The 54,922-nt window shown below is 64.5% G+C and carries 53 protein-coding genes and 1 tRNA gene (1 of these 54 cut by a window edge); 24 read left to right on the top strand and 30 right to left on the bottom strand.

From position 1 onward, the window contains the following. The 4 genes from IVA96_RS28060 to IVA96_RS28045 all read right to left on the bottom strand — a co-directional run. A protein-coding gene (locus IVA96_RS28060) for a Crp/Fnr family transcriptional regulator (RefSeq protein ID WP_247275730.1) crosses the window boundary here: on the bottom strand, positions 1–201 show its 5' end (the start). The gene continues 546 nt to the left of window position 1, outside the view; 201 of the gene's 747 nt are visible here — the first part of the coding sequence; its start codon is at positions 199–201; the stop codon falls past the left edge of the window. Then, positions 201–3,368, bottom strand: a complete 3,168-nt coding sequence (locus IVA96_RS28055) for a CheR family methyltransferase (RefSeq protein ID WP_247275784.1) — start codon at positions 3,366–3,368, stop codon at positions 201–203. The genes IVA96_RS28060 and IVA96_RS28055 overlap by 1 nt, the downstream gene beginning before the upstream one ends. Positions 3,369–3,613: 245 nt before the next feature. Further along, complete coding sequence (locus IVA96_RS28050; protein WP_247275729.1) at positions 3,614–3,889, bottom strand: hypothetical protein; 276 nt, start codon at positions 3,887–3,889, stop codon at positions 3,614–3,616. Between the two features lie 10 nt (positions 3,890–3,899). Beyond that, complete coding sequence (locus IVA96_RS28045) at positions 3,900–4,907, bottom strand: chemotaxis protein CheB (RefSeq protein ID WP_247420569.1); 1,008 nt, start codon at positions 4,905–4,907, stop codon at positions 3,900–3,902. A 77-nt stretch (positions 4,908–4,984) separates the two neighbouring features. Between IVA96_RS28045 and IVA96_RS28040 the strand changes: the two genes are divergently transcribed. Beyond that, positions 4,985–5,389, top strand: coding sequence for a response regulator (locus IVA96_RS28040; RefSeq protein WP_247275727.1), 405 nt, complete (start codon positions 4,985–4,987; stop codon positions 5,387–5,389). Positions 5,390–5,654: 265 nt separating this feature from the next. On the opposite strand, the gene IVA96_RS28035 is transcribed toward IVA96_RS28040, so the two are convergent. The 4 genes from IVA96_RS28035 to IVA96_RS28020 all read right to left on the bottom strand — a co-directional run bounded on the left by IVA96_RS28035 (position 5,655) and on the right by IVA96_RS28020 (position 8,547). Continuing rightward, positions 5,655–6,263, bottom strand: a complete 609-nt coding sequence (locus IVA96_RS28035) for an isochorismatase family cysteine hydrolase (protein ID WP_247275726.1) — start codon at positions 6,261–6,263, stop codon at positions 5,655–5,657. Between the two features lie 155 nt (positions 6,264–6,418). Continuing rightward, positions 6,419–7,321 (bottom strand): GNAT family N-acetyltransferase, encoded by a 903-nt coding sequence (locus tag IVA96_RS28030; RefSeq protein ID WP_247275725.1) that lies wholly within the window; start codon positions 7,319–7,321, stop codon positions 6,419–6,421. A gap of 30 nt (positions 7,322–7,351) precedes the next feature. After that, a complete protein-coding gene (locus IVA96_RS28025; protein ID WP_247420565.1) occupies positions 7,352–7,840 on the bottom strand; it encodes an acyl-CoA dehydrogenase family protein in 489 nt (162 codons plus the stop codon). Further along, positions 7,786–8,547 (bottom strand): acyl-CoA dehydrogenase family protein, encoded by a 762-nt coding sequence (locus IVA96_RS28020; RefSeq protein ID WP_247420563.1) that lies wholly within the window; start codon positions 8,545–8,547, stop codon positions 7,786–7,788. Before IVA96_RS28020 ends, IVA96_RS28025 begins: the two co-directional genes overlap by 55 nt. Positions 8,548–8,651: 104 nt before the next feature. Between IVA96_RS28020 and IVA96_RS28015 the strand changes: the two genes are divergently transcribed. Beyond that, positions 8,652–10,214 (top strand): winged helix-turn-helix domain-containing protein, encoded by a 1,563-nt coding sequence (locus IVA96_RS28015; protein ID WP_247420561.1) that lies wholly within the window; start codon positions 8,652–8,654, stop codon positions 10,212–10,214. A 185-nt stretch (positions 10,215–10,399) separates the two neighbouring features. Here IVA96_RS28015 and IVA96_RS28010 read toward each other — a convergent pair whose 3' ends face one another. The 7 genes from IVA96_RS28010 to IVA96_RS27980 form a co-directional block, all read right to left on the bottom strand. Beyond that, a complete protein-coding gene (locus IVA96_RS28010; protein ID WP_247275783.1) occupies positions 10,400–10,609 on the bottom strand; it encodes a hypothetical protein in 210 nt (69 codons plus the stop codon). A gap of 162 nt (positions 10,610–10,771) precedes the next feature. Next, entirely contained in the window at positions 10,772–12,652 is a 1,881-nt protein-coding gene (locus tag IVA96_RS28005; protein WP_247420559.1) for a response regulator, read from the bottom strand. A 39-nt stretch (positions 12,653–12,691) separates the two neighbouring features. Continuing rightward, the gene (kaiC, locus tag IVA96_RS28000; protein WP_247275721.1) at positions 12,692–14,182 is read right to left on the bottom strand and encodes a circadian clock protein KaiC; all 1,491 of its coding nucleotides are present in this window, start codon (positions 14,180–14,182) and stop codon (positions 12,692–12,694) included. Continuing rightward, positions 14,179–14,463 (bottom strand): circadian clock KaiB family protein, encoded by a 285-nt coding sequence (locus IVA96_RS27995; protein WP_247275720.1) that lies wholly within the window; start codon positions 14,461–14,463, stop codon positions 14,179–14,181. Before IVA96_RS27995 ends, kaiC begins: the two co-directional genes overlap by 4 nt. A 164-nt stretch (positions 14,464–14,627) precedes the next feature. Next, positions 14,628–15,275 carry a response regulator transcription factor gene (locus IVA96_RS27990; protein ID WP_247420557.1) on the bottom strand — a complete coding sequence of 216 codons (648 nt, stop codon included), beginning with the start codon at positions 15,273–15,275 and terminating at the stop codon, positions 14,628–14,630. 266 nt (positions 15,276–15,541) lie between these two features. Then, positions 15,542–15,626 (bottom strand) — tRNA-Leu (locus tag IVA96_RS27985). A gap of 179 nt (positions 15,627–15,805) precedes the next feature. Beyond that, positions 15,806–16,048, bottom strand: a complete 243-nt coding sequence (locus IVA96_RS27980) for a FliM/FliN family flagellar motor switch protein (RefSeq protein WP_011088012.1) — start codon at positions 16,046–16,048, stop codon at positions 15,806–15,808. Positions 16,049–16,146: 98 nt separating this feature from the next. On the opposite strand from IVA96_RS27980, the gene lipB reads away from it, so the two are divergent. Then, the gene (gene lipB, locus IVA96_RS27975; protein WP_247275718.1) at positions 16,147–16,896 is read left to right on the top strand and encodes a lipoyl(octanoyl) transferase LipB; all 750 of its coding nucleotides are present in this window, start codon (positions 16,147–16,149) and stop codon (positions 16,894–16,896) included. A 171-nt stretch (positions 16,897–17,067) separates the two neighbouring features. Beyond that, entirely contained in the window at positions 17,068–17,778 is a 711-nt protein-coding gene (locus IVA96_RS27970) for a DNA helicase (protein ID WP_247420554.1), read from the top strand. Positions 17,779–17,835: 57 nt separating this feature from the next. On the opposite strand, the gene IVA96_RS27965 is transcribed toward IVA96_RS27970, so the two are convergent. Continuing rightward, complete coding sequence (locus tag IVA96_RS27965) at positions 17,836–18,258, bottom strand: 4-oxalocrotonate tautomerase family protein (RefSeq protein WP_247420552.1); 423 nt, start codon at positions 18,256–18,258, stop codon at positions 17,836–17,838. A gap of 110 nt (positions 18,259–18,368) precedes the next feature. Between IVA96_RS27965 and IVA96_RS27960 the strand changes: the two genes are divergently transcribed. Both IVA96_RS27960 and IVA96_RS27955 read left to right on the top strand, forming a co-directional pair. Then, the gene (locus IVA96_RS27960; RefSeq protein WP_247420550.1) at positions 18,369–19,223 is read left to right on the top strand and encodes a LysR substrate-binding domain-containing protein; all 855 of its coding nucleotides are present in this window, start codon (positions 18,369–18,371) and stop codon (positions 19,221–19,223) included. A 157-nt stretch (positions 19,224–19,380) separates the two neighbouring features. After that, the gene (locus IVA96_RS27955) at positions 19,381–20,901 is read left to right on the top strand and encodes a PAS domain-containing sensor histidine kinase (RefSeq protein WP_247420547.1); all 1,521 of its coding nucleotides are present in this window, start codon (positions 19,381–19,383) and stop codon (positions 20,899–20,901) included. A 254-nt stretch (positions 20,902–21,155) separates the two neighbouring features. Here the strand turns inward: IVA96_RS27955 and IVA96_RS27950 are convergent, their stop codons facing one another. The 4 genes from IVA96_RS27950 to IVA96_RS27935 all read right to left on the bottom strand — a co-directional run bounded on the left by IVA96_RS27950 (position 21,156) and on the right by IVA96_RS27935 (position 25,653). Further along, a complete protein-coding gene (locus IVA96_RS27950) occupies positions 21,156–21,455 on the bottom strand; it encodes an acylphosphatase (RefSeq protein ID WP_247275713.1) in 300 nt (99 codons plus the stop codon). Then, entirely contained in the window at positions 21,452–22,318 is an 867-nt protein-coding gene (locus IVA96_RS27945) for an isocitrate lyase/PEP mutase family protein (protein ID WP_247420542.1), read from the bottom strand. The genes IVA96_RS27950 and IVA96_RS27945 overlap by 4 nt, the downstream gene beginning before the upstream one ends. A 60-nt stretch (positions 22,319–22,378) precedes the next feature. After that, on the bottom strand, positions 22,379–24,394 hold the full coding sequence (locus tag IVA96_RS27940) for an acetyl/propionyl/methylcrotonyl-CoA carboxylase subunit alpha (RefSeq protein WP_247420539.1): 2,016 nt from the start codon (positions 24,392–24,394) through the stop codon (positions 22,379–22,381). A 188-nt stretch (positions 24,395–24,582) separates the two neighbouring features. Next, positions 24,583–25,653, bottom strand: coding sequence for a putative zinc-binding peptidase (locus IVA96_RS27935; protein WP_247420537.1), 1,071 nt, complete (start codon positions 25,651–25,653; stop codon positions 24,583–24,585). Positions 25,654–25,858: 205 nt separating this feature from the next. Between IVA96_RS27935 and IVA96_RS27930 the strand changes: the two genes are divergently transcribed. The 4 genes from IVA96_RS27930 (at position 25,859) to IVA96_RS27915 (ending at position 31,609) form a co-directional block, all read left to right on the top strand. Beyond that, positions 25,859–28,336, top strand: a complete 2,478-nt coding sequence (locus tag IVA96_RS27930; protein WP_247420534.1) for a PAS domain S-box protein — start codon at positions 25,859–25,861, stop codon at positions 28,334–28,336. 188 nt (positions 28,337–28,524) lie between these two features. Then, a complete protein-coding gene (locus tag IVA96_RS27925) occupies positions 28,525–28,965 on the top strand; it encodes an EamA family transporter (RefSeq protein ID WP_247420532.1) in 441 nt (146 codons plus the stop codon). 83 nt (positions 28,966–29,048) lie between these two features. Continuing rightward, positions 29,049–30,332, top strand: a complete 1,284-nt coding sequence (locus tag IVA96_RS27920) for an MFS transporter (RefSeq protein WP_247420530.1) — start codon at positions 29,049–29,051, stop codon at positions 30,330–30,332. A gap of 26 nt (positions 30,333–30,358) precedes the next feature. Continuing rightward, entirely contained in the window at positions 30,359–31,609 is a 1,251-nt protein-coding gene (locus IVA96_RS27915) for an arsenic transporter (RefSeq protein ID WP_247420528.1), read from the top strand. A 180-nt stretch (positions 31,610–31,789) separates the two neighbouring features. Here IVA96_RS27915 and IVA96_RS27910 read toward each other — a convergent pair whose 3' ends face one another. Together IVA96_RS27910 and IVA96_RS27905 are read right to left on the bottom strand one after the other, a co-directional pair. After that, positions 31,790–33,154 (bottom strand): MFS transporter, encoded by a 1,365-nt coding sequence (locus tag IVA96_RS27910; RefSeq protein ID WP_247275705.1) that lies wholly within the window; start codon positions 33,152–33,154, stop codon positions 31,790–31,792. Positions 33,155–33,178: 24 nt separating this feature from the next. After that, the gene (locus IVA96_RS27905) at positions 33,179–33,946 is read right to left on the bottom strand and encodes a GntR family transcriptional regulator (RefSeq protein ID WP_247420525.1); all 768 of its coding nucleotides are present in this window, start codon (positions 33,944–33,946) and stop codon (positions 33,179–33,181) included. Between the two features lie 178 nt (positions 33,947–34,124). On the opposite strand from IVA96_RS27905, the gene IVA96_RS27900 reads away from it, so the two are divergent. Genes IVA96_RS27900 through IVA96_RS27890 form a run of 3 tightly spaced genes read left to right on the top strand, consistent with a single transcriptional unit; the run spans position 34,125 to position 37,161 of the window. Next, positions 34,125–35,324 (top strand): mandelate racemase/muconate lactonizing enzyme family protein, encoded by a 1,200-nt coding sequence (locus IVA96_RS27900; RefSeq protein ID WP_247420523.1) that lies wholly within the window; start codon positions 34,125–34,127, stop codon positions 35,322–35,324. A gap of 11 nt (positions 35,325–35,335) precedes the next feature. Continuing rightward, positions 35,336–36,103 (top strand): SDR family oxidoreductase, encoded by a 768-nt coding sequence (locus IVA96_RS27895; RefSeq protein ID WP_247420521.1) that lies wholly within the window; start codon positions 35,336–35,338, stop codon positions 36,101–36,103. A 26-nt stretch (positions 36,104–36,129) separates the two neighbouring features. Beyond that, complete coding sequence (locus IVA96_RS27890) at positions 36,130–37,161, top strand: L-idonate 5-dehydrogenase (RefSeq protein ID WP_247420520.1); 1,032 nt, start codon at positions 36,130–36,132, stop codon at positions 37,159–37,161. Here IVA96_RS27890 and IVA96_RS27885 read toward each other — a convergent pair. Then, positions 37,151–38,032 (bottom strand): DUF3280 domain-containing protein, encoded by an 882-nt coding sequence (locus IVA96_RS27885; RefSeq protein WP_247275700.1) that lies wholly within the window; start codon positions 38,030–38,032, stop codon positions 37,151–37,153. The genes IVA96_RS27890 and IVA96_RS27885 overlap by 11 nt on opposite strands. A gap of 195 nt (positions 38,033–38,227) precedes the next feature. Between IVA96_RS27885 and IVA96_RS27880 the strand changes: the two genes are divergently transcribed. Then, positions 38,228–39,610: a histidine kinase gene (locus IVA96_RS27880; RefSeq protein WP_247420519.1), complete on the top strand. Its 1,383-nt coding sequence runs from the start codon at positions 38,228–38,230 to the stop codon at positions 39,608–39,610. Beyond that, the gene (locus tag IVA96_RS27875; RefSeq protein WP_247300686.1) at positions 39,607–40,269 is read left to right on the top strand and encodes a response regulator transcription factor; all 663 of its coding nucleotides are present in this window, start codon (positions 39,607–39,609) and stop codon (positions 40,267–40,269) included. Before IVA96_RS27880 ends, IVA96_RS27875 begins: the two co-directional genes overlap by 4 nt. A gap of 16 nt (positions 40,270–40,285) precedes the next feature. Here the strand turns inward: IVA96_RS27875 and IVA96_RS27870 are convergent, their stop codons facing one another. Beyond that, positions 40,286–41,269 (bottom strand): VOC family protein, encoded by a 984-nt coding sequence (locus IVA96_RS27870; RefSeq protein WP_247275697.1) that lies wholly within the window; start codon positions 41,267–41,269, stop codon positions 40,286–40,288. A 148-nt stretch (positions 41,270–41,417) separates the two neighbouring features. Between IVA96_RS27870 and IVA96_RS27865 the strand changes: the two genes are divergently transcribed. From IVA96_RS27865 to IVA96_RS27850, 4 genes are all read left to right on the top strand, one after another. Next, a complete protein-coding gene (locus IVA96_RS27865; RefSeq protein WP_247275696.1) occupies positions 41,418–42,209 on the top strand; it encodes a DNA-binding transcriptional regulator in 792 nt (263 codons plus the stop codon). A gap of 73 nt (positions 42,210–42,282) precedes the next feature. Next, complete coding sequence (locus tag IVA96_RS27860; protein ID WP_247275695.1) at positions 42,283–43,788, top strand: bifunctional 3-(3-hydroxy-phenyl)propionate/3-hydroxycinnamic acid hydroxylase; 1,506 nt, start codon at positions 42,283–42,285, stop codon at positions 43,786–43,788. A gap of 25 nt (positions 43,789–43,813) precedes the next feature. Then, positions 43,814–44,665 (top strand): fumarylacetoacetate hydrolase family protein, encoded by an 852-nt coding sequence (locus tag IVA96_RS27855; RefSeq protein WP_247275694.1) that lies wholly within the window; start codon positions 43,814–43,816, stop codon positions 44,663–44,665. 44 nt (positions 44,666–44,709) lie between these two features. Beyond that, positions 44,710–45,921 (top strand): ABC transporter substrate-binding protein, encoded by a 1,212-nt coding sequence (locus IVA96_RS27850; protein ID WP_247275693.1) that lies wholly within the window; start codon positions 44,710–44,712, stop codon positions 45,919–45,921. 66 nt (positions 45,922–45,987) lie between these two features. Here the strand turns inward: IVA96_RS27850 and IVA96_RS27845 are convergent, their stop codons facing one another. Continuing rightward, positions 45,988–46,830 carry a hypothetical protein gene (locus IVA96_RS27845; protein ID WP_247275692.1) on the bottom strand — a complete coding sequence of 281 codons (843 nt, stop codon included), beginning with the start codon at positions 46,828–46,830 and terminating at the stop codon, positions 45,988–45,990. A 212-nt stretch (positions 46,831–47,042) separates the two neighbouring features. On the opposite strand from IVA96_RS27845, the gene IVA96_RS27840 reads away from it, so the two are divergent. Together IVA96_RS27840 and IVA96_RS27835 are read left to right on the top strand one after the other, a co-directional pair. Continuing rightward, positions 47,043–47,924, top strand: a complete 882-nt coding sequence (locus tag IVA96_RS27840) for an IclR family transcriptional regulator (protein WP_247275691.1) — start codon at positions 47,043–47,045, stop codon at positions 47,922–47,924. A 36-nt stretch (positions 47,925–47,960) separates the two neighbouring features. Beyond that, positions 47,961–48,935: a tripartite tricarboxylate transporter substrate binding protein gene (locus IVA96_RS27835; RefSeq protein ID WP_247275690.1), complete on the top strand. Its 975-nt coding sequence runs from the start codon at positions 47,961–47,963 to the stop codon at positions 48,933–48,935. Positions 48,936–48,938: 3 nt separating this feature from the next. Here the strand turns inward: IVA96_RS27835 and IVA96_RS27830 are convergent, their stop codons facing one another. Next, positions 48,939–49,208 (bottom strand): hypothetical protein, encoded by a 270-nt coding sequence (locus IVA96_RS27830; protein WP_247275689.1) that lies wholly within the window; start codon positions 49,206–49,208, stop codon positions 48,939–48,941. A gap of 124 nt (positions 49,209–49,332) precedes the next feature. Then, positions 49,333–49,830, bottom strand: a complete 498-nt coding sequence (locus IVA96_RS27825) for a ferritin-like domain-containing protein (RefSeq protein WP_247420514.1) — start codon at positions 49,828–49,830, stop codon at positions 49,333–49,335. Positions 49,831–50,038: 208 nt separating this feature from the next. On the opposite strand from IVA96_RS27825, the gene IVA96_RS27820 reads away from it, so the two are divergent. Beyond that, a complete protein-coding gene (locus tag IVA96_RS27820) occupies positions 50,039–50,365 on the top strand; it encodes a hypothetical protein (RefSeq protein WP_247275687.1) in 327 nt (108 codons plus the stop codon). Between the two features lie 196 nt (positions 50,366–50,561). Here IVA96_RS27820 and IVA96_RS27815 read toward each other — a convergent pair whose 3' ends face one another. Then, complete coding sequence (locus tag IVA96_RS27815) at positions 50,562–51,053, bottom strand: SRPBCC family protein (protein ID WP_247275686.1); 492 nt, start codon at positions 51,051–51,053, stop codon at positions 50,562–50,564. Continuing rightward, entirely contained in the window at positions 51,053–51,442 is a 390-nt protein-coding gene (locus tag IVA96_RS27810; protein WP_247420512.1) for a metalloregulator ArsR/SmtB family transcription factor, read from the bottom strand. The genes IVA96_RS27815 and IVA96_RS27810 overlap by 1 nt, the downstream gene beginning before the upstream one ends. Before the next feature lie 283 nt (positions 51,443–51,725). Between IVA96_RS27810 and IVA96_RS27805 the strand changes: the two genes are divergently transcribed. Further along, a complete protein-coding gene (locus IVA96_RS27805; RefSeq protein WP_247420510.1) occupies positions 51,726–52,781 on the top strand; it encodes a serine hydrolase in 1,056 nt (351 codons plus the stop codon). Positions 52,782–52,789: 8 nt separating this feature from the next. Here IVA96_RS27805 and IVA96_RS27800 read toward each other — a convergent pair whose 3' ends face one another. Continuing rightward, positions 52,790–53,491, bottom strand: coding sequence for an SDR family oxidoreductase (locus IVA96_RS27800; RefSeq protein WP_247420507.1), 702 nt, complete (start codon positions 53,489–53,491; stop codon positions 52,790–52,792). A 108-nt stretch (positions 53,492–53,599) separates the two neighbouring features. Between IVA96_RS27800 and IVA96_RS27795 the strand changes: the two genes are divergently transcribed. Beyond that, positions 53,600–54,442, top strand: coding sequence for a GNAT family N-acetyltransferase (locus tag IVA96_RS27795; RefSeq protein WP_247275682.1), 843 nt, complete (start codon positions 53,600–53,602; stop codon positions 54,440–54,442). Positions 54,443–54,922: the final 480 nt, after the last annotated feature.

Raw genomic sequence — 54,922 nt, 5'->3', positions numbered from 1 at the left:
GAGCCAGCCCGACAGCACGAGACGGACGCTATCGACGGCATCGCCCTCGGAGATCAGGTCCTCGCCCGATCTGGTGCGCTGCAATGCCTCAAGCAACGCGTATTCGAGTGATTGCCGCGCCTCAGCCGACATCGGCCTGAGCACGTTCAATCGGCGAATGACCGGTTCAGCGAGGCTGCGGTCGGATGTTGAAAGCGGCATCAGTCAGCCACCGCCGGCGTATGGAAAGTGCGTCTGCTCAGGGGGACCGTGATCGTGCATTGCAGGCCGGCAGGATCGAATGCCATCGTGGTCTGCCCCTTGAAGTCAAACGCAAGTGTGCGCTCCAGGAGCTCGGTGCCGAAACCTTTGCGCGGCGGCGGTGCGACCACCGGCCCGCCCCGTTCCCGCCATTGGAACATCATCACTGCCGGCTCGGTGCTCTCCTCGATTCGCCATGAGATCTCGATGCGCCCGGTCGGCTGGCTCAGGGCGCCGTATTTCAGCGCGTTGGTCGCGAGTTCGTGAAGAGCCAGCGCAAAGGTTTCCGCGGCTTTGGACTGCAAACGCACCTTCGGACCGGTCAAACGCACCTGCTCGCCTTCCCGGGCATTATAGGCCAGCAGCTCCTCGACGGCGAGGTATTCGAGATCGACACCGCTTTCGGGATCGCGGGTCACCATTGCCTGGGTGCGGGCGAATGCGCTCAGCCGGCCATCGAGATGGGAAGCAAACTCCTCGACGCTCTGGCTTGTGTCGGCCGTGCGACGAGCGATCGAGCGCACGACGCCCAGCGTGTTGCGGACGCGGTGCTGGAGCTCGGCCAGCAGCAGGCGTTGCCGCTCCTCGGCGCGGGTGATGGCGGTGACGTCGATGAAGGTGATGACGACACCGGCGATGAAATTGTCGATGCTGCGGTAGGGCAGGACGCGCGCAATGTAGCGCGTACCGTTGTCGGGCGCGCTCAGCTCGCGCTCCGCGCTGGCCAGCGTGCGCAGCACGCGGCGGACGTCGTCATAGAGCTCCTCGATCGGGACGCGCGCCTTAATATGACTGATGGGACGACCTGTGTCGGTTTCGACCAGATGCAAAACCTGCGTAATCGCGGGCGTGAAGGTCATCACCCGCAAATCATTGTCGAGAAATACGGTTGCGATCTGCGTGCTTTCGAGGAAATTCTTGAGGTCGCTGGTGGCGCGGGTCAATTCCTGAACGCGATGAGCCAGCTCGCCGTTGACGGTGGTCAGCTCCTCGTTGACCGACTGCAATTCCTCACGCGAGGTTTCGAGCTCCTCATTGGCCGATTGCAGCTCTTCGTTGAGCGACTGGTACTCCTCGTTGGAGGACTTCAGCTCCTCGTTCGTACTTTCGAGCTCCTCGATGGTGGCCTGGAGGCGCTCGCGCGTGGCACGCAGCTCGTTTTCGAGCCGCTCGACATGCTCGGTCCTGACCAGCGCATTTGGATTGGCCTGGCCGGCCTCGATCGTGCGGAGTGGACCATCCTTGAACAGCACGACGAAGCTGCGATGGCCACCGGCGCCGTCCTGGATGGGCTCGACCGTGACGTCAACGAGGATACGATGGCCATGCACCCCGAGTTGCACCTGCTCGGCATGGGCCGGCTCGTTAGTCTCTGCCGCGCGGCCCAGCGCTGTGCGTACTTCCAGGCGCAGATCGCGGTGTACGAGCTGGAGCAGGTCGAGCGTGGCGGCGCCCGCCGTCGGCTCGATGTAGCGGCCGGTGCGCCCGGAGAAGTGCAGGACCTGAAAATTGTCGTCAGTGATAACGTAAGCGGGCGCATAGCGCTCCGCGATGCGCTGTGCGCGGCGCTCGAGGCCGACGTCGGGGCCGAACGAACGCACCGGCGGCAGCTCGACGGGGACCCTTCCCGCCACGGTCGTGATCGGAAACTCCGGCGGCAGCCGCGTTCCTGTCTCGAGCCGCTTGAAGATGCGGGCGCGGCGGTCCACCGGCGCGAACAATTTTGGATGCCGCGTCACGTTCTCGGAATTGCCAAGAAACAGGAAGCGATCGGGGAGCAGCGCGAAGTGGAACAGCGGGATCACCCGGCTCTGCAACTCGGCATTGAGATAGATGAGCAGGTTGCGGCAGGAGACCAGGTCGAGCTTGGAGAACGGCGCATCCTTGATGACGTTGTGCTGGGAGAAGATGCACATCTCGCGCAGTTCCTTCACCACGCAATAGGTGTCGCCCTCCCGGACGAACCAGCGCGCCAGGCGCTCGCTGCTCATATCGGCCTCGATATTGGTGCGATAGCGGCCGACGCGCGCCGTTGCGAGCGCCCGGCCATCGATGTCGGTCGCGAAGATCTGCACCTGCGGCGGGGAATCCATCCGCGCCATCTGCTCGCGGAGAAGGATGGCGATGGAATAAGCTTCTTCGCCAGTTGCGCAACCGAGCACCCAGACGCGCACCTGCTGCCCCGCGCCCTTGCCTTCGAATATCTTCGGGACGATTTGGGTCTCCAGGACCTCAAATTCGCGCTTGTCCCGGAAGAATTCGGTGACGCCGATCAGAAGGTCGTTGAAGAGGTGCTGGACTTCGTCCTTATCGTTGCGCAGGAAATCGACATAGGCGGCGATTTCGTCGATCTGGACCACCTGCATGCGCCGCTGCACGCGGCGCAAGAAGGTGTTCTGCTTGTAGCCGTGGAAATCGTTTCCGGTCTTGTTGCGCAGAATGTCGGCGATGCGTGATAGCGAGGCCGCGGCCGCGGCCAGCACCTCATCAAACCCCTGCTTCTCGTCCAACCGTCGCAGATGGCGGGCATAAACCCGGATGTGCTCCGGAATGTCTTGCGGCGGCAGCACGTAGTCCGCGATGGCCGCTGGCGTGTTGGCGTCCTCGAGATGATCCAGCTCCTCGCTCGCGACTTTTTCGGCGATGGCAAGACCGCCATGATCCTTCAGCGTCGCTGCGCCGAGCGTGCCGTTGCCGCCGGTGCCGGCCAGTATGACACCGATCGATTGCTCGGCGCGTTCTTCCGCCAGCGACACCAGGAAGCTGTCGATCGTGGCCCGCTCACCGGGCGCCTGCTCGGCCTCGCGGATCGCAAAACGGCCGCCATGGATCGTGGTGATCATCGCCGGTGGACAAAGATAGATCGTACCGCCCTCGATGGTTTGGCCGTCGCCGATGCCGGAGACCACGGCAGCGCTCGCATTTTGCAGGATTTCGCGCAGCCGCGGCTCGTCCAACGCCTCATGATGCTGAAGCGCCAGTACGACAGCCTGATCAGGCTCAACGGTGAGCTTGGCAAAGAAGCGCTCGATACTGTCCAGGGCAGTCGGCGAGGCACCCACCCCCACGATCAGCGGGGACCTGATCTGGCGCTCTCTTTCGACCGGCTGGTCGCCGACTTCGTGCATGTCCTTGCTAGCTTTCATTGGCTGGCGGGGCGAACCGCTCCCCCCAAGCACATAGCAGAAATGGATGTTATCCCAATAGATGGAAGGCAGAAATGCTTAGAGCCAATAGTGGCCCGAGGGCGGCTCAGCCCGCATGCCGACCTTCCCATTTTGAACCCGCGGAAAAATAGAGGCTGCGCAGCTCGGGCCGGCAGCGCGACCGTCCGGGGTTGAGATCGTGTGGAATTGAGCGTCCAACGTCAGCCTTATCTCGGCAGCGCAGGATCAATCTCGTGCTGGAGATAGGCGACACGCTCCTCGATCAGGACGCGGTGGCGCTCCCACTCGGTCAGCGTCTGTTTGAGAAGGGCGACGAGCCGCTCGGCCTCACCCGCGTCATGGCCACCAGCCATGAGCTCTCGAACCCGATCCTCCTGGTCACGGATACGTTTCGAGCCCTCTTCGATGTCCTCATTGGCCTTGGTTAGATGGCGGCGCTCGGAATCGAGTTGCTCGGAGCATTCGGTAACGGAGATGGCCATGACAGCGCCCTCAACCTTCCCGCTTGCGCAACGGAGCATCCAGCGACCTTAGCACGACGCGCCTGATCATGTCGGCATATTCGCGATATTCGGCTGCCCTCGCCTCATACATCTCGGCAACGGCGGACCGGCCACTGCGACGCCCATCCGCGGCCATGCGCTGCACCAGTTCCGCGCGTTCCTCGATGATGCGCAAAGCAACACGCAGGGCTTCGTCGACCCGCCCTTCCTGCTCCTTGGCAAGGACATCGGCACCGAAAGCATGACCGACCTGACAGCGGAAACGTATCGGGCGCGATTCCTTGACCTCGGACAGCACGCCCCCGCACGCCGGACAGGTCAGCGCGACGGGATCGGCCATCGAGACAAGCTTGTCACTGCCGATCCGGTCGCCGGCTGCGATCTCCACCTCAAGCCTGATCTCGGGCGGGATCGGCAGAATGGCTCCGGCCTGCTCTCTGACGAGTTCGGAGAGAACGTCGCCCATACCGGCGCTGGGAACACAGACATCAACAGTGGTCGCCTCCATCGCGCGTTGCGGCATCTCGTCGGCAATGGCGTCGGAGGGGTCTTGGACTACGGTCATCCCGCCGCAGCGCTTGATGGCATTGAGGCCAGCCGCCCCGTCCGACAACAGGCCGCTCAAGAGCACTCCGATCACGCGCGGCCCGTGATAGAGGGCTGCTGAGCGGAACAAGGGGTCGATCGCCGGCCGGACCATGTTCTCGCGCGGGCCGCGCCCGAGCAACACGTGATCCTCCGCCAGCAGGAGATGGTGGTCAGGTGCAGCCAGATAGATCCGGCTAGGCTCGATCTTCATGCCGCTTTCCGCCTGCCGGACTGGCAGGGCGGCGACGCTGCTGGCGACGGTCGAGAGAATGCCGATCCCTTGCGCCGGGATGTGCAGGACGATGAAGACGGCTGCCGGCAGATCGGGCGGCAAGCGGCCGAGGATCTGCTTCAGGGGCTGGGTCGCTCCCGCCGAGCCCCCGATGACGATGATGTCGCGGTTAGCCATTTGGGTCGCATCGTTTTTTACCAAGGCGGGTCCCCCTTGTATGTTCCAAGGGGCTGGAAGCGGAGGCTTGAGGCACCATGGCAACATCGCCCAACCCGTCGCATCAGCGCGGGCCGCTCGCCGGGCGTCGCATTTTCGTTGTTGAGGACGAGTATTTTCTCGCCGATGACATCGGCAACACGTTTCGCGCGCTGGGCGCGGAGATTGCGGGTCCGGCCGGTCATTTCGAGGATGCCGTCAAAATCCTGCACGACGGCAGCATCCTGCATGGCGCGGTGCTGGACGTGAACATCCGCAGCGAGATGATTTTTCCGATTGCGCGCGAACTGAAGGCGCGCAACATCCCGTTCGTGTTCACCACAGGCTATGACAAGATCACCGTCGGTCCGGAATTCGAGGACGTGCCGCTTCCGGAAAAGCCAATCGATCTCGGCGCGATGGCGCGGAAGCTGGCCGCACTCATCGCCGATCCGCGCGGTTGACGATCAGAACAGATGCGCGACAGCGAGCCAGGGGTGACATAGGGCAGCGCGGCGCGCAAGACAGGAAACCTCGCGCGGTCACTCCATCATCATCCAAACGATGGCCGCCATCATCACGAGAAAGCCCGTGATTGCAGTGGCGATAAAAGCCTGTTCGATGCGGTCCATCGCCATCGCAGCCCCCTTTCCAGCCCGCACACTTTGACCACCTTGGGGGACCCGCGCACTAGGTTATGTGAATCGGGCGCCGCGCTTCATCGGCCATCTACTCCCGCCAGAACTCCTCCAGTTCCTCCGCGGTCACGAGGTCGACCTGGCCGTGAAAGCGGGTGCGGTACATCGTCATGAGCGCATCGTGCCCGACGTCGGACGAACTGCACAGCGCGTCCTCGACGATGACGACCCTGAAGCCGAGGTCGACGGCGCTCAACACCGTCGACAGCACGCAGACGTCGGTCTCTGCGCCCGTGACCACGACCGCACCGACATTCTTTTCGATCAGCAGACTCGCGAGTCCGGGATTGCTGAATGCGGAATAGGCCGGCTTATCGATAATGACGGCCGGAGGAACGAACTCGCTCAGGGCCGGCACGAGTTCGAGACCGGATGGCGGAAGATACCTGCGAGTGGCCTGGCGCCAGCGATGGAAATAGCTCTGCCATTGGCCGGGACGGTCTTCCGGATCCTGCGGCGTGATGAAGCGCGTGAAGATCGTTCTGGTCGGATGGCGGGAAACGATTGAGGCGATCGTCGGCAGCACCCGCTCCATCCAGGGCGTCGCCCAGAGCCCGCTCGGCGCAAAGATGTTCTGCATGTCGATGCAGAGGTGAACGGCATCCCTGATCTCGGCAATCTCCGAGCTACTATCCCTCATCGTTCTCCACCGTCAGGCGCTCGGCCGCACGCCGTCAGCTGGCATTCCCCGCCGAGTTCAGCGACGGCAATGCGAACGCAAAGGCTTTGGTTCCTGGGAACTGCCCTTGGGCTGCCCTTGAGCTGACCTTGGGCCCGCTTGCGCTTCCCGTCCGGTCACATGAAGCCCGGGTTGCGCGGCAGATACTGGGCCCAGTCTCCGAACTCACGCGAGGACATCAGCAACATCGGACACTTGATCCGCATTCCGTGCTCGATCGCGGTGTTGAGAGCCGGCCCGCTTGCGCCGGGCAGGAAGGCCGATATCCGCGACGAGCCACTCTCAAGCGCCAAATGCAGCGCCGTCCTGAACGCGGGAGCGACGGCATTCGCCTGCAGGACCGCGAGCGGTCCGATGTGTCCGCCGGCGTCCACGTAAGCGTAGCCCGCCCAGTCGCTGCCGTCGTAGAGATTGACCCCTCTCGTCGCGCGGTCGCTCATGAGATAGCGATGATGCTTTTCGCGGGACACGCCAAGCACCCGCTCGTCCGCCTGAACTAGGCGACGCAGCGTCGAAGCCGCATCATCGAGCGGCGTGAATTGAAACCGCGCACCGTGCAGACGACCCATCAGATGCTCTCGCGATACGCCGACGCTGTAGATGGGAAATCGCGGCAGCAATCCATGGCGGATATAGAGACCTTGCGAGACCGTGTTGAAGCTGAAGGTAATGAGCACCCGGTTGGAGGCGGCCGATGTCTCGGCGTGCTCCAGGGTCCGCTTGATCAGTTCGTGGCCGATGCTGCGTCCCTGCTGATCGGGAGACACGAAGAGCTGGGCCAGAAACCACATGTCACCGCAGACCCAGCTCCAGGCGAAGCCGAGAATCCGCTCGCCCTCCTCCGCCACCCACAGACCGTCGGGGTCGTCCTGCATGGAATACAACTGAAACCGGGGAGGAGAAGAAGCGGCCATCGGCCCAAAGCCATGCCGTTGCGTGAGATCGTTGATGCTGGACACGACGAGAGCATCGGCGACTTCCAGATCCTGGGCGCGCGCCAGCCGGTAAATCACAGACATCGGGCAACTCCGCTGGTGATCAGGTGACGTTCAAAATCTCGCGGTGCCGGAATCGAGCCCAAGCGCCAGCCGGCCGGCGATGATGTAGTTGTTCGGACTCATCGCGATATGCGTCGCGACGGCGCGCACGTCGCGGACGGCGCGCTCCAGGACGCAGGTCTCGAAGATGGCGGCCGCGCCCACACTGGTGGCCAGCTCATCGGTAATGGACATCGCAGTCTCTGCCGCGTGTGCGTTGGCGATCCGAATGTCCGCCCGCGCCTCCACCAGTCGCTTGCCGCCCGTAGCGGTAGCGGCCATCAGGTCCGTCATGGCATGACTCAGGAAGGCGCGGGCGGCGCGAAGCGTTGCTCTCGCCCGACCCAGCGTTGCCTGGACTGTCTCACGATCGCGCAGCAGGACCCGGCTGCCAACGTTGCTTTTCCGGCAGGCGAGCTCCGCGAACGAGGTCATGGCGCCGGACGCTATGCCGAGCGGCACGCCGCAGATGCTCCACGCGAATACCGATAATGGCGGCATGCGATAGAGCAGTCCGGGCTGGGTCGGTCGCGGCGCGCGGCCGGCACGAACACATCGCGCGCTTCGAAATCGCAACTTCCGGTGCCGCGCAGTCCGGACACATGCCAGTTGTCGTGGATGGTCACGTCTGCCCGATCGAGATAGCAGCAGAGAAGTGGCGACGCCGGGTCCTCAGGCTTGATGCTAGCCAGCACCATGAAACGGGTCGCATGATCCGCGCCGCTGCCGAACGGCCAGCGTCCCCAGAGGCGGTATCCCCCTGCAACCGCCGTTGCCATGCCGACTGCGCCAGTCGCGCTGACGACGAAGGCGCGCGGGTCGGCAAACCACTCGCGTGCAACGGCCTCGCCGAGATAGCCGCCGAGCCGGCTCATGCCGCCGCCGTTGCCGACCAGCCAGCCGACTGAACCATCGAGCGCCGAGGCGGGCTCGACAACGCGCATGAACGCGAAGGGAGACAACTCGGGTCCACCGAGCGCACGCGGCAGCCACAGGCGGAATAGACCGGCGTCAGCGAGTGCCGCGAACACCGCGTCGGGCAAGCGCCGCGCATCGTCGAACTTGCTGCGCTGCGCAGCGATCAGCGGGGCAAGTCCCTGGATGGTCTCGAGCAGGTGGCGAGCCGGCTCCGGGGTGCCGGCAATCACGTCCGGATCAGGGCGAGGCAGCAGGTCGTCCGCCTCGAGCACATCGCAATGGTCGCGCATTGGGCAAACCTCCAAATTGGCAGCGCCGCCGCAGCATGATCCCGCGCTTCCCGGAGGTCCTAAATCAGTTCCGAAAAAGTCGCGAAAAATGTAGTCTCCAGGCGATGACCACCCACGAATTTGGTCCCTACCGGCTCGATGCAGAGGCCGAGATGCTGTTTCGCGAGGCCGAACCGGTCGCGCTCGGTCGGCGCGCCGTGGTGCTGCTGCGGCTCCTGATCGAACGGGCCGGAACACCGGTTTCCAAGGACGCATTGATGCAGGCGGCGTGGCCGGGGCTTGCGATCGAGGAGAGCAATCTGACGGTTCAGATCGCCGCCCTGCGGCGAATATTTGCCGACGGCGACAGGGGCGCGGCTTGGATCGAGACGCTGCCGCGCCGCGGCTACCGTTATGTCGGGCCGCCGGTCGCCATCGACTTTGGAGCCGGCCAGCCTGCCTCATCGGCGCCTGCAGGGTCCGATAGGCTGTCACTTGCAGTGCTTCCGTTCTCGAATCTGAGCGGCGACCCCCGGCAGGATTACTTTTCCGACGGCATCACAGGCGATATCATCGCCGAACTATCGCGGTTCAGGTCGCTGTTCGTCGTCGCCCGCCACTCCAGCTTCGCCTACAAGGACAAGCCTCCCGAGATCAAGCGCGTCGGCCGCGAGCTTGGCGTCAGGTATGTCGCCGAGGGCAGCGTGCGCAAGATCGGCAGCCGGGTGCGGGCGACCGTTCAACTGCTCGACGCCACGAGCGGCTATAATCTCTGGACCGAGCGCTACGACCGTGAACTCGATGACATCTTCGCGCTCCAGGACGAGATCGTCGGGGCGATCGTCGCGGCTCTGCCGGGCCGGCTTGAGGACGCCGGCCGCGAGATCGCCCGATGCAAGCCGACCGCCAGCGTGACCGCCTACGATCTGGTTCTACTGGGGAACGAGCGGTGGCGTCAGCTGACCGTGAAGGGCATGGCCGAAGCCAGGGAGTATTTCCGGAACGCCGTCGCGCTCGACCCGCAATATGCCCGCGCCCACGTCAACATCGCCTGGACCATGGTCTGCGACGCGTTTCTCGAATCGCCGACCATCGCGACTTTGGACGAGGCGCTTCGCGAGATCGAGACCGCGCTCGACATCGACGGCGGCGACGCCTGGTCTCATGGCGTCTTCGCACAGCTATTGTTCCTGCTGAATGAAGACGCCAAGGCCGAAATCCATTTCAGTCGAGCTCTCGCACTCAATCCAAACGATGCCGACGTCGTCGCCGTCTTCGCCAACATTCTGGTCTATTGGGGACGGTGGCGCGAGGCCCTCCTATGGATCGGGTCAGCCAAACGGCTGAATCCCTTTCCGCCCAACCTGTACCATTGGTATCACGCGCTCGCCCTCTATTCGGGCCGCGAGTATACGCAGGCGGTCAATGCGTTGATGGAGGCGCGATCGCTCGATAGGTGGTCACACGCTCTCCTCGCGGCGTGCTATGCGCAGATCGGACGGCTCAACGAGGCCCGATCCGAAGCAGAGGCATTCATCAGCGAGCGGCGTCGAGAACTTAACGCGCGTGGCGAGGCCGCACCCGCGAAGACACTCGACTTGGCCCGGGCCCGAGCCGACCGCTATCGCGATCCCGCCGACCGCGAGCACTTTCTCGATGGTTTGCGCAAAGCGGGCCTCACCAGCTGACAGCACGCGGCGCTCCTGTTGCGACGCTCGCGCCGAGCAAGGCCATGAACTTCGGCCGCCAAACGAGACCTAATCCTGATGGCCCGCCGCAGGCGGGCGTCTCATGGATGGCCGCGGCGAGCTATCCGCCACGCTTCCTTCATATGCGATAGCCCTGCCGTGAATGGGGCCGCACCGTGCTGTGATCAGCGCCATGCCTTCTCGTTCTTTTGTTCGTAGTCTTTGAAAGCCTTCTCGAGGCCGCCCAAAACCTCGGCGGACGTTTCGAACATCGCCTTCAACTGCGGTTCGTCGACTTTCTCGATGTCCTCGCGCAAATGGCTCCGGATATCGCGGAGAGCCTTCTGCATCTTCTGTGTATGGTGTCGGGGATCACGATCTGCCGCACTTGCCATCGCCACTCTCCTCGCTGCGAATATTGCCGGCCGAAGTGCAGGAGCGTCCGGCAAGATGGGCCTTTAACGGCCCGAGGGAAGCCTGGTTCCAATTACGAAATCCGATAAAGCCGGCATGAAATACAGGGAATTGCTCATGGAGTTCAGCTGCACATTCAGTATCTACGAGTGAACCTCCATTCGCTCAAGCGCGGCGATCAGCTGATCCACGTCGAAGGGCTTGGTCAGAATTTCAAGTCGCGCCGCAGGCGCGAAGCGTTGCCGAATCTCGTCATCGGCGTAGCCAGTTGTCAGGACGATGGGCAGGTCTGACCGCAGGGCTCGAAGCTCCTCAACCAGTCCATCTCCGGGTCGGTCGGGAAGCCCGAGATCGACCACGGCGGCCGCCAGCTCGTGGTGCGTGCTTCTCGCCTTCAGGACTGCCTCCTCGAAGCTTGTCGCGGCCTCGGTGACGAAGCCCCTCTCCGAGAGCATGTCCGTGAGCAGCAGGCTCAAGAGGAATTCGTCTTCGACGACAAGGACGCGCCGCGTGGGGGCGTTTCCGTGGTTCAAGAGTTCGCGCACCCTGCCACCAAGCTCCGCCGAGGAGAACGGCTTGCTGAGCAGTCTGGTGCCGGCCTCGAGGCGGCCTTCGCGAATGAGGACGTCACCGGCATAGCCGGTGGTGATGAGAACCTTCAACCCGGGGCGATGCGCACGAGCACACTCGGCGAGGTCCTTCCCGGTGAGCTGGCCGGGAAGGCCAAGATCCGTGAACAGAAGGTCGACCCTGGCGCCGCGCTCGAGTATCTTCAGCGCCGAATGCGCGTCGCTCGCTTCGATCACCACATATCCGAACTCGCGGAGGCTGTTGCTCGCGAAAGCCCGCACATCCTCGTTGTCCTCGACGACAAGGATGGTTTCGCCCTCTCGTGAGTGGAGGACAAACGGACTGTCTTGCTTTGAGGCTTGCGGCGGCGGCAGAGCGTCGGATTGCGCCGCCGCCTTCGGAAGCAGGATCTCGATCCTTGTTCCGCCATTTGGCTTGCTCGACAGCGTAATGTGGCCCCCACTCTGCCTCACAAAGCCGTAGACCTGACTGAGGCCCAGCCCCGTTCCTCTTCCATCCGGCTTTGTCGTGAAGAAAGGCTCGAACACGCGACTGAGCACGTCAGGAGTCATTCCACAGCCTGAATCGGTCACGGCGATGAGGACGTGAGGGCCTGGGCGTCCTTCATCCTCGCGGGTTTCATCGGCGAGCTTTCGATCGATATTCGCCACTTCAATTGCGATACTTCCGCCCTCCGGCATCGCGTCTCGGGCGTTCACGGCCAAGTTCAGAATCGCCGATTCCAGCTCCGTCGGATCCACTTCGACCGGCCAAAGATCCTCTGCGACCGTCGTTCTGACGACGATCGTCTCTCCGAGCGTCCGTTGCAGCAGATCGGACAAGCTCGAGATCAGCTCCTTGAGATCGACGAGCCGGGCCTCCAGCGGCTTCTGGCGGGCAAAACTCAGCAGCTTCGCCGTCAGCTGCGCGGCCTGCCGGGCACCCCGCGCGGCATTTTCGAGCGCATTGGCAATCCGGCTGTCGGCTCCTGCAGTCACGCGCATGGCGCTTTCCAGATTTCCGAGCACGACCGTTAGCAGATTGTTGAAATCGTGTGCGATGCCGGCGGTCAGCCGACCCACTGCCTCCATCTTGGCGGCATGGCGCAGACGCTCCTCGGTGGCTCTGCGGCTCGAAATGTCGCGAATGCTCGCAAGGCGCGCAGGCCGGCCATCCCAAGTCGTCTCAACCGTGCGGATTTCCGCATCGATGACGCGTGCGCCCGGCTGATGAACCGAGATCTCGGTCATATCGTCCACGACAAAGGGAATGCCGATGGGTGATCCGATCAACGATCCGATCGGGCGGCCAAAGATCGTTTCCGAGGCCGGATTGGCAAACAGCACGACGCCGGATTCATCGACGACAATGATGCCGTCGGCATTCTTTTCGATCAGAAACCGGACCTCGGACTGATCGATCGCCGGCTTTGTGGACGGACCCGCTATGCTCATGATTCACCTGAAGCGGCCATGTGAAATGCGTCGGCGAGCTCATTCCCTGAATACGTTCGGAGCCCGACTGAACGGCTCACCCAAATGCATGCCGGCGCCGTCTATCGTGAAACGCCGGATCTCCTTGGCATGCTCGCTGCCGCGCATCTTCAACACCATCAGCCCGCGATGCATGATCTCCTGCTCCTGGATGTATCGCAGCAGAATTATGGAGTCGGTCATGGTGGAAATGTGCTGCTCGCTTGCGCTTTCGCCGCCCACCAGAGACTTGCTGGTCGCCGTGCACAAACCGGCGATCTCCCGCTTCTTGATGAAGGATGTCAGGCTGATCAGGAACTCGCGGAAGCCGGTCTCGGGGGCAATTCGCTCCAGGGCCGAAAGGCTGTCGACGGCAATTCGGTTGGGCTTGAATTCGTCAACCAGCGCCTGGATCGTCAACAGGTGATCGGGCAGCCCCTGGGCTTCGGGGTACAGGCAAACGATCTTCAATTTTCCTTCCGCCTCCATCCGCGCGAAATCGGCGCCCCAGCCCGTGGCATTTCGGAAGAGCTGGCCCTTGCTCTCCTCGTATCCGAACAGAATGGCTCTTTCCCCGGCCTCGACGCCGCCTGCGAGAAAATTCGTGACCAGCAGCGTCTTTCCGGTGCCTGTGGCTCCGCTCACGAGCGTCACGCTGTCTCGGAAGAAGCCTCCGCCGCACATCTCGTCGATTGCAGAATTTCCGCTGGTGACCCGCACGGTGCTGGACTGTTGCTCGAGCCGGAGAGACGACAGCGGAATGGCGACGACCCCGCGTCCTGTCAACAGCGTGAATGGCGCCTCGCCCTCCGCGTGATGGCTGCCTCGCATCTTGAGCACCTCGATCGTCCGCCGGCGCTTCTCTCGGTAGAGGAGATTACGCAGGATGACGACATTGTCGGCGACGAATTCCTCGAGCCGATGCCGCGTGATCTCTCCATATTCGCTGTTTCGCTCCGCCGTCATCAGCACGGTCAGGCCCGCCTTCTTCAAGGCCGTGCTGATGCGAAACAGCTCGCGCCTCAGTATCTTGGGATCGCTGATGAAATGATCGAAAAGCTGAGTGAGTGAGTCCAGCACCACGCGCTTGGCGTTGACGCTCCTGGCTGCATGCATGATTCGGGACAGCAGCCCCTCCAGGTCGAAGTCGCCGATGACCAGTTCGTCCGTGCTCGGTGGGCTCGCGTCGACGAACGCGAGGCGACCGGCCTTCCGCCACTTTGCCAGTTCCCAGCCGAACCCGCTCATATTGGCCTCGATATCGGCGGGCGGCTCCTCGAACGTGACCAGCACGCCGTTCTCGTTGAACGTCTCGATGCCGTGCGCGAGAAACTGGGTGGCGAACACCGTCTTGCCGCTTCCAGGCGTGCCGCCGACGACCGTCGTTCGGGCGCGCGGGAGCCCACCCATCACCAATTCATCGAACGCATCGACGCCGGTCCTGACCCGCTCCAGTACGCTGGAGATCTCGGTCTCCTGGTCGCCGTCTTGGCCGCTATCCTGGGCGGTCATGCGTGATCTCCTTCGATTCCCATGAATTCAAGGATGCGTTTGGTATCGCTGAGGTCTCCGACGATGCGACGGGAGCGAGGGCCGTCCTCGTACGAAAGGGTCGGCGTGGCAATGATGCCGGCGCGGTCGGCGAGATCAGGACGCGTGAGCACGTCGATGATCTCGACGTCCCAGCCTTTGCTGCTCACCGAGGCGCGAAGGCGCTCAAGATTCTGCTGGGCGCGGCGGGAGCTCGCCGAGTTACCCGCAATGTAGAGTCGTAGCACGAGCGGAGCAGCCACCGGACATAGCCTTACTTTTTTGATCGTCGGGCCAATGCCGAACCAAAGCTGCCACTGCTCGCCCCTCCGGCGGTCTTCGGTCGCTCAACAAGCCTGCGCTCCGAAGGAACAACATGGTTCCCCGGAGCGCAAGAGAGAGAGAAATACTAGGCGACTAGTAGCGGCTAACGTTCCGCTCGATCCGCACGCGGTCGCCGCCGTCTTGCCTCCGCCAAAGCCTCGTTGGTGATCCCGCGCTCACGCGCCCAAAGGATTGCCGCGCTTCGCCGATTGACGCCGATCTTGCGATAGACCGATGCAACGTGGTTGCGGATCGTGTTCTGGGACAGGTGCAGCTGCTCGCTCATGTGCAGGTCGCTCTTGCCCTGACAGATCAGTCCAAGAATCTCCCGCTCGCGATCGGTGAGCAGTTCGATATCCGCCACAGAAGGATTCGGTTGAGCGATACGGACACCCTTCAGCTTCTCGATAATGGTTCGGGCAAAAGACGTTGTATCTGCCAGGACCGACTCGATCGCCGACATCGTGTCCTGGTTTGCCTCTTCCGTTTCCTGAATGATGCAGATGGCGGTCGGCGCATCCGACAGCGTCAGCGTTCGAACCGAAACGAAGCAATCGATGCTTTGACCTGCCGGCCTCCGAAGGGGCAGCTCAAGGCTCTTGAGACTTCCATCCAGCCGACTTCGGGTCTTCTCATCGACCCAAACGAGGTTTCCCTTCCTATCGACCACGATGGCGCCGTTCTCGAGAGCAGACAAAATCGCGGTCCAAGGTTCGTTTTCGCGCGCATCATCGCTCGCCATTCGGCCCATGGCCTGGCTCCCCTCTGGTTGCGGAATTCGACTTGCTTGGATTTGCCTGGATAACGCCCGCCCCCGGAACTAGTTCCTTCGTACCAAATGACTGGTAATTCTGCGCTAACGTGGCCTGATGCGAGCGGGTTCGCTCGCGGACCCGCGTGAATGGCGCTTTTGGTGGGGCGTCCGGCCTGAATTCGTGGACCGGACAAAGGGGATGAATATTCGACCAGCCGTCCGCAGACGAAGCGACCGCTCCGGACGCTCCGAATATGTGGGTGTGGTGCGCTCGGAGGGACTCGAACCCCCACGGTGTTACCCACTGCCACCTCAAGGCAGCGCGTCTACCAGTTCCGCCACGAGCGCTAGGAGATGCCGGCCTGAGGTCTTAGGCTGGCCGGATCAGCGGCCGCCGATCTAACAAATCCATCAGGGGGATACAAGCCTGCAAAGGCCCCGAATTCCACAAGGCAGGAAAGTTCATGCCCCTTCCCTTGGGATCTGGCTTCAGCCCGTGCCCAGGCCTTTACCTCGTCCCCGGGGCGCTACCGCGTCCCCGGCGTGCGCGGCAGCATCTGCTTGACCTCGACCGCGATCCGGTTGCGATCGACCAGCACGACGCCGGAGGCGACCGGCAAATTATTGGCCAAAACCTTGACCTCGTCGGCCTCGGTTGCGTCCAGTTCGATGATGGCGCCGCGGGAAAGACGTAATACCTGATGGATCGGCATGGTGGTCGTCCCGAGGACGACCATGAGATCCACGGTGACTTTATCGAGAGTGGGCACTGTCAGGACCGCCGCAACTTGGGACTGTGAACCAAAGGACTTTGAACCAAAGAACTTGGCATTTGCTCCGGTCATGATCACCACGTTATGGTTAGCCAATGGTTAATTCGCCTGAAAACCCCCGCCAAAACCCGCGTCACGGGCTCGATTTGGCGTCGTTTTCCGCCGCCGGCGGCGAGCCCGTCACGTGGCTTATTTCGCACGCTCCGGTGCCCTATCCGGACGCGGTAGCCGCCATGGAGGCCCGAGTCGCGGCGATCGCCGCGGGCGAGGCTGCCGAGCTGGTCTGGCTGCTCGAACATCCCCCGCTCTACACCTCCGGCACTTCGGGCAAAGAATCCGACCTGCTCGATCCACGATTCCCGACATTTGCGACCGGACGCGGCGGCCAGCTCACCTATCACGGCCCCGGCCAGCGGGTGGCCTATGTCATGCTTGACCTCAAGCGCCGCCGGCCGGACGTCCGGGCCTATGTGGCGAGCCTGGAGGAGTTGATTCTACGCACGCTGGCGGCCTTCAACGTGCGCGGCGAGCGGCGCGAGGACCGGGTCGGGGTCTGGGTCAGGCGGCCGGACAAGGGGCCAGAGCATGAGGACAAGATCGCGGCGATCGGCGTCCGGCTGAGACGCTGGGTGTCATTCCATGGCATTGCGATCAACGTCGAGCCGGAGCTGTCGCATTTCGCCGGCATCATCCCTTGCGGCGTCGCCGATCCCCGCTATGGCGTCACCTCGCTGGTCGATCTCGGCCAGCTCGTGGCCATGGCCGATGTCGACATCGCGCTGCGCCAGGCGTTCGAGCAATTGTTCGGGCCGACACGCGCGCTGGTGCCGGAAGCGGCGGTCTGACGCTTCCGTGGTCTTCGCGGAATCAGCTATGCTTGTTTCGGTGTCGCCCACACCTCCCCCCCTCCGCCGGGAAAGTAGACTTCATACCGGGCGAATTGATCTTCGACCGACTGTTCGAGCGCCAGGCATAAGGAGGGGTTGCGATCATGCTCGCAATGGGAGGTTCTCGCGATGAAATTATCTGCGCCCATCTATCATCTGAAGCGCAAGGCGAAACGCATGTCCCGCGAGCGAGGCATTCCGCTTCACGAGGCGCTTGACCGCATCGCGACGATTGAGGGGTTTTCGGCCTGGAGCATGCTCGCGGCGAAGGCGGCGGCGGTGACGCCGGCCAGCAGGCTATTCTCGCAATTCCGGCCGGGCGACCTGGTGCTGGTCGGCGCGCGTCCTGGTCACGGCAAAACCCTGATGAGCCTCGAGCTTGCGGTGGAGGCAATGCGGTCGGGCCATCGCGCTGCGTTCTTCTCGCTCGAATATACCGAGAAAGAGGTTCTGGACCGCCTCCGCGCGATCGGCGTGGAACCCGCACAATTCGACAGGCTGTTCGAGATCGATTGCTCCGACGCCATCAGCGCCGACTACGTCGTCAAGCAAATGGCCGCAGCTCCCTGCGGCACGGTCGTGGTGATAGACTATCTGCAATTGCTCGATCAGAGGCGGGAGCCGGACCTCTCCGTTCAGGTGCGCGCACTGAAATCGTTCGCACACGACAGGGGATTGGTCGTCGTCTTCATTTCGCAGATCAATCGATCCTACGACCCCTCCGTCAAGCCATGCCCCGATCTCGGCGATGTCAGGCTGCCAAATCCGCTGGACCTGAAGCTGTTCGACAAGATGTGCTTTCTGAACAATTCCGAAGTTCAGCTCCGGCTCGCGAGCTGACGATCCTCGATGTCCGGTCCGTGCCGCGGGTGAGATCGTCACCCGCGACCTCCGGCATCACGCCGCCTTGAGCGGGACCTCGAGCTTGCCGGCGATGTAGCGGCGCTCCTGAGTGAGGCCGCCGAAGCCATAGGCATCGCCCTTGACCTCGTCGACGTGCAGATAGGTCTCGGGATGCAGCGGGCCCAAAAGCTCGGCCATGCGCCTGAACATGGCAGCGAGATAGGCCGCCTTCTCGTCCTTGGTGTTGGTGCCTTCGCTGACGTGGATGTCGATCCAGTAGCTCGCAAGCTTCTGCTCGGCGAGCGACTTGCCGCCGGCGAACCAGTCGCTTGCATCGACCGATTTCACGATGATGGCAGTCACCTTGGGGTCCTTGTGCAGGATCGTTGCGGTGAGCTCGGACACGGCGTTCGCAATGTCGGCCTTCAGCGAGGGCGACTGGCGGGATGTGGTGTAGGACACGGTGATCAGGGGCATGGATGTTCTCCTCCGGAGCCGCGCAGGTCGCGCGGCGTTGATGAGAAGCTAGATCTCCCTTCGCCATTTTGGTATGTTATCGTTGATGATATCAATGATAACGACTTGTGATGACAGCCGTCCTCGACATCGCCACCGTCCAGGCCTTCCTGCTGGTCGCCGAGCTCCAGAGCTTCACCCGCGCCGCGGAGGCGCTCGGCACAACACAGGCGGCCGTCAGCCTGAAGATGCAGCGGCTGGAGACGCTGCTCGGAAAGCGTCTCGTCGAACGCTCGCCGCGCGCGGTCCGGCTCACCGCCGAGGGCGCCGCGTTCCGCGATCGTGCCCGCGCGCTGATGGAGGCGCATGACCGGGCGCTGTCAGGTGAGGCTTCAGTCGCGCAGACGCTCTCGCTCGGCATCTCCGACCATGCGGCGGGGCCCGAACTCGTCCCACTGCTCGAACGCCTGCACGCGATGTCTACGAATCTCACCCTCGCCGTCACCATCGGCTTCTCGCGCGAGATGCAGGATGCCTATGACGCGGGGCGGCTCGATGCGGTGATCGTGCGCCAGGAGGGCAGCCGTCGCGGCGGCGAAAAATTGGCCGAGGACGAGTTCGGCTGGTTCGCCGCAAGACGCTTCACGCTACGGAAAGGTGAGCCGTTGCCGCTTGCGACGCTCGCCCCACCTTGCGGCGTCCGCGCCGTTGCCGTCCGCGCACTCGACAAGGCCGGCATCGCCTGGCGCGAGCGCTTCGTCGGCGGTGGCGTCACGGCGGCCGTCGCGGCCGCGCTTGCCGGCCTCGCGGTCGCGCCATTGGCGCGGCGGATTGCGCCTCCCGGGCTGGTCGACATCGGGCCGGCACAGAAATTGCCGAAACTCGGCAGCTCGAAAGTGATGCTGCATTCCAAGGTTAGCGATCCCGCTAAGCTTACGGCGCTGCGTGCAGTGACGGCGACGTTCCGGAGCGGCACGGCGGCTTGAGGCCGAACGCTCACAAGATGGCCTCGAACGCGCTGCGCAGCGTCTCGTGAGCGGCGGCCGATTTGCATACGCCCCCCGATGTTTGCCTAAAAATGTCCCAGATTGGGGGAACCATCCGGCGCCTCGGGCGTTTGCCCCCGTCGAGGCGGGGTCCGGAATGGTTAAAAAGTCTAGTCAGCAGAGAGACTTGTTCGAGAGCGAACGCAGTTTCCGGCTGTTGGTTGAAGGCGTTGCCGACTACGCCCTTTACATGCTCGACCCCAGCGGGATCATCACGAGCTGGAACATCGGTGGCGAGCGCATAAAGGGCTACTCGCCCGGGGAAATCCTCGGCCAACATTTTTCGCGCTTCTACACCGAGACCGACCGCGCCAACGGCAAACCGGCGCGGGCGCTGGGCATCGCGCGGGAAAAGGGCCGCTACGAGGAGGAAGGCTGGCGTGTCCGCAAGGACGGCACGTTCTTCTGGGCCAGCGTCGTGATCGATCCGATCTATGAGGACGGCGAGCTGGTCGGCTTCGCCAAGATCACGCGCGACATCACCGAACGCCGCAATACGCAGCTCAAGCTCGAGGTGATGCAGAAGCAGCTCGCCGAATCCCAGAAGTTCGATGCGCTCGGCCAGCTCACCGGAGGGGTGGCTCACGATTTCAACAATCTCCTGATGATCATCAGCGGCAGCCTCCACATGTTGAAGAGGGGCACTGACGACGAGGCCAAGGTTCAGCGCGCGATCTCGGCCATCGAGACCGCCACCAAGCGCGGCGCGGCGCTGACCAACCAGCTCCTCACCTTCGCACGGCGACAGAGCGTCAATCCGCAGGCGGTCGATTTCGCCGAGCGTATCGCGGCGATCCGCGAGGTGCTCGATGCCGGCGTCGGCAGCTCCGTGCGTCTGGTCTTCGACATCAGTGGCGAAGTGTGGCCGATCAAGACCGACGTCTCCGAACTCGAGACCGCGCTGCTCAACCTCGTCATCAATGCCCGCGATGCGATGCCCGACGGGGGCACGGTGACGATCGGTGCGCACAACGTCGTACTCCATGAGCCCCCGCTCGCCGGCAACTTCGTCGCGATCGACGTCAGCGATACCGGGTTCGGCATTCCCGATGACGTCCTCGACAAGATCTTCGAGCCGTTCTTCACGACCAAGCCGATCGGAAAAGGCACCGGACTCGGCCTCTCCCAGGTGCACGGCTTTGCCCACCAGGCGGGCGGCACGATCAAGGTCGCCAGCGAGCTTGGCAAGGGGACCACTTTCACCATCCTGCTACCGCGCGCGGACGACGCCCCATCGCGCGAGCCGGCGGGAGCATCATCGTTCCGCGGCAGCGGCACGGTGCTGCTGGTCGAGGACAATCCGGACGTCGCCTCCGTCAGCGTCGGCCTGCTGGAACAGCTCGGCTACAGCGTGCGCAGGGTCGCCGATGCCGAAGCTGCGCTGCTCGAGATCGAGAAGAACGGCGTCGACTTCGTATTCTCGGACATCGTCATGCCCGGCAAGATGGACGGGCTCGGCCTCGCCCAGCACCTGCGCCAGATCCGGCCCGGCCTGCCGATCCTGCTCGCCACCGGCTATAGCGAGGTCGCCGCCGGCGTGCGCGGCGATTTCCCGATCCTGCGCAAGCCCTACGAGATCCACGAGCTCAGCGAGGCGATCGCCAAGCTGCCGCGGTGATTGCTCACCTCTCCCCGCTTGCGGCAGGGCAATCGCATGGCGGCGTTCTGATTGCGCGCCTCGTCCCTTCGAGATGACCCTCTGCGCAGTCTCCTCCAGGATGAGGCTAATCGGCTTCGGTGCTCGTTGAAACTGCTGCCGCGCATTCCATCCTCATCCTGAGGAGCCCGCCTAAGCTGGCGTCTCGAAGGATGGCCGCAGGGAAACGCTCTCAACATGCGATAGCTTGCCGCAACCGGAGAGCGGGAGCACACCTACGCCGTCGGTAACACCGAAAACGCCTCCCCTGCCCGGCGCAGGTTCAGCTCCTCGGCACCCGCAGTCTCGCTGGTGACGCTGTCGACGCGCGAGGACGGCGGGCCGTGGCGGCACAGCGCGACCATGTCGGCGACGTGCTTGGGCGTGCCCGCGAACAGCGCTTCGACGCTGCCGTCACGGCGGTTGCGGACCCAGCCTTCGAGACCGCATGCAGCCGCCTGGGATTCGACCCAGGCGCGGTAGCCGACGCCCTGGACGCGGCCGCGGATCACGACCTGGAGGATCGCCCGCGTCATTTTCTCGGTCCAAGATAATCGGCGCTGCGCGCCTTCACATCGGCCTCGCGCATGACGCGGCTGGTCAGTTCCGATGTGGGCAATCCCTTCAGCGCTTTCGGTGCCGTGCCCTCACGCAATGCCTTCTGAGTCTCGTACACTGCCTGCGTTGCAGCCGCGATCGGCGCATGGCCCTGCAGCGCGATGCGCACGCGTTGGCTCTCGAGATAGTCGGTAGCGTTCAATTCCTCCGGCGCGCCGCCGAGCACGAGCGGCAGGTGCGTGGCGGATGCGATGGCCGCGAGTTCCGCGTGCGACCTGATGCCGGTGAAGAACAGCGCGTCCACGCCGGTGGCTTCATAGGCCATGGCGCGCCGGATCGCATCTTCGATGGACGTGATCGAGGCAGCTCCCGTGCGCCCCATGATGACGAGCGAGGGATCGCTGCGGCCGTCGAGCGCCGCCTTCATCTTGCCGACGCCTTCCTCGAGCGGGATCAGTTGCGTGTTCGCCTCGCCGAACGCCGCGGGCAGCAGCGTGTCCTCGATGGTGAGGCCGGCAGCCCCCGCCGTCTCCAGCTCCTGCACCGTACGGCGCACGTTCAGCGCGTTGCCATAGCCGTGATCGGCATCGACGAGGACGGGAAGCGCGGAGGCGCGCGACATCCGCCGCATCTGCTCGGCAAGCTCGCTCAGCGTGATCAGCGTGACGTCGGGATCGCCGAGCACGGCGAGCGAGGCCACCGAACCGCCGAACATGCCGAGCGGAAAACCGAGGTCCTCGGCAATGCGGATCGAGATAGCGTCGTAGACCGAGCCGGGATGGACGCAAGCCGAGCCCGACAGGATCGATCGCAGTTTCTCGCGGCGGGAACGAAAGGCCATGGTTGCCTCACTCTCCATTCCTCATCCTGAGGAGCGTCTGGCGTTGCGCTCCGGCGCGCTTCACGCAAACTCCAAAATCAGCGCGTCCACCGCGAGGGTCGCGCCGGCGCTGGCGTGGATCTTCTTCACAGTGCCGTCCTGCTCGGCGCGCAGCACGTTCTGCATCTTCATGGCTTCGACGACGGCGAGCGTCTCGCCGGCCTTGACCTCCTGCCCCTCGTTCACGGCGATCGAGACCACGAGGCCCGGCATCGGACAGAGCAGCTTCTTGCCGGTGTCCGAAGCCGTTGTCACTGGCATCAGCCGGGCCGAGGCCGCTTCAGCCTCGGTCCAGACATAGACGGGCACCTCGACGCCCTGATGCGCGAGACGAATGCCGTTGGCAATCGGGCGGGCCTGCAGCGCGACGAACTGTCCATCGATGGTGCCCTGCCAGACCGGATCGCCGGGCTTCCACGGCGATTGCAGCAGATGCGCATTGCCGGCCTTGCCGTCCGCATCGACGAAACGCACCGTGATTGCTTCGCCCTCGCGCGCAACCTCCAGCAGGATCTCCTGGCGATCGAGCCAGACTGCGCGGCGGCGCTCGCGCTGCACGATGCGGCCGCCCATCTGGCCCGAGATCTGCCGCTTGCGCTCGCCGAGCACGTGATCGATGGCGGCGCCGACCGCAGCGATCCGCCGCGCGACCTCGCCTTCGGGCACGCGCACCGCAAAGCCCTTGGGAAACTCCTCGGCGATGAAGCCGGTGGAGAGCCGTCCCTCGCGCCAGCGCGGATGGTGCATCAGCGCGGACAGGAACGGAATGTTGTGCCTGATACCGTCGACATAGAAGGAATCCAGCGCTGTCGCCTGCGCCTCGATCGCGGCCGCGCGCGAGGGGGCATGGGTCACCAGCTTGGCGATCATCGGATCGTAATGGATCGAGATCTCGCCGCCCTCCTGGACGCCGGTGTCGTTACGCACGGTGATACCATCCTGGCTGGCTTCCGCCGGCGGGCGATATTTCACCAGGCGCCCGATCGAAGGCAGGAAGTTGCGGAACGGATCTTCGGCATAGAGGCGCGATTCAACCGCCCAGCCGGTCAGCGTGACGTCCTTCTGCGCAATGGCGAGCTTCTCGCCGGCGGCAACGCGGATCATCTGCTCGACGAGATCGATTCCGGTCACGAGTTCGGTGACGGGATGCTCGACCTGGAGGCGCGTGTTCATCTCCAGGAAGTAGAAGCTCTTGTCCTGCCCTGCGACGAACTCGACGGTGCCGGCGGAATCGTAGTTCACGGCTTTCGCCAGCGCGACCGCCTGCTCGCCCATCTTGCGGCGGGTTTCCTCGTCCAGCAGCGGCGACGGTGCCTCCTCGATGACCTTCTGGTTGCGGCGCTGGATCGAGCATTCACGCTCGCCGAGATAGATCACGTTGCCGTGCTTGTCGCCCAGCACCTGGATCTCGATATGGCGGGGATCAACGATGAATTTTTCGACGAAGACGCGGTCGTCGCCGAACGAGGCCTTGGCCTCGGCCTTGGCGAGGTTGAAGCCCTCGGCGACCTCGGCCTTGGAGTGCGCGATGCGCATGCCCTTGCCGCCGCCGCCAGCGGAGGCCTTGATCATGACGGGATAGCCGATCTCGTCGGCAATGCGGACCGCGTGCTTGTCGTCCTCGATGACGCCGAGATGGCCCGGCACGGTCGAGACCTTGGCCTTGGCCGCCGCCTTCTTGGATTCGATCTTGTCACCCATCGCCGCGATCGCGCCGGGGTTCGGGCCGATGAAGACGATGCCGGCCGCCGCCAGCGCGCGCGGAAACGCCTCGCGCTCGGACAGGAAGCCGTAGCCGGGATGCACCGCTTCCGCGCCGGTCTTGCGGCAGGCGTCCACGATCTTCTCGATCACCAAATAGCTCTCGGCCGCGGCGGGTGGGCCGATCAGCACGGCCTCATCGGCCATCTCGACATGGAGGGCATCGCGGTCGGCCTCGGAATAGACCGCAACGGTCTGAATTCCCATCCGGCGGGCAGTCTTGATGACCCGGCAGGCGATTTCGCCGCGATTGGCGATCAGAATGCGTTTGAACATGCTTTTCTTGAGTCTCGACCTTGGGCGGGGACCCCTTTCCTGGCCGCTGGGGCCTATGGGAAACGGGCCGTGTGGCTCCCGTGGTACATCAAAATGGGCCGGAGGCAACGGTCTAAATCCCTCCCCTCTGGCGTACCAGCGCAAGACCGGAATGGGCTTGCGCAACGGACGACTGGCCCTGGCACCGCCTACAGCTTCCCGGCCTTGGCCACGTCCCGCACGAGGCCGTGAACAAAGCCAAGCTTGGCGACTACCGCGGGCGACAGGATGAAGGGATAGAGGTCGCGCAGGCCCATGGCGCGGTTGACGCTGTTCATGGCGAAGGTGAAGGGCAACCATGCGTTGACCAGCGCTTCCACATCCCGGGCCTCGTAGGGGTCGAAACGGATGCGCGCCGTCAGCTCCCCGTCGCGGTCGACCTTGGGGCGTACCTCCATGCCGAACTCGGCGGCCATCTCCAGCGTGTCGACGATGTGGAGATAGTGCGCCCAGGTCTCGGCAAAGTCCTCCCACGGATGCATCGTCGCATAGGCCGAGACGTAGTTCTGCTGCCAGTTCGGCGGCGCGCCTTCGGCATAATGACGCTGCAGGGCCTGGCCGTAATCGGCCGAATCGTCGCCGAACATGGCGCGGAATTGGTCTAGCTTGTCCCCGTCGCGCACCAGCACGTCCCAGAAATAATGCCCGACCTCGTGGCGGAAATGCCCGAGCAGCGTCCGGTAGGGCTCGCCCATCTCGAGCCTGCGCCGCTCGCGCGCGAGGTCGTCGGCCTCGGTGAGCGCGATCGTGATCAGGCCGTTGTCATGGCCGGTCATGATCTTCTCTCCGCTGTGCGGATCGTCGGCGAGGAAATTGAAGATCAGCCCATGCGCGGGATTGTCCTGCCGGGTCTGGAGCGGCAGCTTCCAGCGGATCAGGGAATAGAACAGCCGGTGCTTCGCCACCTCCAGCTCGCGCCAGCCGGCGAGCTGCGCCGGATCCGACAGATCCGGCACGATGCCGTTGTGACGGCAGGCGCGGCAATAACCCGTGCCGTCACCCGTATCCGTCAGCCAGTTGCAGGAATCGTATTCGGCATTACGGCACAGCATGCGGCTTTCGGCCTTGTCGACCAGCGTCCTCCAGGCCCCGCCGTCGGGCTCGATCGCCGACATCGTCTCCTTCTCCGGCAGGAAGGCGACGCGGTGGCCGCAGCGCTCGCAAGCGCGGTTCTCGAAATACAGGACGTTGCCGCAGGCTTGGCAGACAAAGAGCTTCAAGATTTAGCCTCTTCGGAAAGGAAGGCTTGTGAATGAGTTGTGGCGCCTCGCAGATAGGCGCGCAGAGGGCCCATCGTTCCAACGTCAGGAACAAATAGCCAGCGGAGGCGTTCGTTCGTATCCTGCGTCATCCTGCGCCTTACCTGCATATTCCCGTCTAAGCGATGGCCATCACGCTCCGTCTGTGTGAATATCGGTCCGGCACGTGCGCACCCGCATGACAACGGCCGACGCCTTGACCGATCCTTTGCCCGAGACCCTCGCTGCCGAAAGGCTGCGCCAGCACCTCGAAGACGTCGCGCGCGAGCGCGACAACGCCTACCGCGCGCTTCAGGAGCGCGAGGCCGAGCTCGCACGCATCCAGCGTATCGGCAAGGTCGGAGGCGTCGAGGTCGACTTCCGCGAAGGGTTCAAGAACCGCCGGTCGCCCGAATATCTGATGATCCACGGGCTGCCCCCGGAGGCCACGGACGAGACGCACGAGGACTGGGTCAACCGCATCCATCCCGAGGACCGCGACGCGACCGTCAGCCATTTCTTCGAGGCTCTCGCCGGAACGAGCCAAGACTACACTGCCGAATACCGCATCATCCGTCCCAGCGACGGCGAGACCCGCTGGATCCGGGTCGTCGCCAAGATCGAGCGCGACAGGGACGGCCGCGCCATTCGGCTCGTCGGCGCCCATATCGACATCACCGACCAGATGCTCGCGCGCGAGACGCTGCGCGAGAGCGAGGAGCGCTTTCGGCTGATTGCCGACAGCGCGCCGGTGCCGATCTGGGTGACCAAGCTCGACCGCAAGCGGTCCTTCGCCAACCAGGCCTATGTCGATTTCGTCGGCCTGCCCTACGATCAGGCCATCGATTTCGACTGGCGCAAGGTGCTGCATCCGGACGACCTGCCGCACGTGCTTCAGCAATCCGTCCAGGGCGAAGCTTCGCTAAAGCCGTTCGTGCTGGAAGCGCGCTACAAGAACGCCAAGGGCGAATGGCGCTGGCTGCGCTCGGAATCGCAGCCGCGCTGGGATCCGACCGGCAAGCATATCGGCTTCATCGGCGTCGCCCACGACATCACCGCGGCCAAGCAGGCCGAGATCGAGCTCCGGCAGCTCAACGAGACTCTGGAAGAGCGCATCGCCCAGCGTACCGCCGAGCTCGAAGCCAACGAGGCGCGGCTGCGTGCGATCCTGGAGACCAGTAACCAATATCAGGGCCTCGTCAATCTCAGGGGCGAATTGCTTTACGCCAACAAGACCGCGCTCGCCGGCATCAAGGCGAATTCCTCGGACGTGATCGGAAAGCCGTTGTGGGAGACGCCCTGGTTCACCGGCACGAGCGGCATGAGTGCTGCCGTGCGAGAGGCCTTCGACAGGGTGCTCAGGGGCGAAGCCGTGCGGCTCGAGATGCGCCTGCACCTTCCCGTCGGCGAGCGCGATTTCGACTTCGGCATGCGTCCGGTGCTCGATCGCCACGGCAACATCACCGGTGCCGTGCCAGAGGCCGTCGACATCACCGAGCGCCGGCGCGGCGAGGAAGCGCTAAGGCAGTCGCAGAAGATGGAGGCGATCGGTCAGCTTACCGGCGGCGTCGCGCACGATTTCAACAATCTCCTCACCATCATCCGTTCGGCGACCGACTTCCTGCGCCGCCGCGAGCTGCCGGAGGAGCGCCGCCGCCGCTATGTCGACGCCATTTCCGAGACGGTCGAGCGCGCCTCCAAGCTGACGGCGCAGCTGCTGGCATTCGCGCGGCGGCAGCCGCTCAAGCCGCAGATCTTCGATGTCGGCAGCCAGGTCGAGAGCATCGCGCAACTGATCCGGCCGCTGGTCGGGGGCCGCATCGACATCGCGGTCGAGATTGACGATACCCGCTGCTTCACCCTGGCCGACATCGCCCAGTTCGAGACCGCGTTGATCAACCTCGCCGTCAACGCCCGCGACGCCATGGATGGCGAAGGCCGCCTCATCATCGCGGTGCGCAAGGTCGAGGGCATTCCGAGCCTGCGCGCACAATCGCCGCGCGGCGGCGACTACATCGCCATCTCGGTCAGCGACACCGGTCGCGGCATCGCGCCGGAACATCTCGACTCGATATTCGAGCCCTTCTTCACCACCAAGGAGGTTGGCAAGGGCACGGGACTCGGGCTCAGCCAAGCCTTCGGCTTCGCAAAACAATCCGGGGGCGACATCGCGGTGACGAGCGCGCAAGGCAAAGGCGCGACCTTCACCATCTATCTGCCGCGGGCGCAGAGCCCTGTAACGGACAAGGAAGCAGCGGCACTGACCTATGAGGCGGCGGCCACCGGGCGCGGCTATCGCGTCCTCGTGGTCGAAGACGACGACGAAGTCGGCCGCTTCTCCACCGAGTTGCTGGAGGATCTCGGCTACGTCGTCCGCCGCGTCGCCAACGCCAATGCGGCGCTGACCATCCTCGACGAGAACGAATTCGCCGTGGACCTCGTCTTCTCCGACGTCATCATGCCCGGCATGAACGGCGTCGAGCTCGCCGGCGTCATCCGCGAGCAGTATCCGGGTCTGCCGGTCGTGCTCACCTCTGGCTACAGCAACGTGCTCGCCGAGAACGCCCATCGCGGCTTCGAGCTGATCCAGAAGCCGTATTCGGTGGAATCGCTCTCGCGCATCCTGCGCAAGGCGATCACGGAGAAGCTGTCGATGGCACGGTGAACCTCTTTCGGCGTCCGGGCGAAAGCCGGGATCCATATCGCGTGATTTCCCTTGTGGCACACGCATCGTCGCTCTTCGCCAAACACCTTTTCGTGCTTGTGGGTCGCGGCCTTCGCCGAGACGACATTTGAGTGTTAGGCTGCAATTGCCCGCACAACGATGATCAGCCGCCACACGTAAAGACCCTGATGAAACCCGCGCTCCTCTCCGCCTGGCAGACCTGGGCGATCCTCTCCGCCTGCTTTGCCGCGCTGACCGCGATCTTTGCCAAGGTCGGCGTCGAGAATATCAATCCGGACCTCGCCACTTGTATCCGCACCATCGTGGTCCTGCTCGCATCATCGGTGCTGCTGCTCTGCACCGGCCAGTTCGCCATGCCCTCAGCGGTCTCGTCGAGAACCTGGTTATTCCTGGTGCTCTCGGGGCTTGCGACCGGCGCGTCCTGGCTGTGCTATTTCCGAGCGCTGAAGCTCGGGCCCGCAACGCTGGTCGCGCCGATCGATAAGCTCAGCGTCGTCTTGGTCGCGCTGTTCGCCTTCGCTTTTCTCGGCGAGCGCCCGACGGCTCAGGGCTGGCTTGGCATTGCCATGATCGGCGGCGGCGCGGTGCTGCTCGCGGTCAAGTTTTGAGGAGCCCGGCGTGATCCGCGGAACCAGGCCGGCAACACGAAGGTTGCTGCCGGGGCCACCTTGAGCCTCGGCCGAGAGATCCGATGTCGAGCGCAAACTCCGATCAAGCGAGGCACGCCGGCCGCGCGCTCGATGCGGCCAATTTCTTCCTCGCCGACGTGCGCGACGGGCTCGGGCCCTACCTCGCCCTCTATCTCCTCACCGAGCAGCGCTGGGACGAGGCGCGCATTGGGCTCGTGATGTCGATTGCAACGATCGCCGGCATCGTAGCGCAGACGCCGGCAGGTGCGCTGGTCGATGCAACGCCGAGGAAGCGGCTCGCGATGGTGATAGCCGCCATTATGGTGACCCTTGCCTCGCTATCGCTGCCGTTGTTTCCGAACTTCGGGCCAGTCGCGATCTCGCAGGGGATTGCCCAGGCCGCCGCTGTCATCTTTCCGCCTGCAATCGCCGCCGTCTCGCTCGGCATCTTCGGCCATGCCGCTTTTACCCGGCGGATCGGCCGTAACGAGACCTTCAACCATGCCGGCAACGCTGTCGCTGCGGGTCTGGCAGGCGTCCTCGCCTATTGGTTCGGCCCGACCGTCGTGTTTTACCTGCTCGGCGCCATGGCGATTGCGAGCCTCGCCAGCATTGTCGCGATCCCCGAACGAGCCATTGACCACGATCTTGCTCGCGGCCTGCACCACGCTCACGCGAACAATCTGCCCGACCACCCCTCGGGCCTCGGCGTGCTCCTGACCTGCCGCCCCCTGCTCGTCTTCGCGCTCTGCGTCGTGCTGTTTCACCTCTCGAACGCGGCCATGCTGCCTCTGGTCGGCCAGAAGCTCGCGCTGCAGGACAAGAACATGGGCACCAGTCTGATGTCGGCCTGCATCGTCGCCGCGCAAGTCGTGATGGTACCGTTCGCGATGCTGGTCGGCGCCAAAGCCGACCGCTGGGGCCACAAGCGCTTCTTCCTCGCCGCGCTGCTGATCCTGCCGATCCGCGGCATCCTCTATACGCTCTCGGACAATCCGTTCTGGCTGGTCGGTGTGCAGCTTCTGGACGGTGTTGGTGCCGGCATTTTCGGCGCGATCTTTCCGGTTATCGTCGCCGACCTCATGCGCAACACCGGCCGCTTCAACGTCGCGCAGGGCGCGGTCATCACCGCTCAGAGCATTGGAGCTGCACTATCGACGACACTGGCAGGCCTGGTCGTGGTCGGCGCGGGTTACCATGCAGCGTTCATCTCGCTTGGCGCTGTGGCGGCGATCGGCGCCGTGATCTGCTTCTTCGCGCTACCGCAGACGCGGCAAATCGCAGACGGCGATCTGTGCGCGCGGGGGAAGACAGCTGCGTCCGCATCGGCTATCGCTGCCGAATAGATCTGGTTCACCTTGAGGACTGAAACGTGCCGTCTGACGCCATCTGGGCCTGGAGCATCATCGTCGCTGCGACCGCAGGCGTCATCATCCGCCCTTTTCGCCTGCCCGAGGCGATCTGGGCAGCGATCGGTGCCGCCGCTCTCGTGCTCCTCGGCTTCCTGCCGGGGCAGGATGCGCTCACCGGCATCGAGAAGGGTGTCGACGTCTATCTGTTCCTGATCGGCATGATGCTGATCGCCGAGCTGGCACGGCTCGAAGGCCTGTTCGACTATCTGGCCGCCTTTGCCGTCGAGCATGCACGCGGCTCTCCGCAGCGGCTGTTCCTGTTGATCTATCTCGTCGGCACGCTGGTGACGGTGCTGCTCTCGAACGACGCCACCGCGATCGTGCTGACGCCGGCCGTTTACGCCGCCACTCGCGCGGCCGGCGCCAAGCCGCTGCCCTATCTGTTCGTCTGCGCCTTCATTGCCAATGCCGCGAGCTTCGTGCTGCCGATTTCCAATCCGGCCAATCTCGTGGTCTTCGGCAAGCACATGCCGCATCTTGGAGCGTGGCTGCGTCAGTTCACGCTGCCGTCGCTCGCCTCGATCGGCTTCACCTATGTCGCATTGCGCCTTGCGCTGCACCGCGAGTTGAAGGAGGAAACGATCGAAACGAGTGTCCCTCAACCGAAACTCGGCCGTGGCGGCCGATTGACCGCCTATGGCATCGGCGCCATCGGCATCGTGCTGATATGGGCCTCTGCGCTCGATCTGCAATTGGGTTTGCCGACGTTCGTCTGCGGGACCGCGACGGCGGCCGCCGTGCTGTTGATCAACCGTCAATCGCCTATGCCCGTGCTGCGCGGCGTCTCCTGGAGCGTGCTGCCGCTGGTCGGCGGGCTCTTTGTCATGGTGGAGGCGCTGGTGAAGACCGGCGTGATCGCGCAGCTCAGCGCGCTGCTGCACCAAGCGGTGGCGCAATCCGTCCCGCAGGCCGCCTGGAGCGTCGGCATTGCCACCGCGCTCGCCGACAACATCGCCAACAATCTTCCGGTCGGCCTTGTCGCCGGCTCCGTCGCCGCCAGCGATCATCTGCCCGCGCCCGTTGTCAGCGCCATCCTGATCGGCGTCGACCTCGGCCCCAATCTGTCGGTGACCGGCTCGCTCGCCACCATCCTCTGGCTGGTTGCGCTCCGGCGCGAGAAGATCGAGGTCGGCGCCTGGCCGTTCCTCAAGCTTGGTCTGCTGGTGACACCGCCCGCACTGATCGCGGCGTTGGCGGCGGCAATCTGGTAAGGAAGGCCAGACGCAGCTTTCGAAATCAGGTGCGAGCTATTTGCGGTAGATCAATGCGGCCGGCGACGCTGCGGCAGACGATCGGCCTGCTCGGCCGTGAGGTGGGATCGATCCGGTCTTCTGAGCCCGTGACCGTCCGGCCCGATCGCGGCGATGACGCCGCGACCAGGTCGTGCTTCGTCAGTCGTTCTCGTAGCCGTAGACCTCCGGCAGGATGAAGATCGCAGCCAGCAATCCGATCACCGGGAAGATTGCGACGAACAGGGTGGCATTGGCTTGCCCGATCGCCGCGAACAGCGATGGGAACAGGAAGATCGCCAGGAACGACGGCAGCTTCACGAACATATAGGCGAAGCCGCTGGCGGTGCCGCGGTATCGCGGCCGGGCGACCATGGTCGGGATGGTCATGCAGTTCGACGCGTCCCAATAGTGGCCCCAGAGCATGCCGGCCGCGGCGAACGGCAGCAGCATCTTGTTGTCCGTGAAGAGCGCAAACGCAGCGACTAGCAGTGACACCAGCACGATGGAGAAGCCTGCGATCGCAATGCCGCGATGGCCGATCTTCGGCGTCAGCAGCGGCCCGACCCACCCCGACAGAGCGGCGAAGCTGAATAGCCCCATCGTCACCAGATTATTGCCGAGCACGCTCGACACGCCGACCATGACGAATAGCACCGGCAGGTAGAACGCGAAGGTCGAGAACTCGCTCGCCTGCGCGAAACAGGCGATCCAGCCATATAGGGTGGCACGCCAGCGGATCGGATCCTTCTTGAGATCGGCGAGGAACGCGCGGGTCGAGACCTTCGGCACCTCGACGTCCCGGTCCGGCAGCATGTCGAGATTGTCGTTGAACATCTCGCGCGCGACCTGCTTGGCCTCGCGGTAGCGCCCCTTCTGCACCAGCCACACCGCCGTCTCCGGCACGTCGTGGCGCATGATCAGGATGATCAGCGCCGGCACCGCGCCGAGGCCGAGCGTGACGCGCCACAGCATCTCGTGGTTCATGTCGATCAGCAGGAAGATCACGATGACGCCGATGGTCAGGACCTCGCCGACCGCGAACATGAACTGCCACCTGTTGCCCATCACCTCGCGCTCACCCTTGGCCATGGATTCCATGATGTAGGTGTAGCCGGTCGAAATGTCCGAGCCGAGCGGGATGCCGAGCAGGAAGCGGATCACGACGAGCCAGGCAACGTTGGGCACGAACGCCTGCGCCAATGCCAGCACGATGAACATCACCATCGTCACCAGGAACATGACGCGGCGGCCGATCTTGTCGGATAGCCAGCCGCCGAGCAGCGCGCCGATCAGGGCGCCGCCTTGGGTGCCGGCTGCGGCGAGGCCCAGCATCAGCGGATCGGGATTGTACTGCTCCTTGATGAAGATCAGCACGAAGGCGATCGAATACAGATCCCAGGCCTCGACCAGGATCGAGGCCATCATCAGCCAGCCGACCTTGTTGCCTTTGGGACTGTAGTTCGTGATGAGGTAGCGCACCGCGGCCTCGCTCGCGCTCGGTTGTGGCATCGCCATCGTCGACATGTGTGTTCCTTCCTTCAAACTTTCTCACGCGCCGAGCAGCGGCTCGATGCTGCAATCGAGCAGGCGCGGATCGATCCCCGCCTCCATGCCGGTGAATATCGCATCCATGTAATCGATCAGGGCATCGCTCGCTTTCACCGCATCCTCGACGCGGCGATTGGCGACCGCAGCGAGAACGGCGAGATGGCAATCGATCGTGCCCGACAGCTCGGTCTGTCCCGGCATGAAGCGGTGGTGGATGTAGCCGATGCGCCGGTACAGCGTGTGCAGCGGCCGCAGCGTGTGCACCAGGAACGGCTCGCCCGCGGCCTCCAGCACCAGCGCGTCGATCCGACGGTCGATGCTGTTGAATTCGTCGAGGGTCAGGCTGGCGCGGCGCTCGCGCAGCAGGCGCTCGATGTGCAGCGCCTGATTGCGATGCGACAGGCTGGCGCGATCGGCCGCGAGACGGATCACGAAGCGCTCCATGTCGCGGCGTAAGCCCAGCAGCATGCGCTCACGCGCCAGATCGATCGGGGCGATGTGCAGGCCGTGCCGTGGACGAATGATGATGAGCGTGTCGGCTGAGAGACGATTGACGGCGTGGTGCACCGGCGTGCGGCCGAAGCCGGTGATCTGCTGTAATTCCAGCATGGTCATGAACTGGCCCGGCTTGAGCTCGCAGTGGACGAGGAGCTCCTCGATCCTCTGATAGGCCAGCTCGCAGAAGTTGAGGCGGTTGCGCCGGGAGGGCCTGCCCTCGCCGCTATCGTCGTTTCTCACCACCTCGAGCGCGCGCTTGCGCCGTGCCATGTCGTCCTCCCTCAACCCGCGCTCTCGCTGCGAGCTGGCGCCTTGCTTGTGACATCCCTAAAACATATTGTGAAATATTACAAGCAGGCGTAGGACTGCCCATCGGCCCGCCGGCAAATGGTGGCGCAGAAATGACAAACAAGGCGGGCGCTATGGGCCCGACGGGAGGATTATTGCCGTGAAGATCACGTCGATCGAGACCCTGCGCACTGAAGAATTCTCCAACGTCATCTGGGTGCGCGTCCACACCGATGCGGGCATGATCGGGCTCGGTGAGACCTTTTACGGCGCGGGCGCGGTCGAGGCGCAGATTCACGACACCTTTGCCGGCCGGCTGCTCGGCCGCAACCCCCTGCACATCGAAGCCATCCACCGCGACATGCTGAACCTGCCGATGGCGCAGTCATCGACCGGCGTCGAACACCGCGCGGCCTCGGCGATCGACATCGCGCTGTGGGACCTGTTCGGCAAGGTCTGCGGCCAGCCGGTGCACCAGATGCTCGGCGGCCTCTGCCGCGACAAGCAGCGCATCTACAACACCTGCGCCGGCACCCAATATGTCCGCTCGACCAATATCAGCCCGGTCGCGAACTGGAATCTCGGCGCCTCCAAGGGACCTTACGAAGATCTCGACGGCTTCATGCATCGCGCCGACGCGCTCGCCGAAAATCTCCTGGAAAGCGGCATCTCCGCGATGAAGATCTGGCCGTTCGATCCCGCCGCCCAGGAAAACAAAGGTCTCTACATCACCGCCGCTCAGATGAAGCAGGCGATCGAGCCGTTCGAGAAGATCCGCAAAGCTGTCGGCGACAAGATGGAGATCATGGTCGAGCTCCATTCGCTATGGAATCTGCCGACTGCCAAGCAGATCGCGCGCGCGCTCGAGCCCTACAAGCCGACGTGGTACGAGGACCCGATCCGGATGAACTCGCCGCAGGCCCTGGCCGAATATGCGCGCTCGACCGACGTCTGGGTCTGCGCCAGCGAGACGCTGGGCTCGCGCTTCCCCTACAAGGACATGCTCGACCGCGACGCCATGCACGTGGTGATGGCCGATCTGTGCTGGACCGGCGGCCTTACCGAGGGGCGCAAGATCGCAGCGATGGCCGAAACCTATCATCGGCCTTTCGCACCGCATGACTGCATTGGCCCGATCGGCTTCATAGCCGCCATCCACATGTCGTTCAGCCAGCCCAACACGCTGATCCAGGAATCGGTGCGCGCCTTCTACAAGGGCTGGTACAATGAGTTCGTCACCACCACGCCCATGATCAAGGACGGTTTTGTCTATCCGATGGAAGGCCCCGGCCTCGGCGTCGACCTCCTGCCCGCCGTCTTCGACCGCTCCGATCTGACCGTGCGCCGCTCCAACGTCTAAGGATTCTTGAGATGAGCACCGCCCTCTTCGACCTTTCCGGCCGCACCGCGCTCGTGACCGGCTCCTCTCGCGGCCTCGGCCGCGCCATTGCCGAAGGCATGGCCAGGGCCGGCGCCAAGCTGATCATCAACGGCGTCGATCCCAAGCGCGTCGAGCAGGCCGTCGCCGAGTTTCGCAGCGCCGGACATCAGGCCGAAGGCGCCGCGTTCAACGTCACCGACGAGCCCGCGATCGTCGCTGCCTTCAACGACTTCGACGGACAAGGCCTCGCCGTCGACGTCGTCATCAACAATGCCGGCATCCAGCACCGCAAGCCGCTGGTCGAGTTCACTACCGACGAATGGCGCAAGGTGATCGAGACCAATCTCACCAGCGCCTTCGTGATCGGCCGCGAGGCGGCCAAGCGCATGATTCCACGCAAGCGCGGCAAGATCATCAACATCGGCTCGCTCGGCAGCGAGCTCGCGCGCCCGACCATCGCGCCCTACACCGCGGCCAAGGGCGGTATCAAAAATCTCACCCGCTCGATGGCGGTGGAATGGGCCCAGCACGGTATCCAGGCCAATGCAATCGGCCCCGGCTACATGCTGACCGACATGAACGAGGCGCTGGTCAATAACACCGATTTCAACACCTGGCTGATGAGCCGCATCCCGTCGAAACGTTGGGGCAAGCCGGATGAGCTGGTCGGCGCGGCGATCTTCCTGGCTTCCGACGCCTCCACCTACGTCAACGGCCAGATCATCTATGTCGACGGCGGCATGATTGCCGCGATGTGACCCGCGAACCGCTGAAGGAACAAACCATGCGCGCCGTCGTCATTCACGCCCCGAACGACCTGCGGATCGACCTCTATCCGGATGCGGAGCCCGGACCGGGCGAAGTCCGCGTCAAGATTGCCAATGGCGGCATCTGCGGCTCCGATCTGCACTACTACCATCACGGCGGCTTTGGCGTGGTCCGCATCCAGCAGCCGATGGCGCTGGGGCATGAGATCGCCGGCGTGGTCGCTTCCGTCGGTGACGGCGTCACCCTGGTGAGGCCGGGCACGCGCGTTGCAGTCAATCCGAGCAATCCGTGCGGCCAGTGCCTGCATTGCCGGGAAGGCATGCACAACCAGTGCCTCGACATGCGCTTCCTCGGCAGCGCGATGCGCGTCCCCCATGTGCAAGGCGGCTTTCGCGAATTCATTACGGTCGGCGCCACACAGGCCGTACCGATCGCTGACAGACTGTCGCTCGCCGAAGCTGCGGTCGCCGAACCGCTCGCCGTGTGTCTGCATGCCGGCAAGCAGGCCGGTCCTCTCCTCGGCAAACGCGTGCTGATTACCGGCTGCGGCCCGATCGGCGCGCTGATGATCCTGGTTTCGCGCTTCGGCGGCGCCGCCGAGATCGTCGTGACCGATGTCGCGGACGCCCCGCTCGCGGTCGCGAAGAAGCTCGGCGCCACGCACGCGATCAATGTCGCCACCAATGCCACTGCGCTCGATTCCTGGCGCGCCGGCAAGGGCGTGTTCGACGCGCTGTTCGAAGCCTCGGGCAACCAGGCCGCACTCCGTACCGCGCTGGACGTATTGCGGCCCGGTGCCACGCTCGTTCAGCTCGGCCTCGGTGGCGAGATGACGCTGCCGATCAACTCCATCGTCGCCAAGGAATTGCAGCTCCGCGGCACCTTCCGCTTCGATTCCGAGTTCGAGCTCGCGGTGCGGCTGATGGGCGAAGGCCTGATCGACGTCAAGCCGCTGATCACGGCCACCATGCCGTTCGAGAGCGCGGTCGCCGCCTTCGAACTCGCCAGCGACCGCTCACAATCGATGAAGGTGCAGCTTACTTTCTAGGAGCGTCGGTGGCCTGCTGACTCTCGATCAGCCGGTCGCTGACCAGCCGCACGGCGCCGCGCTTCCAGGAATAGTCCGCGCCGAGGCGCAGGCCGCTGTCGCCGCGCGCCACCACGGCGCCGGTCTTGGCATCGCGCACCTGGAAGCCGAGCGTGTATTCGGTGCGGCTGACACGCCGCACCACCCCGATCAGCGACAGGTCCGCGCCGAGCTTCTGCGCAATCGCGGCCTCGCAGCCGCCGCAATCCCGCAAGGCGCCCGTCCTCGCCGTCCCTCCGCCGACATCGACGATCCGATAACGGCCGGAATGGCCGAGCGCCTCGCGCACGGCGGCGCTGACCTCGGCCAGATACGAGGCGTCCGAAGCCGAGACGATCGCGGAAGCGGCCGTCATGTCCTCGAGCTCGAAGTCGAACACGGCAAGCGCGACCGGAGCTGGCGTGGCGAGCGCAGCCATGACCTCGCGGGACACGAAGATCTCGGCGCGCTCCCACGATTCATCATTGTCGCCGCGGAAGGTGTAGAGCTTGTCCATCACGAGCCTTTTGGCGCCGACGTCGATCACGGCGACCTTGGCCCATTGCACCAGCGTGCTGGTCTTCTGGATGCCGCCGACGACCTTGAACGCCGCACCGTCCTCGGCAGACCGCAGCAGCCGATAGCGCCGGTCCGTGCCGATATCCCGCCTCAGCGCGGCCATGAACGCCGATAGCCGCCGCTCGTGGGCGGCGGTCTGGTTGGCCGGCTCGCCCGACGTATCGGTATAGCTGAAGTCGTCCATGGCAACGCCAATCGCAGCCTCGGCATCGGCTCGCGACGAAGAGAGGCCGAAGAGGAAAAAAGCAGAGAGAATCAGCCGGAAGCAGTGCATGAAGGAGCCTCGTGGGATGGAGCGGCCCTGCAAATCTGGACGGGTCGCCTGAGGCCACGCAGCCGTAATTGTCCCGACGAGCGCCGGGAAAATTTCACGACATTGCACTGCGGAAGGACGCGAACGCTTCCCGCGGGTTGCGTTCTGCCGTTTAATGGACGAGCGACAAAACCCGTTCGCACCAGGTGCCCGCCGATGTGGAATCGCCCGAGGTTCGATCTCAAGGTCCGTCTGACGCTCCGCGTGGCCGCAATATCGGCCGCCTGCTTCGCCGCGATCTCCGCCTATTTCCTTGTTACGGCCGAACGCGCAGCGCATGCGCGCATCGACGGTATCGCCGCCATCGTGGCGAAGACACTGGAGCTGCAACAGGGCAAGGTCCAGTGGGTAGCTAGCCCCCGCTCCGACTTCCCGAACCTTGATCCGGTTTCGGCCCATGTGATGACCGCCGGTCTGTGTCTTGGATTCCGGAGCGCTAGCGGCGAGATGCTTCAGCGCTTCTGTAGTGGCGCGCCTGCCCCGGCGAGCCCGCCGCCGCAAGCCTTCGCCGCCTTCTATCGCAGCCTGTTCGACCCCGGCCGCGAGGCGGCACGCCCGGTGATCGTGCGCGGAACGACGCTCGGCGAGACCGTGGTCTCGGTCGACCCCACCGTGCAGACGGCCGAGGCCTGGCACGAGGCTGGCCGCCTGATGATCGCGCTAGCGATCGCGTTGCCGCTGCTCTGCGCGCTGGTCTATGCCGCACTCGCTCGCGCCCTGCGCCCCACCCGCATGATCGGCAGCGGCCTTGAGCGAATCGCGGGTGGCGACCTCACGACCCGGTTGCCGCCGTTCGATCTCGCCGAGCTCTCTGCCATCCGCGACGTCTTCAACCACCTCGCCGAAAGCCTCGACATCGCGCTTGCGGAACGCAACGAGCTGACGCGGAAACTGATCGCGCTACAGGACGAGGAGCGCCGCCATCTCGCGCGCGAGCTGCATGATGAGTTCGGCCAGTCGCTCGCCGCAATCCGCGCGCTTGCCGCGTCCGCCCGCCAGACGGCGGCGCAGGACTGCCCGGGGCTGCTGGGAGAGTGCGACAGCATTGCCCGGACCGCGACCGGCATGATGGAGACGCTGCGCGGCGCGCTGTTCCGGTTGCGGCCCCCCGACGTCGACGAGCTCGGCCTTGTCGCGAGCCTCGAAGGCCTGGTGGCGGGGTGGAACGGCCGCAGCCGCGGCCAGACCCGCGTCGATATCCGGTTCGACGGCGCCTTCGAGAACGTGCCCGCCTCCGTCAGCGCCAATCTCTACCGGATCGTGCAGGAAGCGCTCACCAACGCGGCCAAGCACGCCGGGGCCACGAAGGTCAGCCTTCATCTGACGATGGCCGAAAATGAGATCGCGCTCGCGATCGAGGACGACGGCCGGCCGAACGAGGCGGCCGTCAAATCCGGCATGGGCCTGCTCGGCATGCGCGAGCGCGTCGCCGCGCTTCGCGGCCGGCTGAGCTTCGAGACCGGCCCTAATGGCTCCGCACTGCGCGTGTTCATTCCGCTCGCGGCCGCCGATCGGCAGGCACTGGAGCACGCGGCATGAGCGCGACTGAAGCGACCATCTTGCTGGTCGACGACCATTCCGTCGTCCGCGAGGGGTATCGCTCCGTGCTCCAGAAACAGCCGGGTTTGCGCGTCGTCGCCGAGGCGGCCGACGGCGCGGAAGCCTACCGGCTGTACAAATCCGAGGCACCCGACCTCGTCATCATGGACCTCAGCATGCCCGGCATCGGCGGCATCGAGGCCGTCAGGCGGATCCGGCAATGGGACAAGGCGGCAAGGATCCTGGTCTTCACCATGCACGAGAATGCCGGCTTTGCCGTGCAGGCGATCCGCGCCGGTGCCAGGGGTTACGTCACCAAGACCAGTCCACCCGAGACCTTGGTGCGCGCGGTGAAGGACGTGCTCGCCGGCAAGATCGCCATCAGCCCCGACATCGACCATGAGCTTGCTCTCAGCCGCATCGGCGGCGAGAGCTCGGCCGCCGACGTGCTCACGCCGCGCGAATTCGAGGTGCTCCGCCTGCTGCTCGCCGAGAACACGACTGAGCAGATCGCCGCGACGCTGCATGTCAGCCCGAAGACAGTGGCGAACCTGCACTCGCTGATCAAGGACAAGCTCGGCGTCGGCTCCGACATCGAGCTGGTGCGGCTGGCGCTGCGCCAGGGAATCTTGACCGAGGTCGATCTCGGCGAGGCCTGAGCTGCGCCGCCGAGCATCATTCGCGCGCGACCACCGAGTCCAGCCACGCGCAGTTGAGCGGCGGCACACGCGGATCGGCGACGCGCACGCCGCGGGCAGCCGCGTCGAGCCGCATGTCGCGTAGCCGCTTGCGCTGCTCTTCGGGCATATGCAGCCGCTCGTGACCCCATAGGGAGGGCCCATCAGAGGTCTCGTGCGGCTGCCAGGCCTCGGGATCGATGACGCGTCCGCCCCAGCCGTATTCAATGAAGAAGCCGGACGGCGTATTCACGTAGAACGAGGTCATGTGGTCATTGGTGTGCCGGCCCAGCGTGTAGGCGGTGCGTCCCTCGTCCATCTGCGCGAGGTCGTAGCCCTGCCCGACATCATCGAGGCAGCCGAGCTCGACCATGAAGTGATGCATCGCCTTCCGCCCCGATCCGACCATCGCAAAGGAATGGTGACGGCCGTTGACGTGGAAGAAATAAAGCCCGTAAGGCTTCAGCCCGAAATCGGAAACGTGAAAACCGAGCACGTCGCGATAGAACGGCAACAGCACCTCGACATTCTCCACATTGAGCACGACATGCCCCATGCCAAGCGGCCCGGTGCGGAAGCCCGAGATCGGGCGGCCCGGCTCGAACGGCTCGCTCGCAAGCTCCGGCTTGCAGAAAGCCTCCAGCCGGTTGCCGGCGGGATCGGCGAACGCGATCAGCTCGCCGACATGCCGCTCGTCAGCGAGTGCGCGCGAGCCCCTCGTCACCTTGGTGCCATGTCTTTCGAGCCGTCCTGCCAACTTGTCCAGTTCGGCGGTCGAAGGAACTTCCCATCCCATCACCGCAAGGCCCGCATCGCTGCCGCCGTCGACGATCAGCCGCTGCTTGCGGTCGTCCATGCGGAAGGCCCGCACCTTGCCGCCACGATCGACCTGCTGCATCCCGAGCAGCCCGGTCGCCATCAGGCTCCATTGGTCGAGCTGGGATGAACTGATTCCGATATACCCGAGCGCTGCGATTTCCATCGAATTCCTTCCCGAAGGCATCGCGATCGCCGTACTGCGGCGAGCTTGATACCGGCCGCGCGCGATCCTACGGTGGCGTTCCGCAATCGCCTCGCGTTCGCAACGACAATAAGCGCGCCGGGATGTGCCACAAGGGAGGAAATACAAAGTGTCCAAGGAGCGGACGCGGAACGGCCAGCCTCGGCAGTCTGACGGCGTCCGCGCCTTCAAGCGCGGGCTGGACGTGCTGCAGGAAGTCAACCGCTCCGGCGGCATCCGCGCCGGCGACGTTGCCCGCGCGCTCGACCTGCCCCGTCCCACCGTCTATCGCCTGCTCGAAACGCTGGAGGAACTCGGCTATGTCGCGCGCAGCGCCAGCGACGACCGATTTCGTGTGACCCGGCGGGCGCTGAGCCTCGGTGACGGCTATGACCCCGGCGTGGTGATCTGTCAGGCGGCAGCGCCTTATCTCGCCGAACTCAGCAAGACCCTGATCTGGCCAGTCGATCTCTCCACCTACGAGAACGCCGCGATGGTGGTGCAGGAAACCACCCATTCGCGCAGTCCCCTCTCGATCGACCGCGGCATGATCGGCAAGCGCCTGCCGATGCTGCGAACGTCCGCGGGGCGCGCTTATCTCGCCGCCTGCCCCGCGCGCGAGCGCGATCTGATCGTCAGTCATTTGCGCCGCATCGACGAGGCCGACGACCGCCCCTTCCTCGACCAAGGCCGGCTCGACCGCATGATCGCCGAGACTGCCGCGCGCGGTTACGCGATCCGCAGCGAGGGCGAATACAATCCCAAGACCTCCTCGATCGCCGTGCCCATCGTTCGCAACGGCACCGTATTCGGCTGCATCTCAATTATTTGGATCCGCTCCGCGCTGGGCATCGAGGAAGCGGTGGCGCAGTTCGCGGGCCAGCTTCAGGAGACCGCGTCAGCCATTCCCGTCGAGGTCTAGTCGCCGTCCGCTGGGCGGACACTTGGCGCGGCAGTGTTGAAGGGATCGCACCGCTTGGGGAAAAGATAGCCCCATGCAAGATAAATCCGCCCCAGAAGAGTTTGACATCGTGATCGTCGGCCGCGGTCCGGTCGGCGCCACGCTCGCCAATTTGCTCGGCCTGTGCGGCGCGCGAACGCTCGTGCTCGAGCGCGAGGCCCGGACTTATCATTTGCCGCGCGCGGTGCATTTCGACGACGAATGCATGCGCGTGTTCCAGACCATCGGCCTTGCTGACGCGATCCTGCCGCACGTCATCCTCAGCCCCGGCATGCTCTTTCTCGATACCAACGGCCGCATGCTGCTGGACTGGTCGCGCCCGCAGACGCCGACACCGATGGGCTGGAATCTCAGCTACCGCTTCCACCAGCCTGATCTGGAGACCGTGCTGATCGGCGGCCTCGCCCGCTGGCCACATGTCGCCTTGCGCAGTCGCTGCGACGTGTTCGCGCTGGATCAGGATGAGGCCGGCGTGCGCGTCCGCTATGAGGACCTCTCCAACGGAGGACTCAGGGAAGTTCGCGCCGGCTACGTGATCGGCTGCGACGGCGCCCGCTCCCTGGTGCGCCGCTTCATCGGCTCGGGCATGGACGACCTCGGCTTCCACGAGCGCTGGCTTGTGATCGACGTGCTGCTCAAGCGCGCGCGCGACGACCTCGGCGACTACAGCCTCCAGCATTGCGATCCGAGGCGGCCCGCAACTTACGTGCGCGGCACCGGCACGCGGCGGCGCTGGGAAATTACGGTCCTGCCCGACGAGGACACCCAGGAGGTCACGCAGCCGGCAAAAGTCTGGGAGCTGTTGTCGCGCTGGATCACGCCGGACGATGCCGAGATCGAGCGCGCCGCGGTTTACACGTTTCATTCCGTGATCGCGCAACGATGGCGCAGCGGACGTCTGCTGCTCGCGGGAGACTCCGCCCACCAGACTCCGCCCTTCCTCGGCCAGGGCATGTGCGCCGGCATCCGCGATGCCGCCAACCTCGCCTGGAAGCTGGCGAGCGTGATCCGCGAGAGCGCCGCGCCCGATCTGCTCGACACTTATCAGAGCGAACGCCTGCCGCATGTGCGCGAGTTCATCGAGCTCGCCATTCGCCTCGGCGGGATCATCAACACCAAGGCGATCGAGGCCGGCCTTGCCGCCGGCGAAGCGCGCGAGAACGCGCCGGTCAAGTTGGAAGTGAAGAAGCCCCTGCTCGGCCCCGGCCTCGCGTTCGGCGACCTGCCGCTCGCCGGACACCTCGCACCGCAATTCATGCTGAGCGACGGACGCCGCAGCGACGACCGGACCGGCTATCATCATCTCCTGCTCGTCGAGAGGGCGGCCGCACTGCCGCGCCTGGCGCTGTCGCAGACGGGGCTCAAGATCCTGACCAGCGAGGATGCCAACGGCATCAGCCCCTGGCTGCGCGAGCACGGCATCATCGCCGCACTCGTTCGCCCGGACCGCTATGTGCGCGGGTCCGCCCGCAACGAGGCCGAGCTCGACCGCCTCATCGCCCCCATTGCGCCTCCAACCCACGTGCCGTCAGCGGCCTGAGCGGACACTTTCTCGAGGATATCTCATGAAACTGCTTTCTTTCATCGTCGACGGCCGTCCCTCGTTCGGCACCGTCAAGGACAACGGTGTCGTCGATCTCGGCGCGCGCATAGCCGGGTGCACCACGCTGCGGCAGCTGCTCGAGGCCGATCGCCTCGCCGAGGCGGCAAGGCTGGCCGACTCCGCGGCCCCCGATCACGCGCTCGACAAGATCAGCTTCGCGCCCGTGATCCCCGATCCCGGCAAGATTATCTGCGTCGGTCTCAACTATCGCGATCACGTGGCCGAGACCGGTCGCACCGTCACCGAAAAGCCGGCGCTGTTTGCGCGCTTCGCCTGCAGCCAGGTCGGCCATCTCCAGCCGATCGTGAAGCCGAAGGTCAGCGACGATTTCGACTACGAAGGCGAGCTCGCACTCGTCATCGGCAAGGAAGGCCGGCACATTCCCGCACACCGCGCGCTCGACCATGTCGCGGGCTATTCCTGCTACAACGAAGGCAGCATCCGCGACTGGCAGCGCCACACCAGCCAGTTCCTCTCCGGCAAGACCTTTGCCGAAAGCGGCAGCTTTGGCCCATGGCTGGTGACGGCGGACGAAATTCCAGATCCGTCAAGGCTCACCTTGCAGACGCGCCTGAACGGCACCATCGTGCAGGATACCACCACCGACCTCCTGATCACCGCCATCCCCAAGCTGATCTCCTACATCTCGACGATCTGCCCGCTCGTCCCCGGCGACGTCGTCGTCACGGGTACGCCCGGCGGCGTCGGCGCCAAGCGCTCGCCGCCGCTGTGGATGCGCCCCGGCGACACCGTCGAGGTCGAAATCTCCGGCATCGGCACGTTGCGCAACACGGTCATCGCCGAACCGGCCTGATCACCGATGCCAATCAATCAAACATAACGACATCAGGAAACGCCATGGCCACCCTCCGCACGACATCCGTTGCCACTGTGCTAATCGCGCTGGCACTTGCAGGCACCAGCGCGCACGCCGAGATCAAGGCTGACGCCATCCGAATCGGCGTTCTCACGGACATGAACGGCGTGTTCGCGACCGCCATGGGCCCGGGCTCGGTCGAGGCGGCGCGCATGGCCGCGGAGGAGTTCGGCGGCAAGATCAACGGCAAGCCGATCGAGATCTTGCAGGCCGATCACCAGAACAAGCCGGATCTCGCCGCATCGCTGGCGCGAAAATGGTTCAGCGACGGGGTCCAGGCCATCGCCGATGGCGGCAGCTCCGGCGCCGCACTCGCGGTGCAGGAGCTGGTGCGCGGGAACGGCAAAATCTTCCTCGTCTCCGGTGCCGGCGCCAACCAGCTCACCGATGAAGCCTGCGCGCCGACCAGCGTGCAATGGACCCAGGACGCCTATTCCACCGCGACGGCGGTTGTGTCCGGCATCATGCAGACCAGCAAGGAGCCATGGTTCTTCATCACCGGGGACTACGCTTTCGGCCATTCGATCGAGGCAACCGCGCGCGAGCGCATCGCTGCGCTCGGCGGCAAGGTCGCCGGCAGTGTGAAAGCCCAGCTCGGCACGCCCGACTACAGCTCGTTCCTGCTGCAGGCGCAGTCCTCGGGCGCCAGGATCCTGGCCATCAACGTCGCCGGCGACAACGCCACCGCGATCAAGCAGGCTGAGGAATTCGGCCTCGCCGCCCAGGGCATGAAGATCGTGCCGATGTCGTTCCAGAACGTCGACATCGAGGCGGTCGGGCTCAAGGCGACGCGCGGCGATCTCATCGTCACCTCCTTCTTCGAGGACGTCTCGCCCGCCGCGCGGAAGTTCTCCGATGCGTTCTATGCGCGCAGAAAAGCGATGCCCTCGCAGATCCAGGCGGGCGTCTATTCCGCCGTGCGCCACTATCTGCAAGCCGTGAAGGACACCGACTCCGACGACAGCGCGTCCGTGATGGCCAAGATGAAGGCGACGCCGGTGTCGGATGCCTATACGCCCAACGGCCGCATTCGCGAGGACCAGCGCATGGTGCACGATCTCTACCTGGTGCAGGTCAAGACGCCCGAGGAATCCAGAGGTCGCTGGGATTTCGTCAAGCTGGTCGCGACGATCCCGCCCGACCAGGCCTTTCGTCCGCTCGACCGCAGCAAATGCAGCCTGGTCGGCAAGTAAAGCCCCTTGAAGCGAAGCTGGATGCCGCTTCGCTTCAAGAGTACGCGTCAACCGAAAATCTGACCGTCAGGCGAGATAGCGCACCAGATAGCCTTCCATCGCGTAGAGTGCGCAGAGCGCCAAGCTCGACCACACCGCGGCGCTGAAATACAGGAACATCCAGGTCAGCTCGCCCTTCCAATGCGCGATGTCGTGAGTCACGACCCAGCGCGTCGCGACATCGTGCAGGCCTTCGAGGAAGCCCAGGAACCTGCCGCCCTCGGCGTGCCCTGCCCGCCAGCGGCTGAGATACATCGGCACGTCGACGGTCACGAGGAAGGCGAGGAAGCAGGCGATGCCGACGATTCCCGCGATCAGCGCCCAGCGCACCACGCCCTGGAATTCCGGCATTAGGCGGCACAGTGCGATGCCGGCGAGGAAGAAGGTCACCGCCCACAGCGAATTCTCGATTGCGTTGTAGAGGAAGTTGGTGGTCACCACCGCGTACCAGGAGAAGCACTCCGCGATGATGACGATCGGCACGATCACGAGCGCGATGTTCACCGCGGTCTGCGCGCCGGTCATGGTCCCGAGCTGATGCAGAATGATCGCCCATTGCGCCGCGAAGCAGACTTCGGCGACGGTTGCGACCGTACGGCCGACGAACACGCTCGACAGCCAGGTATCGAACAGGCAGATGCGCTGCACATCGGCGCGCGGCAGCACTGAGCGAAACGCGCAACCGAACACATAGGCCGCGCACAGCAGGAACATCAGGCCGATATCCGAGCCGCCACTGAGGCTGCCCGCAACGGTCGGGTAGAACTCGCGGTACAGCATGAACCAGACGAGGATATTGGCAGCGCTGACCAGCGTCAGGGACCCCCACCACCACGCGAGGGGATTTGACCGTGCCTGCCACTGCAACATGAATCGCTCCGCTGTAATCGATGTGACATGTGTTCGTAATAATCCTGTCACAAGACGCCGTGGAATCACGACAAAAATGTGTGTGTAGCGGCACCTTCCGTGCGGCTCCTGACCAGGCTGGAGGGATTTATCTTTGTCCGCATACTGGACAGAAACGGCGTATTTTCTGAATTTATTGGACAACCGTCCCCGCGCGGTTCATTAAAGCCCGGATGGCCCGATCCCGCTCCAAACCGCTCCTCGCCTCTTCGTCGGCCGCCGCGGTGCTCGCCGACAGCGCAGACGACGCTGCGTTTGCGACGACATTGGCAAAGGGCCTCGTGGTGCTCGAAGCCTTCAGGGCCGGAGCAACGGAGCTCGGCAACATGGAGCTGTCGACACTGACCGGGATTCCGCGACCGACAGTGGCGCGGCTGACTCACACGCTGGCCGAGCTCGGCTATCTCCGCTCCGTCCCCGAGCGCGCCAAATATCGCGTCGGCGCACGGGCCTTGCGCATGGCGCATCCGCTGCTCGCCGACATGCAATTTCGCCAGATTGCACGGCCCATGATGCAGGAGCTCGCGCAGAGTGTCCGCGGCACCGTCTCGATCGGGCTGCTGGATGCGACCTCCATGATCTATGTCGAGACTGCGCGCTCCGGCGACGTCGGCCCGCACGTCCCTGACATCGGCATGCCGATTCCGGTTGTAATGACCGCCATGGGCCGCGCCGCGGCAGCGATCTTGCCGCCGGCCGAAGCGGCCCAACTGGAACGGCGCATCGCTGCCGAAGATTCCGAGTTGTGGGCCGCCTTCCAGGACAAATACCGAGCGGGCCTCGCTCAATGCGTCAGCCGCGGCTTCTGCACCTGCTGGGGCGAGTATATGGCTTCGATCCACGCCGTCGCCGCGCCGCTGTTTCACGCGAGCGAAGCGAAGCAGTCGTTCTCGATCAATTGCGGCATCCCGGCATTCCGACTCCAGCCGGGGCAGCTGGAGGGCGAGATCGGCCCGCGCATCGCGGCGCTCGCCGACAGCATCCGTGCGACCGTCAAGGCGGCGGAGCCGGCAGCCGAGACACGCAAGCAAGACAAGAAGGGCGCCAGGACATGAACAAACAAGCTGGCGCCCCACGTCGGGGAGGCCATCATGATCATCACACGCCGAACATTGCTGGGCGCCCTCGCCGCCTGCCTGGCGAACCCGCCATTTTCCGCTCGCGCTGAGGACGCCTGGCCGTCACGTCTGGTGCGGCTAATCTCACCCTACGGGCCCGGCGGCTCCAACGATATCTCGCTGCGTCTCCTGGCGGAGGAGCTCGGCCGCAGCCTGCGCCAGCAGTTCATCGTCGAGAACAAGCCGGGCGCCGGCACGCGCATCGCCAACGTTTTGGTCGCGCATGCGCCGGGCGACGGTTACACCATTCTCTATGTCGCAGCTCCCTATGCCACCGCCGAAGCGCTGTTCGGCAAGCTGACCTACGAGCGAAAGGATCTGCAACCCGTGGCAATGGCGGTGATCGCGCCGCTGTTCTTGATTATCAGCGCGGACGCGTCGTTCAAGACGCTGCCGGAGATGATCGCCTACGGCAAATCGAAGCCCGACGGCCTCACCTTCGCTTCGCCCGGCGCGGGCTCGCAGCCGCACCTTGCCGGCGAGCTCCTGTTCCGGGACGCCGGCGTCAAGGGCCTCAACATCCCGTTCCGCGGTGATGCCGCCTCCTACACCGAGCTGCTCGCCGGCCGCGTCGACGCCACGCTGACGGCGCTGCCGACCGCGCTGCCCTACATCCAGAGCGGCAAGTTCATCGTGCTCGGCGTCGCTTCGCCCGAGCGCAGCGCGCTCTACCCGCAGGCGCCGACCTTGCGCGAACAGGGCTTTCCCAACGTGGCCGCCGCCGGCTGGTACGGCTTCATGGCGCCATCGACGACACCACGCACGATCGTCAACAAGCTCCAGGCCGAGGTGCTGCGCGCGCTCGCCGAACCCGCAATCAAGGACAAGCTGACCGCCCAGGGCCTCGAAGTGCGCCCCGGCACCGCGACCGAGTTCGGCCAATTCATCGACAACGAGACGCGGAAATGGACCAAGCTGATCCGCGACGCCGGCCTCAAAGGCGAATGACGGTCAGGAACGTCCCTCGGCACGGCGGCCGCCGCTGCGGATGAGGCTATCGGCTTCGTCGACTTGATGCTGATATTCGGAGATCGCGCGATTGGCCATGCGGATCCGGTTCGTCTGACCCTCGTCTACCATCACGGCGATACGTTGGGCCAGGAACGCGCAGGCCTCGAATTCGTCGCGAATGGCGCCAGTTCGCGCGAGAAAATCCCAGGCAATCTCGAAGGCCTGCTCGGCGGCGGGGTTGCGATAGTCACTGAAGATGATGTGCGTCATCACTGCCAAAGCCGGAGTGCAGCGATCGTTCCTCGGGGCCGAACGCTCGCTCCCGTTGGCAATCGTGAGAAACCACCGGCCGCCCTGGCGCGCCGGTGGTTCGATATCCTGGGAACGCGGAGAACTACGCGGCCTGGCGCTGATGCGTCAGGTACTCCATGGTCACCTTCTCGACATTTGAGTCGATCCAGGCGGCCATGCGCTGCTCTTCCTTCAACGAGGCTTCGAGCAGCGGCTTGGCTTCGGGCGCTCCGGCGGCGCCGCAGAGCGTCAGGAGCGACTTGTAGGCGGCGATCTCGAAATTCTCGAACGCGTTGTTGGCGAAGGTATTCTTGAGGATCTCGTCGCCGGCGACCGAATGCGCCATCGCCATCATATTGGCCATGACCGACTGCGTCGTGTCCTTCAGGCTGGACGTGCTCTCGCCGCAGGCCTCGAGGCACTTCTCCAGCCGATTCAGTTGCTCATTGGTTTCTTGAAGGTGCGCGGTGACCTTTGCCTTGACTTCGGGATATTCGTCCAGCCGCTCCGACTGGCGCTCCATCAGTTCTCTCGCTTGAATTTCCATCGCGTGCGCGTTGCGTAGTCCGACCACGAACGTATCGCGGGCTGCGTCAGCCATTTTCCTGTCCTCCGTTTGAGTGGCTTCGTGCCGCAACCAGGAAGAAGGGGCGATTGTTCCTAAGGGTACCGGGCTGATTGCCGCAGGCGACCTGCATCGGAGCCGGGCGTTCCGGTCCACCGCCGGAAGGTCCTCCAACATCAATGAACGTAGGAACGGTTGGCGACGCGCGTGATTGGTCCGTGGTAAAACTTCAAGGAGCAAGATCATGCGTAAGACATTTCTGACGATCTTCACGGCCGCGATGCTGGCCGGCGCTTCAGTCGGCGCAGCGTTCGCACAAGCGGGCGGCGGCGGCGCCGGTGGTGGTGCTGGGGGCGCCGGCGGCGGAGCTGGTGCCGGCGCCGGCGCGGGTGCCGGCGCGGGAGCCGGCGCAGGTTCGGGCGATGGAGGCGGTGCGGGCGCAGGCGGTTCCGGAGCCGGCGGCGGTGGCGACATCACGCATGTGGAGCGCGGCGGACAAGGTGCCTCCAGTCCCAAAGGCATGCGCAACGAGACTACCCCACCGTCAGACGGCACCACACCGCGACGCTAGCGGGACAATCGGTCAGGTCCTCCGAAAGCCGAGCACGACCGAGCCACGCGTTAATGCGACCCCGCCGAATTCTCTCCGCCGGGGCCGCACCGGTCTTGCCGAGCTACCGAACTTAGAACCTTCCGAGCTGCTGAACCTAGAACGCGTTCAGCTAGCTCAATGCGAAGCATCGACCTCGGAATGAGTGCGGCCCTTCTCAGCCCTTCATCCCGGCCACATACCCCGCCAGCTTGTCCAGTGTCTGGTAGCCGTATTCGACGGCGCCGAATCCGATCATGGCGTCGCGCTGCTCGGTGCTCGAGGCCAATTGGCGCAGCGTCAGCACGGTCTTGCCGTTGCTTTGCTCGGCAAAGGTGACGGTGAAGCGGAACAGGCCGGGATCGTCGTCCTGGTCGGCGCCGTGATCCATCTCCATCAGAGACGGCCGCTCGATGCGGCGGAAGCGCATGCGGTTCGGATAGACGGTGCCGTCGGGGCCGACCATGTTGAAGCGCCAGACTCCGCCGACGCGCACGTCGATCTCGAAGGTCTCGACCTTGAACCCCTTCGGTCCGAACCATTGCGGCAGGTGTTTCGGATCGGACCAGGCCTCGAACACGAGATCGCGCGGCGCGTCGATCACGCGCGACATCACGATCTCGCGGTCGAGCGACCATTGCGACAGGGCGGCATTGGCAGAACTCGTCATCACTCAGAACCTTTCCGTTTGGTTGTCCGGGACGGACGCTTGGCGGCCGCCCTTTCCTTCTCTTTCTTGAGCTTCATCACATAGACTGCGAACCGGTCGAGCCGCATCTCCCAGACGGCACGCTGCTGCTGGAACCAGTCTTCCGCGCTGATCAGCGCATCCGGGCTGAGGCGGCAGGTACGGACGCGGCCGGATTTCTCCGACAGCACGAGCCCGCTCGTCTCCAGCACATGGATGTGTTTCATGAAACTCGGCAGCGCCATGTCGAAGGGATCGGCGAGCTCGCCGACGGAGACCTCGCCCGCGCAGAGCCGCATCACGATCGCCCGCCGCGTGGGGTCGGCGAGCGCGGCAAAGATCTGATCGAGCCGGGACAATTGGTTAGCCATGAAGCTAACTATAGCGCCAGCACCGTTTCGCGTCAATCATTGTTAGCCCACAGGCTAAGTGATTCGGTCTCGGGCCCCGCCAGGCGGAACCCTCAACGCGCAATCGTGAATTGGGGCGTGCGCGCCGTCACGTTAAGAAGGGCCCGGCGGGGGCATCACATCATGCGTCAGAGCCGTGCCGTCTGTTGCCACCTCATCGCACCTCACCCGGAGGGCGCTCTCCCGGGCAGCGCTCGTTCCACTCGCACTGGCCTTGCCCGGCCGCGCCTCGGCGGATTCCGACATGATTGCGCAGATGCGCGACATCGTCGCGAACGGGCTTACGGCGACCGCGACGCCGGATCATGCGGGCGGCCTTGCCGCCGCGCTCTATGCCGGCCGCCATGTCGAGTTCTTCACCTACGGCTTTGCCGATGATGCGGCAAAACGGCCGGTGACGCCGGACACGCTGTTCAATGTCGCCTCCTTGCGAAAACCCTTCGAGGCGACTCTCGTGGCGCTCGGTGCGCTGCGCGGCGAGCTGGGGCTCGACGACCATTTGCCGAAATACCTTCCCGAGCTGAACGGCGACTACGTCCGCCGCGTCACCATCGGCGAGCTGGTCACGCACACCTCGGGGCTGTTGCTGCCGACCGATCATCCGCCCTGGCCGGACGAGCAGTTTACGCGCGACCAGTTCATCGCCATGCTGAACGCCTTCGCACCGCCGCCCGGCGTCGCACCCGGACGGCAGCGCATCTACACCCACGCCGGCTACGTCCTGCTTCAGCTCGTGCTCGAGCGCCGCTACGGCGCTCCGATCGCGACCCTGTTCGAACAGCGCATCCTTGGACCGCTCGGCATGACCGCGACCTGTGTCCCCGAGCGCGGCGAAGACAACCGCGCTGTCATGGACGAGGCCTGGATGCGGCGCGTGGTCCAGGGCTATTCGGACCAGGGCATGGCAATCGGCCCGATCGGCAACCAGCAGAGCTATTTTGACTTTTCCGGCACGGGCCAGATGTTCTCTTCGGCGCGGGATCTCGCGAGCTTCGTTGCCGCCTGCGTCGATGGCCGCTCGCTCGATCCGCATCTGCGCGAGGCGTTGCGGATGACGCAGCATGAGGCCTTCCGCATCGACGAAAAATTCGGACAAGGCATGGCCTGGGAGAGCGTGCATCTGCCCGGCGTCGCCCTCGTGGACAAGCCGGGCGGTCTCAACAACGCTTCCGGCTATATCGGTCTCGTGCCGGCGCGACGGCTCGGCCTGATCCTGCTCGCCAATCGCGGCGAATATCCGCACGAGATTGCGCGCTACAAGATCCTGCCGGAACTGGCGCGGCTCGTCGCCTCACATTGAGGGTCCGCTCAAACCGAGCGCGTCAGTCCGCCGTCGACGCGAATGTTCTGGCCGGTGATGTAGGCCGCGCCGTCGGAGGCCAGGAACGAGACCGTCGCCGCGATCTCCTCGACCTTGCCGTAGCGCTTCATCGGCACGCTGTCGCGCCGCGCCTCGGTCTGCGGCAGGCTGTCGATCCAGCCCGGCAGCACGTTGTTCATGCGGATGTTGTCGGCCGCATGCGCGTCGGTGAAGATTTTCGTGAAGGCAGCAAGCCCTGCCCGGAATACGGCCGAAGTCGGAAACATCGCGCTCGGCTCGAACGCCCAGGCGGTCGAGATGTTGATGATGGCGCCGCTCTTCTGCGCCTGCATCACTGGCGTGACCAGCCGGGTGGGACGGATCACGTTGAGAAGGTACGTATCGAGCCCGGCATGCCATTGCTCGTCGGTGATCTCCGTGATTGGCGCGCGCGGCCCGTGGCCGGCGCTGTTGACGAGCACGTCGATCCGTCCCCACCTGGTCATCGCGCCCTCGACGAGGTGCTTCAGATCGTCGTTGGACTTGTTCGAACCGGTGACGCCGAAGCCGCCGAGCTCGGCGGCGAGCGCCTCGCCTTTGCCGGAGGACGACAGGATCGCGACGCGAAACCCATCTGCTGCCAGCCGCCGTGCCGCCCCAGCCCCCATGCCGCTGCCGCCCGCGGTGACGAGTGCAACCTTCTCCGCCATGACCGATCATCCCTTGCGAATATCGTTGAGGCGAGCCGCATGCCCGACCTATCATGAGGCCTTCTACCGCCAGACCCGCCGGCAGGTCCATCGTCGAGAGCATTCGTCATGAGCGATTTGCAGATCCGCATTTTGCGTCCGGAGGAGATCGCCGTCCCCATCGATTGGGCCGCGGCCGAGGGCTGGAATCCGGGCCTGGCCGATGCCGCCTGCTTTGCGATCCCCGATGCGCAAGGCTTCTTTCTCGGCGAGATCGACGGCGAGCCGGTCGCGACCGTCTCCTGCGTCAATTACGATGACCGCTTCGCCTTCCTCGGCTTCTATATCGTGCGCGAGAGTTTTCGCGGCAAAGGCCATGGCCTGCGCATCTGGAACGCGGCGATCGCGCACGCGGGCACTCGCGTGATCGGACTCGATGGCGTGGTCGCGCAGCAAGACAATTACAGAAAATCGGGCTTCCAGCTCGCCTACGCCAATATCCGCTATGGCGGCACCGTAGCCGCGCCACCGAAACCGCCTGCCGATGTCGTCGCCCTCGATAACATCCCGTTTGCACGTGTTGAAGCCGATGATGCCACCGTCTTCCCTGCCGCGCGTAGCGCGTTCCTGCACGCCTGGATCAACACATCAGGCCATGTCGGCCGCGCGCTGCTGCGCGACGGCAAGCTGTCCGCATGGGGCGTGATCCGGCCGTGCCAAACGGGTCACAAGATCGGTCCGCTCGTTGCCGACGATCGCGCGGCGGCGGAAGCGATCGTTCAGGCCCTGCTTGCGGGTGTGGCCGGCGGCGAAGTGTTCCTCGATGTCCCCGCCGTCAATCGCGAGGCCATCGCGCTCGCGGGCGAGCTCGGGCTCAAACCAGTGTTCGAGACGGCGCGGATGTACACGGGACCGATCCGGTCGCTGCGGATCGACCGCGTCTTCGGCGTCACCAGCTTCGAGCTGGGCTAGGGCGTGTACTCATAAATTACGCGCTTAGTTTGGGTGCTCCAGATGTCCGCTCATCCCTCAAGAGCGGCACAAACAGCACGGCCAGCCAGCTGAGCCCCCGCATGCTTTTGCGAAGCGAGCAGCGCCGCAGTAGCCGCTATGAACTCCCCCGCTTCATTCGATCCTCATCGCACCTTGAGGAGGATGGAGACAGCTTATCACGTTCGATGGTTGCACGAACTGCGATGCTGGGCCGAAATGAGCCGTGTGGCGCAGGATGGCTCTGGGTCCTAAAGCAGCAGTTAACGCAGCCACCGTATGAGGTTCGGTCTCCGGCAGAGTGCCGACATAGCGGCCGCTGCTGCGGTGTTCGGCTCGGGGTCGATTCTGTTGAAAAAGGCAGCTGTTGCGACGCAGAGATATCAGTGATTCAGTCTGTCTAATTGGCAGGACTGAAGATCATGATGGGGCATCGGCAAGTCGAACAGACCGCGTTGTTCT

Origin of the sequence: Bradyrhizobium sp. 159 (genome assembly GCF_023073795.1) — a bacterium.
In the GTDB taxonomy this organism is placed as follows: Bacteria; Pseudomonadota; Alphaproteobacteria; order Rhizobiales; family Xanthobacteraceae; genus Bradyrhizobium.
Note: the sequence above shows the minus strand (reverse complement) of the source record. Positions and strands in the feature narration are given on the sequence as shown.

What these genes read in the sequence shown, in the direction of transcription:
- IVA96_RS27840 (WP_247275691.1), top strand. Translation starts at nt 47,043, where the DNA reads ATGGCCCGATCCCGCTCCAAACCGCTCCTCGCCTCTTCGTCGGCCGCC.
- IVA96_RS27960 (WP_247420550.1), top strand. Translation starts at nt 18,369, where the DNA reads ATGACAGCCGTCCTCGACATCGCCACCGTCCAGGCCTTCCTGCTGGTC.
- IVA96_RS27795 (WP_247275682.1), top strand. Translation starts at nt 53,600, where the DNA reads ATGAGCGATTTGCAGATCCGCATTTTGCGTCCGGAGGAGATCGCCGTC.
- IVA96_RS27945 (WP_247420542.1), bottom strand. Translation starts at nt 22,318, where the DNA reads ATGGCCTTTCGTTCCCGCCGCGAGAAACTGCGATCGATCCTGTCGGGC.
- IVA96_RS27920 (WP_247420530.1), top strand. Translation starts at nt 29,049, where the DNA reads ATGTCGAGCGCAAACTCCGATCAAGCGAGGCACGCCGGCCGCGCGCTC.
- IVA96_RS27825 (WP_247420514.1), bottom strand. Translation starts at nt 49,830, where the DNA reads ATGGCTGACGCAGCCCGCGATACGTTCGTGGTCGGACTACGCAACGCG.
- IVA96_RS28010 (WP_247275783.1), bottom strand. Translation starts at nt 10,609, where the DNA reads ATGGCAAGTGCGGCAGATCGTGATCCCCGACACCATACACAGAAGATG.
- IVA96_RS27835 (WP_247275690.1), top strand. Translation starts at nt 47,961, where the DNA reads ATGATCATCACACGCCGAACATTGCTGGGCGCCCTCGCCGCCTGCCTG.
- IVA96_RS28030 (WP_247275725.1), bottom strand. Translation starts at nt 7,321, where the DNA reads ATGTCTGTGATTTACCGGCTGGCGCGCGCCCAGGATCTGGAAGTCGCC.
- IVA96_RS27910 (WP_247275705.1), bottom strand. Translation starts at nt 33,154, where the DNA reads ATGTCGACGATGGCGATGCCACAACCGAGCGCGAGCGAGGCCGCGGTG.
- kaiC (WP_247275721.1), bottom strand. Translation starts at nt 14,182, where the DNA reads ATGACCGCCCAGGATAGCGGCCAAGACGGCGACCAGGAGACCGAGATC.
- IVA96_RS27965 (WP_247420552.1), bottom strand. Translation starts at nt 18,258, where the DNA reads ATGCCCCTGATCACCGTGTCCTACACCACATCCCGCCAGTCGCCCTCG.
- IVA96_RS28005 (WP_247420559.1), bottom strand. Translation starts at nt 12,652, where the DNA reads ATGAGCATAGCGGGTCCGTCCACAAAGCCGGCGATCGATCAGTCCGAG.
- IVA96_RS27850 (WP_247275693.1), top strand. Translation starts at nt 44,710, where the DNA reads ATGGCCACCCTCCGCACGACATCCGTTGCCACTGTGCTAATCGCGCTG.
- IVA96_RS27810 (WP_247420512.1), bottom strand. Translation starts at nt 51,442, where the DNA reads ATGGCTAACCAATTGTCCCGGCTCGATCAGATCTTTGCCGCGCTCGCC.
- IVA96_RS27855 (WP_247275694.1), top strand. Translation starts at nt 43,814, where the DNA reads ATGAAACTGCTTTCTTTCATCGTCGACGGCCGTCCCTCGTTCGGCACC.
- IVA96_RS27805 (WP_247420510.1), top strand. Translation starts at nt 51,726, where the DNA reads ATGATTGCGCAGATGCGCGACATCGTCGCGAACGGGCTTACGGCGACC.
- IVA96_RS28015 (WP_247420561.1), top strand. Translation starts at nt 8,652, where the DNA reads ATGACCACCCACGAATTTGGTCCCTACCGGCTCGATGCAGAGGCCGAG.
- IVA96_RS28050 (WP_247275729.1), bottom strand. Translation starts at nt 3,889, where the DNA reads ATGGCCATCTCCGTTACCGAATGCTCCGAGCAACTCGATTCCGAGCGC.
- IVA96_RS27890 (WP_247420520.1), top strand. Translation starts at nt 36,130, where the DNA reads ATGCGCGCCGTCGTCATTCACGCCCCGAACGACCTGCGGATCGACCTC.
- IVA96_RS28025 (WP_247420565.1), bottom strand. Translation starts at nt 7,840, where the DNA reads ATGCCGCCATTATCGGTATTCGCGTGGAGCATCTGCGGCGTGCCGCTC.
- IVA96_RS27870 (WP_247275697.1), bottom strand. Translation starts at nt 41,269, where the DNA reads ATGGAAATCGCAGCGCTCGGGTATATCGGAATCAGTTCATCCCAGCTC.
- IVA96_RS27875 (WP_247300686.1), top strand. Translation starts at nt 39,607, where the DNA reads ATGAGCGCGACTGAAGCGACCATCTTGCTGGTCGACGACCATTCCGTC.
- IVA96_RS28035 (WP_247275726.1), bottom strand. Translation starts at nt 6,263, where the DNA reads ATGAGGGATAGTAGCTCGGAGATTGCCGAGATCAGGGATGCCGTTCAC.
- IVA96_RS28045 (WP_247420569.1), bottom strand. Translation starts at nt 4,907, where the DNA reads ATGGCTAACCGCGACATCATCGTCATCGGGGGCTCGGCGGGAGCGACC.
- lipB (WP_247275718.1), top strand. Translation starts at nt 16,147, where the DNA reads ATGGTTAATTCGCCTGAAAACCCCCGCCAAAACCCGCGTCACGGGCTC.
- IVA96_RS27845 (WP_247275692.1), bottom strand. Translation starts at nt 46,830, where the DNA reads ATGTTGCAGTGGCAGGCACGGTCAAATCCCCTCGCGTGGTGGTGGGGG.
- IVA96_RS27990 (WP_247420557.1), bottom strand. Translation starts at nt 15,275, where the DNA reads ATGGGCCGAATGGCGAGCGATGATGCGCGCGAAAACGAACCTTGGACC.
- IVA96_RS27970 (WP_247420554.1), top strand. Translation starts at nt 17,068, where the DNA reads ATGAAATTATCTGCGCCCATCTATCATCTGAAGCGCAAGGCGAAACGC.
- IVA96_RS27880 (WP_247420519.1), top strand. Translation starts at nt 38,228, where the DNA reads ATGTGGAATCGCCCGAGGTTCGATCTCAAGGTCCGTCTGACGCTCCGC.
- IVA96_RS28055 (WP_247275784.1), bottom strand. Translation starts at nt 3,368, where the DNA reads ATGCACGAAGTCGGCGACCAGCCGGTCGAAAGAGAGCGCCAGATCAGG.
- IVA96_RS27815 (WP_247275686.1), bottom strand. Translation starts at nt 51,053, where the DNA reads ATGACGAGTTCTGCCAATGCCGCCCTGTCGCAATGGTCGCTCGACCGC.
- IVA96_RS27940 (WP_247420539.1), bottom strand. Translation starts at nt 24,394, where the DNA reads ATGTTCAAACGCATTCTGATCGCCAATCGCGGCGAAATCGCCTGCCGG.
- IVA96_RS27950 (WP_247275713.1), bottom strand. Translation starts at nt 21,455, where the DNA reads ATGACGCGGGCGATCCTCCAGGTCGTGATCCGCGGCCGCGTCCAGGGC.
- IVA96_RS27820 (WP_247275687.1), top strand. Translation starts at nt 50,039, where the DNA reads ATGCGTAAGACATTTCTGACGATCTTCACGGCCGCGATGCTGGCCGGC.
- IVA96_RS27885 (WP_247275700.1), bottom strand. Translation starts at nt 38,032, where the DNA reads ATGCACTGCTTCCGGCTGATTCTCTCTGCTTTTTTCCTCTTCGGCCTC.
- IVA96_RS27895 (WP_247420521.1), top strand. Translation starts at nt 35,336, where the DNA reads ATGAGCACCGCCCTCTTCGACCTTTCCGGCCGCACCGCGCTCGTGACC.
- IVA96_RS27925 (WP_247420532.1), top strand. Translation starts at nt 28,525, where the DNA reads ATGAAACCCGCGCTCCTCTCCGCCTGGCAGACCTGGGCGATCCTCTCC.
- IVA96_RS27905 (WP_247420525.1), bottom strand. Translation starts at nt 33,946, where the DNA reads ATGGCACGGCGCAAGCGCGCGCTCGAGGTGGTGAGAAACGACGATAGC.
- IVA96_RS27800 (WP_247420507.1), bottom strand. Translation starts at nt 53,491, where the DNA reads ATGGCGGAGAAGGTTGCACTCGTCACCGCGGGCGGCAGCGGCATGGGG.
- IVA96_RS27860 (WP_247275695.1), top strand. Translation starts at nt 42,283, where the DNA reads ATGCAAGATAAATCCGCCCCAGAAGAGTTTGACATCGTGATCGTCGGC.
- IVA96_RS27955 (WP_247420547.1), top strand. Translation starts at nt 19,381, where the DNA reads ATGGTTAAAAAGTCTAGTCAGCAGAGAGACTTGTTCGAGAGCGAACGC.
- IVA96_RS27830 (WP_247275689.1), bottom strand. Translation starts at nt 49,208, where the DNA reads ATGACGCACATCATCTTCAGTGACTATCGCAACCCCGCCGCCGAGCAG.
- IVA96_RS28020 (WP_247420563.1), bottom strand. Translation starts at nt 8,547, where the DNA reads ATGCGCGACCATTGCGATGTGCTCGAGGCGGACGACCTGCTGCCTCGC.
- IVA96_RS28040 (WP_247275727.1), top strand. Translation starts at nt 4,985, where the DNA reads ATGGCAACATCGCCCAACCCGTCGCATCAGCGCGGGCCGCTCGCCGGG.